Origin of the sequence: Pseudomonas entomophila, assembly GCF_023277925.1 — a bacterium.
Classification (GTDB): Bacteria; Pseudomonadota; Gammaproteobacteria; order Pseudomonadales; family Pseudomonadaceae; genus Aquipseudomonas; species Aquipseudomonas entomophila_D.
The window spans coordinates 5,696,228-5,752,160 of sequence record NZ_CP063832.1; the positions used below are offsets into that span (position 1 = coordinate 5,696,228).

Below are 55,933 nucleotides of genomic sequence, written 5' to 3' on the forward strand. Positions count from 1 at the left end.
ATAAAAATTGGTAACGTTGGAGTCGAGTCTGAAGTAGGAGAATGAAATCCCTCCTAGGTTTCTCGCAGTTGGGCTGGGTATCCAAGGATCAAAGTCGCCGTTATCCACTGAACGGATAATAATGCCGTTGCAGTAGTAGGCGGGGTAATCGCTTCTTTGGGCGTAGGTACACCGGTTTACAGTATTGCGGTAACGCGTGTTAAGTCTGGAGGCGACGTCACCTCCGCTGGTGACCACAACAGAGATTGTCCGGGGCCGTGAAAAGCGAAGCGAATTGTTAGCTCGACCGATTGCGACAGTCACATCAGCCGAGCGGCCGATATAGTTTGCCAGTTCGCGCACAGGGATGGTGAGGGCGATCGGACCTGAGCCTTGCGCTGTTAGTGGTCTAGAGATAAAGGTGGTTTGCCGTGACCCCTGTGGTGCCAGGCTTACAGTTACCGTATCACCACTGCGCAGTCGAGGGTTCCGGTAGTTGATCGCGGCGAACTGCCCAACCCTGCTGATGTTGACTCGGCTCCCAATGGTGAGGCGCCGTATTTCTGTAAACTCTTGCGTCTCGGCGGCTGTATCCCCTGAAGGGGGTAGGGGGTTATCGGCTGAAGCGTCCTCGATGATTGCCAATGGAGGGTCTTCTATTTCCAATTCCGGCTCATTCATTTCTGCCTGGCCAGGGATGGTGAGATCAGTTGCCGTTGGCTCAATGATGACTAACCCGCCTCCATTTTGCGGTGGTTTTGATGGGACCTGCGCGTATCCCGCACAAGGCCATGCCGAAATCAGAACAAGTAATGCAAGCCACGACACGCGGGTATGCGCGAGGGGAGCGTCGGTGGTAAACATGTGTGTGTCCTCGTTGTTTAAGGGCTACGCACAAGTAAGTCGTAATTGGTAATTTTGCGAAACTGACAGAATTATCAGGTCGGCGCATGACGCGCTGAGTGGAGCGCTGTTTACCGCCCGGCGGGTCTGCCGCCAGCCCGCAGACTCGGTTATACTCGCGGGCTTTTCACAGAATTCGCACGAGAGCTGCCCGCCCATGGAAATCCAACCGATCCTGAACACCATCAAGGACCTCACCGAGCGTTCCCAGTCCATTCGGGGGTATCTTTGACTACGATCACAAACATGATCGTCTGGTCGAAGTAAACCGCGAGCTGGAAGACGCCGCTGTCTGGAACAAGCCCGAGTACGCCCAGGCCCTGGGCCGCGAACGCGCCATGCTGGCGCAGGTGGTCGAGACCCTCGATAAACTGGCCAACGGCCTGAGCGACTGCAAGGACCTGCTCGACATGGCTGTCGAGGAGGGCGATGAAGGGGCTGTCAGCGATGTCGAGACCGAGCTGCAAGGGCTTGAGGAATCCCTCGCCCAGCTCGAGTTCCGTCGCATGTTCAGCGGCGAGATGGACATGAACAACGCCTATCTCGACATCCAGGCCGGCTCTGGCGGTACAGAAGCCCAGGACTGGGCCAACATCCTGCTGCGCATGTACCTGCGCTGGGCCGACAAGCGCGGCTTCGACGCCACCATCATCGAACTCTCCGAAGGTGAAGTCGCCGGCATCAAGGGCGCCACCGTGCACATCAAGGGTGAGTACGCCTTCGGTTGGCTGCGCACCGAGATCGGCGTGCACCGCCTGGTGCGCAAGAGCCCGTTCGACTCCGGCGCCCGTCGCCACACCTCGTTCTCGGCGGTGTTCGTCTCGCCCGAGATCGACGACAAGGTCGAGATCGAGATCAACCCGTCCGACCTGCGCATCGACACCTACCGCTCCTCCGGCGCCGGTGGCCAGCACGTGAACACCACCGACTCGGCGGTACGTATCACCCACGTGCCTACCAACACCGTGGTGGCCTGCCAGAACGAACGCTCCCAGCACGCCAACAAGGATACCGCCATGAAAATGCTGCGGGCCAAGTTGTACGAGCTGGAAATGCAAAAGCGCAATGCCGCCTCGCAGGCGCTGGAAGACAGCAAGTCGGACATCGGCTGGGGTCACCAGATCCGTTCGTACGTCCTTGATGATTCGCGCATCAAGGACCTGCGTACCGGCGTCGAGCGCAGCGACTGCCAGAAGGTCCTGGACGGCGACCTCGACCAGTATCTCGAAGCGAGCCTCAAGCAGGGGCTGTAATCCGCACACCACCGCCACGATACGAGGCCGTCGGCCCGTATCGCGTGCCCTGCCCGACAGGGGCAACGAACACCTGATGGAAAGAATGACGACATGAGCGACCTCAAGACCGAAGCGCAAGACCTGCAACAGGAAGAAAACGCCCTGATCGCCCTGCGCAAGGAAAAACTTGCCGCCGAGCGCGCGAAGGGCAACGCCTTCCCCAACGACTTCCGCCGTGACAGCTACTGCAACGACCTGCAGAAACAGTACGCGGACAAGACCAAGGAAGAGCTGGAAGCAGCCGCCATCCCGGTCAAGGTCGCCGGTCGCATCATGCTCAACCGTGGCTCGTTCATGGTCATCCAGGACATGACCGGCCGCATCCAGGTCTACGTCAACCGCAAGACCCTGTCGGAAGACACCCTCGCGGCGGTCAAGACCTGGGACCTGGGCGACATCATCAGCGCCGAAGGCACCCTGGCCCGCTCCGGCAAGGGCGACCTGTACGTCGAAATGACCAACGTGCGCCTGCTGACCAAGTCGCTGCGCCCGCTGCCGGACAAGCACCACGGCCTGACCGACACCGAGCAGCGCTACCGCCAGCGCTACGTCGACCTGATGGTCAACGAGGAAACCCGCCACACCTTCCGCGTGCGTTCGCAGGTGATCTCGCACATCCGCAAGTTCCTCATCGAGCGTGACTTCCTCGAAGTCGAAACCCCGATGCTGCAGACCATCCCGGGTGGTGCCGCGGCCAAGCCGTTCGAAACCCACCACAACGCCCTGGACATGGCCATGTTCCTGCGCATCGCGCCGGAGCTGTACCTCAAGCGCCTGGTGGTTGGCGGCTTCGAGAAGGTGTTCGAGATCAACCGCAACTTCCGTAACGAAGGTGTCTCGACGCGTCACAACCCTGAATTCACCATGCTCGAGTTCTACCAGGCCTACGCCGACTACCGCGACAACATGGACCTCACCGAGGAACTGTTCCGCGAGCTGGCGCAGCTGGTGCTGGGCAGCACCGACGTACCCTACGGCGACAAGGTGTTCCACTTCGGCGAGCCATTCGTGCGCCTGTCGGTGTTCGACTCGATCCTCAAGTACAACCCGGAGCTCACCGCCGCCGACCTGCAGGACGTCGACCGTGCCCGCGCGATCGCCAAGAAAGCCGGCGCCAAGGTGCTGGGCCACGAAGGGCTGGGCAAGCTGCAGGTGATGATTTTCGAAGAGCTGGTCGAGCACAAGCTGGAGCAGCCGCACTTCATCACCGAGTACCCGTTCGAAGTCTCGCCACTGGCCCGTCGCAACGACGACAACCCGGCCGTGACCGACCGCTTCGAGCTGTTCATCGGTGGCCGCGAGATCGCCAACGCCTACTCCGAGCTCAATGACGCCGAAGACCAGGCTGAGCGTTTCCTCGCCCAGGTTGCCGAGAAAGACGCCGGCGACGACGAGGCCATGCACTACGACGCCGACTTCGTCCGTGCGCTGGAATACGGCATGCCGCCGACTGCCGGTGAGGGCATCGGTATCGACCGTCTGGTGATGCTGCTGACCAACTCGCCGTCGATCCGCGACGTGATCCTGTTCCCGCACATGCGTCCACAGGCCTGAGCGATGTGAACAAGCCGCCTTTCGAGGCGGCTTTTTCTTGCCTGAAGCTTTATGTTGTTTGTACTGGCCCTATCGCGGCTGAAGCCGCTCCTACAGGTATCCGCTGTCCTGTAGGAGCGGCTTCAGCCGCGATAGGGCCGGCACAGGCAGCAGATGACTCGAACTATGAGGTACCGCCCCGTGACACCCGCCATGCCCCACCAAGGCGCCGCCGGCATCGCCACCGCCGTCGCCGAGAGTGTGCAGTACCAGGGCCGCAAGACCGCCCGCCAAGGCAGCGAGCAACGCCGCCAGCAGATCCTCGACGCCGCCATGCGTATTGTCGTGCGCGATGGCGTGCGTGGCGTGCGCCACCGCGCGGTGGCCGCCGAGGCAGGCGTGCCGCTGTCGGCCACCACCTACTACTTCAAGGATATCCAGGACCTGCTGGCCGACACCTTCGCCCAGTACGTCGAGCGCAGCGCGGCCTACATGGCCAAGCTGTGGACCACCACCGAAGGCGTGCTGCGCCAGTTGCTGGCCCAGGGCGACGGCACGCCCGGGGCCCGGGCGCATCTGGCCGACGAAGTGGCGCGCATGCTGGCCGATTACGTCCTGCGTCAGCTCAACAACCGCCGCGACTTCCTCATGGCCGAACAGGCCTTCCGCCAGGAGGCGCTGCTGTGCCCACGGCTGGCAGAACTGGTGCAGGCCCACGAGCAGATTCTGCTACATGGCGCGCGGCAGATTCTCCAGGTGGTCGGCTCGCGCCAGCCCGAGCAGGACGCCCAGATGTTGACGGCGATAATCGAGCAGATGGAATATCAGGGCCTGCTCAAGGCTGCGGATGCGCCGGCCGATGAGCAGATGCTCGCTATCCTTGTCCGATACCTGCAGATGGTGCTGGCATCGGCCTGAGCGACGCACGAATTTCCAAGGAGAAGCGGATGAAAGCCTGGCGTGTGGTGTTGTTGACGGTGTCATTCCTCCTGCTGGGCGGTTGTCTGGTGACCTTCGACGAACCGCTTCCGAGTAACCAGGCTGCGCCCAAGGCCCTGCTTGGCCAGTGGAGCAGCAAGGATGCCTGGGGCCAGCCGCTGAAGCTGAGCATCAGCCGCGCGGGTGGCAACACCTACAAGGCCGTGGCACGTGCTCAGGGCAAGCCGCCCGAGGAGTACGCCTTCACCGTGGCCCGTCACGGCAACCGCTGGTACCTGTCGGCGGGCGTGCCCAAGCGCTTGGGTGGCCGCTTCCTGATCGGCGGTTTCGAGGTGGTCGATGGCAAGCAACTGGTGCTCTACAACCTTGATGTCGAGCAGGTACAGCAGGCGGTGGACAACAAGGAACTGAGCGGGCGCAGCACAGAGGTACCGGAGGACAACGGCCCTGGCGTGCTGATCGACAGCCCATCGGAGCGGGTCCTGGCCTATCTGGACGACCCGGCCAACTCCGACCTGTTCGTCGAAGTGGCACGCTTTGAGCACGTGGCTAAATAGCATGGGCTGTTCGCCGACAAACCGGCTTCCATGGCCACTGTTCCGGTTGGAGCCGGCTTGCCGGCGAACAAGGCCCGACTGATTGCAGGGCAATCCGATTCAAGGAGTCCCCGGTGGACGAGTACCAGCAGACCATACGCGCACTGTCCGATCGCATCGTCACCGCGCAGACCCCCATCCGCGTACTCGACGCGGTGAAATGGGACGACGGCATCCGCCAGGGCTTTCTCAAGGCCAAGGGCAAGGAGCCTCCGGCGGTGGATCGTGCGTACTACCAGAACCGCCCGTTGTCGTTCGACTCCAGCGCGGTGAAGGCCGAATTCCAGAACATCGAGCGCGACATCACCCGTCAACTCGGCCAGTTCAATCCGGTCGGGCAGATCATGCGGCGCATGTGCAAGGAATACCGCATGGTCGTGCGCATGCTCGAAGCGCGCGGTACCGAGGACTTCGGGCTGATCTCCCAGGAGCTCTACGGCGCCGCCTCCGACGCGTTCCATGCCGGCGACCCGACCCTTGCCGACCTGGGGTTGATGCTCTCGGACTACCTCAACAATATCGACGGCCGTGGCGACCTGAAGGACGAACCGAAGAACCTCACCGCGAAGGAGGCCGTGGAAATCCTCCAGCGCCGCCTGAACAAGGTGTTCGGCGAGGCGGAGGAAACCATCCGCGTGTTCGAGTCAGACGGTATCGTCGCCGATGCCGCGGCCGGCGCCGACTACATCAAGGTGCGCGCCGACGCCATGTTCAATAGCCGTGACGTGCGTGCGCTCGAAGTGCACGAGGGCCTGGTGCATGTCGGTACGACCCTCAACGGCCTGAACCAGCCGATCTGCACCTTCCTCGCCAAGGGCCCGCCCTCGTCCACGGTGACCCAGGAAGGCCTGGCCATTCTCATGGAGGTGATCGCCTTTGCCTCCTACCCCAGCCGCCTGCGCAAGCTGACCAACCGCACCCGCGCCATTCACATGGTGGAGGAGGGCGCCGACTTCATGCAGGTCTACGAGTTCTTCCGGGGCCAGGGCTTCGAGATGGGGCAGAGCTACAGCAATGCCAGCCGGGTGTTCCGGGGTTCGGTGCCCAACGGGCTGCCATTCACCAAGGACTTGTCCTACCTCAAGGGCTTCATCATGGTTTACAACTACATTCAGTTGGCTGTGAAGAAGGGCAAGCTGGAGCAGATCCCTTTGCTGTTCTGCGGCAAGACCACCCTGGAAGACATGCGCACCCTGCGCCAGTTGGTCGAGGAAGGGCTGGTGGAGCCGCCCAAGTACCTGCCGGAGCAGTTCCGCGACCTCAACGCATTGTCGGCGTGGATGTGCTTCTCCAACTTCCTCAACCACCTGAGCCTGGACCGCATTGAAGCCGACTACGCGAACATTCTCTGACGCCTGCCGTCACCTCGCTGTCGGCCTCGGGCTGCTGCTGTTGGGCAGCTGCAGCAGCTTGCTGTTCTACCCCGAGCCCGGGCAGCCGTTCACCCCGGAAAAGGCCCGCCTCCAATACCAGGACCTGACGATTGCCGCCGCGGATGGCACGCGCCTGCACGCCTGGTGGTTGCCGGCGAAGGAGGGTGTCGAGGTCAAGGGCACCGTGCTGCACCTGCATGGAAATGGCGGCAATCTCGCCATGCACCTCGGAGGTAGCTATTGGCTGCCGCAGGAAGGGTATCAAGTGCTGATGCTCGATTACCGTGGTTATGGGCTGTCCCAGGGCAAGGCAACCCTTCCGGCGGTATATGGCGATATCGAGGCGGCGCTGGCGTGGCTCGACAAGGCACCGCAGGTGCAGGGCAAGCCCCTGGTGCTGCTGGGCCAGAGCCTGGGTGGCGCCATGGCCATCCACTACCTGGCGCAGCACCCCGAGCAGCGCCGGCACTTCAGCGCCCTGGTGTTCGATGGCGTACCCGCCAGTTACCGCGCGGTGGGGCGTTATGCCCTCAGTACTTCGTGGATGACCTGGCCGTTGCAGGTGCCGCTGTCCTGGCTGGTGCCCGACGGTGACAGCGCGATCAATTCGATCGAGCGCCTGGACAGCCCGCCAAAGCTGTTTTTCCACAGCATCGATGATCACCTCGTTCCGCTTGAGAACGGCCTGCGCCTGTATCGGCATGCACCACCGCCTCGGGTGTTGCAGTTGACCCGCGGCGATCATGTGCAGACTTTCGCCGACCCGACCTGGCGCCAGGTGATGCTGCGCTTCCTGGATGACCCCACGCATTTCAACGGCCTGCGCCGCCTGGCCGAAGTCCCCAATTACCCTGACGAGAAGAACGCGCAATGAGTGAAGAACGCAACGCCATCCCGCTGATCCTGACCGGTATCGGCAGCATCATCGTGACGGTGGGGACCCTCTGGTACTACGGCTACCTGCATTTCGCCAAGCCACAGGACGCCCTGTTGCTGCAAGACTTCACCATGCTCAAGACCATCCCCGGCGAAGACTACAAGGTGTCGCTGGACCCGGCGGCGCAGGTAGCGCAATGCGTGGAGGGTGTGCTGGTGCTGTTCGACACCCAGCAGAAGGGGCTGACCGGCGTGCTGGTGGACAACCGCAAACGCGCGGTGCGCTGCATGGGGCAGGAGACGCCGCAGCGGGTGCAGTGAATCGGGCGTGTGGTCGCAGAGATGTAACGGTTGCGAGATCGAGCGCCGCCTGCGCGGCGCATCGCGGATGAATCCGCTCCTGCAACCTATCGTCGAGTTTGCTGCCCGGCATGAAAAACCCCGCCATCAAGGCGGGGTTTCTCGTTCAGGTACCAGCGATTACTGGATCTGGCTCACCGTCCGCGGCGCCACCGGCTGGTTGTCGTTGGAGATGGTCACCTCCACCCGACGGTTCTGCGCGCGGCCGGAGTTGCTGGTATTGTCCGCCACCGGGTACTCCTTGCCATAGCCTTGGGCGACGATGCGCGCCGGGTCCACGCCCGCCCGCACCAGCGCCATGCGCACGCTGTTGGCACGACGCTCCGACAGGGTCTGGTTGTAGTTGGCCGAGCCGACGCTGTCGGTGTAGCCCTCGATGATCACCTTGCGCTCCGGGTTCTCCTGGAGGAACTGCGCCAGCTTGGTGATGTTCGGGTAGGCGCTGCCCTTGAGGTTGGCCTTGTTGAAATCGAACAACACGTCACCGAAGGTCACCAGAGTGCCCCGGTCGGTCTGCTTGGCGTTCAGGCTGTCCTGCAACTTCTTGATCTGCGCGTCGCGCGCATCGAGCTTGGCCTGGGCGCGCTGAGCCGCGGCATTTTTCAGCTCGGCTTCGGCGGTGCGCAGGGCGATGGTCTGCTTGGCCACTTCGACACGCTGGTTGGTGAGGTAGGCGAGCTGGTCGACCTTCTTCTCGTTCTCACGCTCCATGTAGGCTTTGTCGGCCTTGTTCAGCCAGTCCTGGGCGTCCTTGGTCTCGAGCGCGGCTACCTTGCTCGACTGTGGGTCGCTCTGCAGGGCGGAGAAATTGGTGCGTGCCGACTCAAGGTTGGCGTTCGGGTCGTGGGAGCAGGCGGCCAGGCCTACGCTCAGGGCCAGCAGGGCGGGAATCATGACGTAGTTGCGCATAGTGTTCATCCTTTGATCTTCAAGAGGGGGGCAGTGGCCGGCAGGCTCATTCAGCGCTGCGCAGGCCTTCCTCACGCACGTCGCGGACACCCTGGCGAGCATCCTGCACGGCTTTCTGGGCCTTGGCCGCCTGGGCCTTGCGCTCGGCGACGCGGGCGTCCCACTCGGCTTGCTCGGCCAGCAGTTTCGCCTGGTCGTACTGCTTGTCATGCATGGCGATCTCGGCCTTCTTGAACTTGTCCTGGGCTGCTTTCATTTCCACCGCCGCGAACTCGGTGCCGCCGGCGCTCACCGCCGAATTGACCGCCGATTGGGTCACGGCGTACTGCTCGGAGGGCGGATTGCCGGCGCAACCGGCCAGCGCCAGGCTGCCACCCAGCGCCAAAGCGGCCAGCTTGAGCCCGCGCAGGTGAGTGGAAGTGGGGTATGCGATGCGGGTCTTCATGAGGGTCAACTCCATGGGGTCACTCCTGTTAACGACGATGTCCGCAGTGGGTCCATCGCTGTTTCCCTGTGCCAAGGCGAGCGCGGCAACGCCTGGGTCCTCAGGGATTTGCCGTGATGGCTATTGGCTGTGACCGAGGCGTTTTTTCAAAGGTTCAGAAAAATTTGCAGGCTGACGATATTTTTTTCTGACTAATCAGTCAGTGCGAAAAGGCTGGAACTTTCGACTGTTGGAGGGGTATCCGAGGCCTGCTGCAGAGGCCTCGGAGGAGCAAGGAGAGGTCAGTGACGCTTGTTCTTTTCCTGGCTGCCAAGGGCTTGCAGATGACGCCTGGAGAGCGCCAGGAAGCGTGGAGTCGGGCCGATGTCCTCGTACAACGGATCACCCTCCTCGTCGGTGGCGATCACCTGCTGGCCCTTGATGTAGGGGAAGCTGGCTTCCAGCTCCTCCAGGGCCGCGGCAACCAGTTCGCCCAGCAGTTCCTCGGGGCTGCGTTTGGGATACATATCGATCAACGCGGCCAGGCGCGCTTCGGCTTCCATGTCCAGGTGCAGGACATGGCGGGTGGGGCTCAGGCGCCCGGCGGCATTCTGTTCCCAGTGCTGGGCGAGTTCGCGAATTTTCATGATGACCTCTGTCAAAGCCTGGAGAGTGGTGTTGCGCTGCATGACCTCCCTTCACTTTAGTTGCTTTGCGCACGTGCGGCTTGCCAGGCGCGGGTGGCGATGGGCACTCTTGGGGCCTGCTGTTTCCTGGAGTGGAGAAGCCCGATGAGCGATATCGATCAGCGCCTGCGTGAGGATGTGCATCTGTTGGGGGAACTGCTCGGCGAGACCATTCGCCAGCAGCATGGCGAGGCGTTCCTGCAGAAGATCGAGGACATCCGCCACAGCGCCAAGGCCGACCGGCGTGGGGAGGGCGAGCAGCTCAGTTCCACCCTCGGCGACCTGGCCGAGGAAGACCTGCTACCCGTGGCGCGGGCGTTCAACCAGTTCCTGAATCTGGCCAACATCGCCGAACAGTACCAGTTGATCCGGCGCCGGGATGCCGACCAGCCGGAGCCCTTCGAGGCCCGTGTGCTTCCCGAGCTGTTGGCGCGCTTGAAAGCGGCCGGGCACGGCAACGATGCCTTGGCCAGGCAACTGGCCAGGCTCGATATCCAGCTGGTGCTCACGGCCCACCCCACGGAGGTGGCACGCCGCACCCTGATCCAGAAGTACGATGCCATCGCCGCGCAACTGGCGGCACAGGATCACCGTGATCTCATCCCCGCTGAACGCCAGCAAGTGCGCGAGCGCCTGCGCCGGCTAATCGCCGAGGCCTGGCACACCGAAGAGATCCGGCGCACCCGGCCCACGCCGGTGGACGAAGCCAAATGGGGTTTCGCGGTGATCGAGCACTCCCTGTGGCAAGCGGTGCCCAGTCACTTGCGCAAGGTCGACAAGGCCCTGTTCGAGGCCACTGGCCTGCGCCTGCCACTGGAGTCGGCACCGGTGCGCTTCGCCTCGTGGATGGGCGGTGATCGCGATGGCAATCCCAACGTGACGGCTGTCGTCACCCGGGAAGTACTGCTATTGGCGCGCTGGATGGCGGCCGACCTGTTCCTGCGCGATATCGATTACCTGGCCGCCGAGCTCTCGATGCAGCAGGCCAGCGATGCCCTTCGCGAGCAAGTCGGCGACAGCGCCGAGCCCTATCGCGCGCTGCTCAAGCAACTGCGCGACCGCCTGCGTGCCACTCGCGCCTGGGCCCATGCCTCGCTGGCCGGCCCGCAAGCGGCCAGTGCCGCGGTGCTGGTGGACAACCGCGAGCTGATCGCGCCGCTGGAGCTTTGTTACCAGTCGCTGCACGCCTGTGGCATGGGCGTGATCGCCGATGGCCCGTTGCTCGACTGTCTGCGGCGGGCGGTGACCTTCGGGTTGTTCCTGGTGCGTCTGGACGTGCGTCAGGACGCCGCCCGACACCGCGACGCGCTGTCTGAGATCACCGATTACCTGGGCCTTGGACGGTACGCCGATTGGGACGAAGAGCGCCGCATCGAGTTCCTCCAGCACGAGCTGAAGAACCGCCGGCCCTTGCTGCCGGCGCACTTCAAGCCGGCTGCCGAGACGGCCGAGGTGCTGGCCACCTGTCGTGAGATCGCGGCTGCGCCGGCCGCTTCGCTGGGCTCTTATGTGATCTCCATGGCCGGCGCGGCTTCAGATGTGCTGGCGGTTCAATTGCTGCTCAAGGAAGCCGGGCTGACCCGGCCGATGCGCGTGGTACCGCTGTTCGAGACCCTGGCCGACCTGGACCACGCCGGGCCGGTGATGGAGCGCTTGCTGGGGTTGCCGGGCTATCGCGCGGGATTGCACGGCCCGCAGGAAGTGATGATCGGCTACTCCGACTCGGCCAAGGATGCCGGCACCACGGCGGCTGCATGGGCCCAGTATCGTGCCCAGGAGAACCTGGTGCGTATCTGCCGTGAGCACCAGGTCGAACTGCTGCTGTTCCATGGCCGTGGTGGCACTGTGGGGCGCGGCGGTGGCCCGGCCCACGCGGCGATCCTGTCGCAGCCGCCAGGCTCGGTGGGAGGCCGTTTCCGCACCACCGAGCAGGGCGAAATGATCCGCTTCAAGTTCGGCCTCCCTGGTATCGCCGAACAGAACCTCAACCTGTACCTTGCCGCCGTGCTGGAGGCGACCCTGCTGCCGCCGCCACCGCCTGAACCTGCATGGCGCGCGCTGATGGACCAATTGGCCGCCGACGGCGTGAAGGCCTACCGCGGCGTGGTGCGGGACAACCCGGACTTCGTCGAGTACTTCCGTCAGTCCACTCCGGAGCAAGAGCTCGGGCGCCTGCCGCTGGGCAGCCGCCCGGCCAAGCGTCGGGCCGGCGGGATCGAGAGTCTGCGGGCGATCCCGTGGATCTTCGGTTGGACTCAGACGCGCCTGATGCTGCCGGCCTGGCTGGGTTGGGAGACCGCGTTGAGCAACGCGCTGGCGCGGGGGCAGGCCGACCTGCTGGCGCAAATGCGTGAGCAGTGGCCGTTCTTCCGCACCCGCATCGACATGCTCGAGATGGTCCTGGCCAAGGCCGACACGCAGATAGCCGAGGCCTACGACGAACGTCTGGTGCAACCGCCGCTGCTACCGTTGGGCGCGCACCTGCGCGACCTATTGTCGCAGTCGTGCCAGGTGGTGCTGGGCTTGACCGGGCAGCAGGTGCTACTGGCGCATAGCCCGGAAACCCTGGAATTCATCCGCCTGCGCAACACCTACCTGGACCCGTTGCACCGCTTGCAGGCCGAGCTGCTGGCCCGTTCTCGCAGCCGCGAAGCCGCTCTGGACAGCCCGTTGGAGCAGGCCTTGCTGGTCACCGTGGCCGGTATCGCCGCCGGTTTGCGCAACACCGGCTGAGTTGCCCAGGAGGTCCGCGCACGTACTGTACCTGCCACTGCCAGGCAGGGCAGGGATGGCTGGTTGCGCCGGGCGCAACCAGCCCCCCGGCGGGCCGCGATTGGCGCGTTCCTGCCACTTTGGGACGCTTGTCGGGGGGGCGGGCGCTGTGTATCTTGAGCAGCCTTTTGACCGATTTTGCGGTCTCGTCCGATTTTCCGGAGTTGGCCTTGTGCGCCGAATCCGTTGATTTGCATAGAAAAATATGAGGAGCACAAGATGCGCGTAATTCTGCTGGGAGCTCCCGGGGCCGGTAAAGGTACTCAGGCAAAGTTCATCACCGAGAAGTTCGGTATTCCCCAGATCTCCACCGGTGACATGCTGCGTGCCGCCGTCAAGGCAGGCACCCCGCTTGGCCTGGAACTCAAGAAAGTCATGGATGCCGGCCAGCTGGTCTCCGACGAGTTGATCATCAGCCTGGTCAAGGAGCGCATCGCCCAGCCTGACTGCGCCAAGGGCTGCCTGTTCGACGGCTTCCCGCGCACCATCCCGCAAGCTGAAGCCATGGTTGCCGCCGGTGTCGACATCGACGCCGTGGTCGAAATCGCCGTGGACGACGAAGAAATCGTCGGCCGCATGGCGGGCCGCCGTGTGCACCTGGCTTCGGGCCGCACCTACCACATTGTCTACAACCCGCCGAAAGTCGAAGGCAAGGACGATGTCACCGGTGAAGAGCTGATCCAGCGTGACGACGACAAGGAAGAGACCGTGCGTCACCGCCTGTCGGTCTACCACAGCCAGACCAAGCCGCTGGTTGACTTCTACCAGAAGCTGTCGGCCGCCAACGCCGGCAAGCCGAAGTACAGCCACATCGAAGGTGTCGGTTCGGTCGAGTCGATCACCGCCAAGGTACTGGCAGCCCTGAGCTGATCCAACACCATGCGTCACGACGGCCCGCTTGCGGGCCGTTGTCGTTTATACTGCCGCTCTTTTTCCCCTGATGCCTGGATACCGCGCTCGATGACCACCCTGCTGGCCCTGGATACCGCCACCGAAGCCTGTTCCGTTGCCCTGCTGCATGATGGCAAGGTAACCAGCCATTACGAGGTGATCCCGCGCATGCATGCGCAGAAACTGCTGCCCATGATCAAGCAGTTGCTGGCCGATGCCGGTGTGGCGTTAAGCGCCGTGGATGCCATCGCGTTTGGTCGTGGACCAGGTGCTTTCACCGGCGTGCGCATCGCCATCGGCGTGGTTCAGGGGTTGGCCTTCGCCCTGGAGCGCCCGGTGTTGCCAGTATCGAACCTGGCCGCCCTGGCCCAGGGCGCGTTGCGCGAGCGTGGCGTGCAGCAGGTGGCAGCGGCCATCGATGCGCGCATGGACGAGGTGTACTGGGGTTGCTACCAGGCCGAGCAGGGCGAGATGCGCTTGGTCGGCCAGGAAATGGTGTTGCCACCGGAGCGTGTCGCGTTGCCAAGCGGGCTGGGCGGCGAGTGGTTCGGCGCCGGTACCGGCTGGGGTTACGCCGAGCGCCTGGCGGCGCAGGTCGGCGCCAGCGATGCGGCTGCGCTGCCCAACGCCCTGGATATCCTCACCTTGGCCACCTGCGCCTGGAACCGAGGCGAGGCCGTCGCCGCCGAGCAGGCGCAACCGGTGTACCTGCGCGATAATGTAGCTACGCCCAAGGCGCGCTGAGGCATTTCGTCGGCTATCGCTGTTCGAGATAAAACCTTTTGCGCGAACTGTGGTCCAGTTATCAGTTCGGGCATTAGCGATGGATCCCTGATGCTGCTAAATTGCCATCATTGATCCTGAGTGCCCAGTCCATGCGTATCGACGGCTTTTCCTCGCAGAGCTACCCCATCAAGCGCGCACCGCGCAAGGCGTCGGTGCGTGACGAAGCCGTCGACGAGGCCGATGCCGAGATCATCGACGAAGTCGAGGTCCAGGTGGCCCGTAGCAAAAGCCGTGGCAGCAACCTGCCAGCCCGCCAGCAGGACCTGATCTTCCCCCGTGCCCGCGACCGGCGTACTTCCACCGCCCTGGCCAGCTACTTGACCACCGCGGGCTTCACCGACTGGGAGATGGAAGTGCTGGGGCTGGACCTGTACATTTGATGGATGATTCCATCCCCCCTCCCTTACTACCTCGGTTGTCCGTCCTGGAGCGAAAACGCCTGGCGCGACTACCTGTACCCCAGCGATTCCCGTCCCACTGAATTCCTTGGCTTGTACAGCCGGGTGTTCAATGCCGTCGAAGGCAACACCACCTTCTATGCCCGTCCTGCGCCCGCCACAGTGGAGCGCTGGGCCCAGGTCATGCCGCCCGGTTTTCGATTTACCGCCAAGTTTCCCGGCGACGTCAGTCATGGGGGCGATCTACGTGCCCAGCTCGATTCGGCAATTGATTTCACCCGTTTGATGGCACCGTTAGGTGAGCGGGTATCGCCTTACTGGCTACAGTTGCCCGCGCAGTTCGGGCCGGCGCGCATGGGCGAACTGGCTTATTTTCTCGACGAGATCGGCGTGCCGGTGGCCGTGGAGGTGCGTAACGATGCGTTCTTCGCCCGGGGCGATGAAGAGCGCCAGCTCAATCGGCTGCTGCATGAGCGAGGCGTCGAGCGTATCTGCCTGGACCCGCGCGCCTTGTTCAGTTGCGTCTCGCGTGATCCCGGTGTGCTGCATGCCCAGGCCAAGAAACCCAAGGTGCCACCGCGCCCTTGCGCCTTCAGCCAACACCCACAGGTGCGCTTCATCGGCCACCCTGAGCTGGCAGCCAACGAAACTTTCCTCACCCCTTGGGTCGACAAGGTTGCGGCCTGGATCGAGGAGGGGCGTAGCCCATACATGTTCTTGCATACCTCGGACAACCGCCTGGCCGCCGCCCTGGCCCAGCACTTCCATCAGCGCCTGATGGCGCGCTTGCCTGGGTTGGCCGGGTTGCCGGAATTGCCACGCGCGCCAGAGGTCGAACAACTAGGGCTACTGTGACCACACTGTTGATTTGCCGGAGGTTGGACCATGGATGTGCAAACCCTGCGAGCCGAGGCCTTCAAGGCGCTGCATGAGCGTGAGGGCGCGTTCGTCATCCCCAACCCGTGGGATGCCGGCTCCGCCAAGTTGTTGGCGAGCCTGGGCTTCGAGGCACTGGCCAGTACCAGTGCGGGCCTGGCGTTCAGCCTGGGGCGACCGGATGCGGAAGGCGCCCTGACTCTCGATGAAACCCTCGTTAACGCCCAGTCGATTGTCGACGCCACGCCTTTGCCAGTGGCGGCGGACCTGGAGAATGGCTTCGCCGACCTGCCCGAGGAGTGTGCCCAGGCTATTCTGCGCGCCGCTGAGGTGGGCTTGGTTGGCGGCTCGATCGAAGATGCCAGCGGCCGGAGCGATGCGCCCATCTACGACTTCGAGCTGTCCGTGGCCCGGATGCGCGCCGCCGTGCAGGCCGCACGCAGTCTGTCGTTCCCCTTTACCCTCTGTGCCCGCGCCGAAAACCTGCTGCATGGGCGTCTGGACCTGGACGACACCATCAAGCGCTTACAGGCCTATGCCGAAGCCGGTGCCGATGTGTTGTACGCACCTGGCCTGCGCAGCGTCGATGAAATCCGTGCGGTGGTCCAGGCGGTGGCGCCGAAGCCGGTGAATGTGCTGATGGGCATGCCGGGTGTGGCGCTGAGCGTGAACCAGTTGCAGGATCTGGGAGTGCGGCGCATCAGTGTGGGTTCGTCACTGGCGCGCGCCGCCTTGGGCGCATTCCAGCGAGCGGCGCAGGAAATCCGCGAACAGGGTACGTTTGCCTATGGTGAGCAGGCCTTGCCATTCGCCGAACTCAACGAACTGTTTCGCCGTTGAGGCAGTGGCGCTCAGGCCTGCACGCGAACGTTGTTGAGTACCACCGGGCGCGCCCAGTGGGTATCGAACTCCAGTTCGTTCTGTTGCTTGGCGAGGGTGGGCGCGTCGAAAGGTTCCGGTGCCGGGTCGAGCAGGTTCATCTCGAATTCGGCGATTGGGAGGAACAAGGGGCGGGGCGAGGGCGCCGGGCCGGGTTCGGGAAGCGGGTGCCCTTGATTCATGACCACCGGGCGCAACCAGCTGTTGTTCAAGTCGAGCTGGCGTTGCTGTTCGATTAGTTCAACCGTGCTGTAGGGCTCCGGAGCGGGCTCCAGCAGATTGGCTTCGAGCTCCGCCTTGGGCAGGAACAGGGGCTCGGGTGGGGTCACCTCGGTGTCCTGCACCGGCAGGGCACGCTGGGCGTCGATCAGGGCCAGGGCCTTGGCACCGCCGATGGGCTCGCCGCTCTGCTCGTCGTATTGCACCAACGCCTTGCTGAAGCTGTCGGTTACATCCCCTTGCTGCTCAGCCATGGCGCGGGCGAAGAAATCCTGCCACAGGTGGCTGACGCCACCCAGTGCCTGGGTATTCTGCCGACCGTAGTTGCCGACGGGCGACAGGTAGGTCAAGCCGATGGGGAGAGTATCTGACATGGCAGTCGCGCGCGTTGTGCTCTGGCAGAATAGCGGATACTGCGTGTATCGGCCGTGGCCGTGGTTTCATTAATTTTTTTCGAGTGCGGGAACGGATGGCAGAGCAAGAGCAGGGCACAGGTATCAGGGTCGAGGCGTTGGCCCCGGAGTTCCAGGCGCAGGCCCAGGCATGGGCGCAGCGGTTGGGCTTGCCGATGATCGACGAGAAGGCCGGTTTTGCCGTGCAGGTTGGCGTCGATGGCCTGCAGGTCCAGCAGTTGGGGCCACAGGCGCCCGGGCCGGTGCGGGTGGATTTCGTCGAGGGGCAGGCGGCGCATCGTCGGCTGTACGGTGGTGGCAGTGGGCAGATGATTGCCAAGGCGGTCGGTATCGCCCAGGGCGTTCGCCCGCAGGTGCTGGATGCCACCGCAGGGCTCGGCAAGGATGCGTTCGTGCTGGCCAGCCTGGGCTGCCAGATGACCCTGATCGAGCGCCAGCCGTTGATTGCCGCGCTGCTGGAGGACGGGTTGGCGCGGGCGCGGGGTGACCTTGAGGTGGGTGGGATTGTCGAGCGCATGCGCTTGCTGACGGGTAATGCCATCGAGCGCATGCGCGCTTGGGAGGGCGAGGCGCCGCAGGTGATCTACCTGGACCCGATGTTTCCGCATCGGGACAAGAGTGCCTTGGTGAAGAAGGAAATGCGGGTGTTCAGGCCCTTGGTCGGAGATGACCTGGACGCGCCGGCTCTGCTCGAGGCGGCTCTGTCACTGGCATCGCACCGGGTGGTGGTCAAGCGGCCGCGCAAGGCGCCGATCATCGAGGGGGTGAAGCCAAGTCACAGCCTGGAGGGGAAATCGAGTCGGTACGATATCTATCCCAAGAAGGCGTTGAAGGGTTGAGGTTGTTGGGCGGCCTCTGATCGCATGGTGACGACGAGGGGGGTGACAGCCTGCAGCGTTCTGAAATCGAGCGCCGCCCGTGCGGTGCCCCCACCTGACTTACGCCCTGCGCCAAGGCTGGCAACCATGGCCTCGTAGGTGCGGCGCGTTGCAAAAATGTAGGAGCGGATTCATCCGCGATGCGCCGCCCGGGCGGCGCTCGATCTCAAACCAGCATCCGGGACCCCGCTACGGCTACCACCAGAAGCCCGATCGCCAGGTTGACCCCCACCATTCGCCGAATCCGCCCCAGCACCCCGGCCCCCGCCGCCCAATCCTCAGCCTGCACCGCCGCCCGCAACTCCGGCAGCAGCAGCGACTGGATCCGCATGAACAATGCGAACATCACGATCCCGCCACCGATCATCACCTGCACATACCGAGGAGCCGTCTCGAACCCGGCAAAGCGCAGGTGGATCATGCCCACCCCGCTGACAGCCAGCACCGCCACCGCCAGCCAGACCCATCTGAAGAAGCGCTGGAGAACCTCCACCCACAGCCGCAACCGTGCCGGCCCGTCCAGCGCCGCGACCGTGGCTGGGCGCAGCACCAGCCAGGCGAAGAACATCCCGCCGACCCAGACCAGGGCGGCAAGCAAGTGCAAGGTGTAGGGCAGGGCAAAGGCGAGCATCCGGATCTCCATGCGGCACAAAGGGCAATAGCGGGGTATGATAGCCGGCCCATGCGAAACACTGAAAATATATCCAGCCCTCCGGGCGCCTGCAGACCATGATCAGCAACGAACTCAAAGCCACCATCCAGGGCGCTTATTCGCGTTTCCTCGAAGCCAAAAGCCTCAAGCCACGCTACGGCCAGCGCCTGATGATCGCCGAAGTCGCCAAGGTGCTCGGCGACATCGCCTGCGACGACGAAGGGCGCCGCGCCAGCGAGCCCGCCGTGGTGGCGGTGGAGGCCGGTACCGGTACCGGCAAAACGGTCGCCTACAGCCTGGCCGCGATTCCCGCCGCCAAGGCAGCGGGCAAGCGCCTGGTGATCGCCACCGCGACCGTGGCTTTGCAGGAGCAGATCGTGTTCAAGGACCTGCCCGATCTGATGCGCAACAGCGGGCTGAACTTCAGCTTCGCCCTGGCCAAGGGGCGGGGGCGCTACCTGTGCCTCTCCAAGCTGGACATCCTGCTGCAGGAAGGCCACGCGCAGTCAGCCACCGCCCAGCTATTCGAGGAGGAAGGCTTTCACATCGAGGTCGATGAGCGCAGCCAGAAGCTGTTCAACAGCATGATCGAGAAGCTCGCTGGCAATCGCTGGGATGGCGACCGCGACAGTTGGTCCGAAGCCATCGAGGACCAGGACTGGGCACGCCTGACCACCGACCACAGCCAGTGCACCGGCCGGCACTGCCCGAACTTCCAGCAGTGCGTGTTCTACAAGGCCCGCGAAGGCATGGGCAAGGTCGATGTGATCGTCACCAACCACGACATGGTCCTGGCCGACCTCGCCCTCGGCGGCGGTGCCGTGCTGCCCGACCCGCGCGACACGATGTACGTGTTCGATGAAGGCCATCACCTGCCAGACAAGGCCATTGGCCACTTCGCTCACTATTCGCGCCTGCGTTCCACCGCCGACTGGCTGGAGCAGACCGCCAAGAACCTCACCAAGCTGTTGGCCCAGCACCCGTTGCCAGGCGACCTGGGCCGGTACATCGAGCAGGTGCCGGAGCTGGCCCGCGAAGTGCGCACGCAACAGCAGTTCATGTTCACCCTGTGCGAGCAGGTTGCCGACTTCCGCGCCGGCGAGGACATGGAGGGGCGTGACCGCCCACGCTATCGCTTCGAAGGTGGTGTGGTACCCGAGCAGATCCGCGAAGTCGGTATCGAGCTGAAAAAAGGCTTCGCCCGCCTCAACGACCTGTTCACGCGCCTGGCCGACCTGCTCAAGGAAGGCATGGACGGCGAGAACAACATCGGTATCGCCAGCCACCAGGCCGAAGAGTGGTACCCACTGTTCGGTAGCCTGGTGACACGTGCCCAGGGCAACTGGGAGCTGTGGACCGCCTTCACCGCCGAGGACCCGGAAGATAGCCCGCCCATGGCCCGCTGGCTCACCCTGGCCGAATCTGGCGCGTTGTTCGATATCGAGGTCAACGCCAGCCCGATCCTCGCCGCCGAGATGTTGCGCAAAAGCCTATGGAGCGTTGCCCATGGAGCCCTGGTCACCTCGGCGACGCTCACCGCGTTGGGCAAGTTCGACCGTTTCCGCATGCGTTCGGGCCTGCCCCGCGACGCGGTCACCTGCGTGGTGCCCAGCCCGTTCGTGCATGGTGACGCTGGCCTGTTGCGGGTGCCCGACCTCGGCGCCGATCCGCGGGACGCCACTGCCCACACGGCGGCAATCATTCGTGAACTGCCGAACATCGTCGAGCAGGCCCGTGGCGCGCTGGTGCTGTTCTCTTCGCGCAAGCAGATGCAGGATGTGTTCGACGGCCTGGACCGCGACTGGCGCAAGCTGGTGCTGATCCAGGGCAACCTCTCCAAGCAGGAAACACTCAACAAGCACAAGGCGCGGGTCGACGACGGCCAGCACAGCGTGCTGTTCGGTCTCGCCAGCTTCGCCGAAGGGGTCGACCTGCCCGGTGCTTATTGCGAGCACGTGGTCATCGCCAAGATTCCCTTCGCCGTGCCCGACGACCCGGTCGAGGCGGCCCTTGCCGAATGGATCGAGGCCCGTGGCGGCAACCCGTTCATGGAGATCGCCGTGCCCGACGCCTCGCTGCGCCTGATCCAGGCCTGCGGACGCCTGCTGCGCACCGAGCAGGACCGAGGCGTCATCACCTTGCTCGATCGGCGCCTGGTCACCCAGCGCTACGGCAAGGCTATCCTCAATGCACTCCCGCCCTTCCGGCGGGAAATCAGCTGACGGCCGGAGTATTGCGCACCGGCACGTTGTCAAAATCCGGTCGTGAGCCCAGCAGGGCTCTGAAGGAGAGCAACCGCCCCATGATTCGCCGTACCCTGCCTGCCTTGCTTACCCTGTTGTTCAGTGCCCCTTTGCTGGCCGGGCAACAGACGCTGTTCAGTTTTGTCCGCCCTGCCTCGGTCGTGAACGTGACGACTCAAGATGCCGGGATGCCGCAGTACAACGCGGAACAGACAGCCGAAGGCGAGGCGTTGCGGCGCGTGGTGTTCAATCCGGTGGCGCAACCGACGTTGCGCCTGAGCCCCCAGAGCGGAGCCTGGGATTGGTCTGGCGTCCAGGCCCTCACCCTACGTCTGCAAAGCGCCATGGACTGGGCCCTGACCGTCGATGTGACCGTGCAGAGCAGCGACGGTCGCACGCTCACCAGCCGCATCGACCTGCCGGCGGGGCCTGCGCAGACCGTGATGATTCCGCTCAAGGCCAGTTCGTCGCTGAGCCAGGGGATGCGTGCCGGGCCTCCCATGCCTTGGAGCTTCGAAGGGCAACGCCTGCTGCTGGCCAGCAGTGCGGGGGACGCCGATCTCACGCAAGTCACCTCGATCAGCCTGAGTATCCCCAACCCCAAGGTGGCTCAGAGCCTGCTGATCGAAAAGGTCGGTTTGCAGGACGATGACTTGGCATTCAAGGCGGCTTATAGCGAGCTGATCGACGTCTATGGCCAGTCCACCCGTGCGCGGTGGCCGGAGAAGATCGCCAGCGACGATCAGCTCAAGGCCGCCGACAACCGTGAACAATCTATGCTTAAGCGCTGGCTGGCCGAGCGGGACAAGCAGGGGCTGGACCCTTATGGCGGTCTGCTGGCTGGGCCGGCGTTCGAGGCCAAGGGGTTCTTCCGCACCGAAAAGCGCGAAGGGCGCTGGTACCTGGTCACACCTGACGGTCACCCGTTCTACTCGCTGGGGGTCAATGCCGTGGCCGCCGATGGTGGCCGCACCTACGTGGCGGGTCGTGAAGGCATGTTCAAGGCCTTGCCGGGAGAGGGCGACGCATTCGCTGCTTACTATGGCGAGGGCAACAACGACGATGGCAATGCCTCGTCGCAGGGGCGCAACTTCAAGCAGGGGCGCTGGTTCGACTTCTATGCGGCCAATCTGCAGCGCACCTATGGCCAGCCCTGTGCACCAGGCGCCCAATGCCCGCCTCTGGCATTCGATGCGCAACGCTGGCAGGGGCATACTCTCGACCGCCTGCAGGCTTGGGGCTTCAATACCCTCGGCAACTGGAGCGACCCAGCCTTCGCTCAGGTCAAACGCATGCCCTACACGCTACCGCTGGCGATCGTCGGCGACTACGCCAGTATCAGCACCGGCATGGACTGGTGGGGGCGTATGCCTGACCCATTCGACCCACGTTTTGCCATGGCCACCGAGCGTGCCGTGGCCATCGCCGCCCGTGACCACCGCGACGACCCCTGGCTGATCGGCTACTTCGCCGACAACGAACTGGCTTGGGCCGCGCCGGGCGACGATCCCAAAGCCCGCTATGGCCTGGCATATGGCACCTTGCGCCTGACTACTGACGTGCCCGCCAAGCGTGCCTTCCTCAAGCAGTTGCGCGACAAGTACCGCAACCAGGAAGGGTTGTCCAAGGCCTGGGGCATCGAATTGACGGCTTGGGAACTGATGGAAGACCCGGGCTTCGAGGCACCGTTGCCCAACCCGGAGCATCCGGAAATCGAGCGTGACTATCAGTATTTCCAACAGGTATTCGCCGAGACCTACTTCAAGACCATCTCCGATGCGCTGAAATGGCATGCGCCCAACCACATGCTGCTGGGGGGGCGCTATGCGGTGAGCACGCCCGAAGCCGTCAAGGCCTGTGCCGAGTTCTGCGATGTGCTGAGTTTCAACTTCTATACCCTCAAGCCCCAGGACGGCTATGACTTCGCCCGCCTGGCCGAGCTGGACAAGCCGGTACTGGTTTCGGAGTTCCAGTTCGGCTCCCGTGACCGTGGCCCGTTCTGGCCGGGCCCGGTGGAGGTCGCGCGTGAGGAGGACCGTGGCCCGGCCTACGCCAACTTCCTCAAGGCCGCCTTGGCCCAACCAATGATCGTGGGTGTTCATTGGTTCCAGTACCTCGACCAACCCGCCAGCGGCCGCCTGCTCGATGGCGAGAATGGCCACCTGGGGTTGGTGGCCATTACCGACGTGGCGTATCCGGGGTTTGTCGAGGCGGTCCGCCGGAGCAACCTGCAGGCCATCGGTCAGTGGCGCGACACGCTGGGCAAACCCAGCCACTGAGCGAGTCCGGGGGCGTCACGCCCTCGGATTGTCGACTTTTCTTCATGACCATCCAGCCACATTCAGTTTGCAAAACGGCGAACTGCTGAAACAATGCACGCTTTTGCACGTTAGGTCGTACGGAGAGCAGTCGGGTGCAGATCCAGGGTCACTATGAGCTGAAGTTCGAGGCGGTGCGCGATGCTTTCGCCGCGTTGTTCGAGGATCCCCAGGAGCGTGGTGCGGCGTTGTGCATCCAGGTTGGCGGGGAAACCGTGGTGGACCTGTGGGCCGGCAGCGCCGACAAGGACGGCCGCGAGGCATGGCACAGCGACACCATCGCCAACCTGTTTTCCTGCACCAAGACCTTCGCCGCCGTCACCGCCCTGCAACTGGTGGGTGAGGGCAAGCTGGCCCTCGACGCCCCCGTGGCCCGCTACTGGCCGGAGTTCGCCCAGGCCGGCAAGGGCACCATCACCCTGCGCCAGCTGCTCAGCCATCGCGCCGGCGTGCCGGCGATTCGCCAATTGCTGCCGGCCGAAGCGCTGTATGACTGGCAGGCGATGGTCGATGCCCTGGCTGCCGAGACGCCCTGGTGGACGCCTGGCACCGAGCATGGCTACGCCGCTATCACCTATGGCTGGTTGATCGGTGAGCTGATCCGACGCGCTGATGGTCGTGGCCCGGGCGAGTCCATTGTGGCCCGCACCGCCCGGCCGCTGGGGCTGGACTTCCATGTCGGCCTGGCGGACGAAGAGTTTCATCGCGTGGCGCACATCGCCCGCGGCAAGGGCAACCCGGGCGACGCCGCTGCGCAGCGCCTGCTGCAGGTGACGATGCGCGAGCCCGAGGCACTGTCGACCCGCGCCTTCACCAACCCGCCGGCCATCCTGACCAGCACCAACAAGCCGGAGTGGCGGCGCATGCAGCAACCCGCAGCCAATGGCCATGGCAATGCGCGCAGCCTGGCGGGTTTCTACGCCGGCTTGCTTGATGGCAGCCTGCTGGAATCCGAACTGCTCGACGAACTGACCCGCGAACACAGCCTGGGCCAGGACCGTACCTTGCTGACCCAGACGCGTTTTGGCCTGGGCTGCATGCTCGACCAGCCCGATGTGGCCAATGCCACCTTCGGCCTCGGCAGCCGGGCCTTCGGCCACCCAGGCGCCGGTGGCTCGGTCGGGTTCGCCGACCCAGAACATGACGTGGCCTTCGGTTTCGTCACCAACACGCTAGGCCCTTACGTGCTGATGGACCCGCGCGCCCAACAATTGGTGCAAGTTCTTGGCCGCTGCCTTTGATCGGGTCATGCGGGTATTGCCCGGGCCCTTTGACTATCCTCAATGCCAACGCCTGATGCGTGTGGGCAAAATTTCTTTCAATTTCATGGTGTATCACTGATGTCTTCACATAAAACCTTAGCACTTGCCCTGTGCCTGACCATGACCGGCTGTGCCAGCCACTCACAGGATGCCTCCAAAGAGGGCAGCCTTAGCTGGTGGCCCTTTGGTTCCGACAAGGTCGCCGAACAGGAAGTGAAGGCCGCCGTGACCGAGAACGTGGCCAAGGCCGACGCCAAGTCCGAAAGCAGCAGCCGCTGGTGGTGGCCGTTTGGTGTCGAGGAGAAGAAGCCTGCAGCCGCCACCGTACCGAAGATTGACCAGAAGGCTACCCAGGCCTGGTTGGACCAATACGAACCCAAGGTGCGCGAAGCCATCAAGGGCAGCAAGCTCGAACTCGAGCGCCGCGAGGATGTGCTGGCAGTAACCATCCCGGTGGACAGCGCGTACAACCCGGATCGCCCGAACATGCTGCTGCCGATCACTCTTGGTCCGATCACCCAGGTGGCCAAGGTCATTGAAACCGACACCAAGACGGCGGTGCTGATCCTCGGCCATGGCGACAGCAGCGGCGCCACCGTTGCCACCCAGAAGCTCAGCCTCGAGCGCGCCGCTTCGGTGTCGGCGATCTTCCGCCTCAGTGGCCTGCAGCGTGATCGCCTGATGCTCAAGGGCATGGGCTCGCAAATGCCGCGTGCCGCCAACGACAGCAAGGAAGGCCGTGCTCTGAACCGTCGCGTCGAGATGCTGCTGACGCCGCAGAACACCATGGTCGCCCTGTTGGCCAAGTACCAGCAGGCTGCGCCGACGCCGGCCCCGGCATCGATGGTGGCCACCCAGGAAACCAAGGCACCTGCGGCCGCCAAGCCTGCTGTGAAGGCCGCTGCCAAGCCTGCGGCGAAGAAGCCTGCCGCCAAGGCCAAGCCCAGCACTACTGCGAAGAAGAAAGCCGCTCCGGCCAAGCCCGCCGCGAAGAAGGCCGCCACCGACAAGAAAGTCGCCGCCAACAGCCCTGCGAAGACCAACTGATCGTCAAGGAAACGCAGTCATGACCCAATCCCTGGCCGATATGCGCCGCGACTACACCCGTGATGGCCTGGCCGAAGCCCAGGCCCCGGGGGAGCCGTTCGCGCTGTTTCACCAATGGTTCGCCGACGCGGTGAAGACCGAGCAACTGCCGGTGGAAGCCAACGCCATGACATTGGCCACGGTGGATGCCGATGGCCGTCCGCATTGTCGGGTGCTGTTGCTCAAGGCCCTCGATGCGCGGGGGTTTACCTTCTTCACCAACTACGAAAGCGCCAAGGGCCAGCACATCGCGGCCAATCCGTTCGCCGCCATGACGTTCTTCTGGCCGGCGCTGGAGCGTCAGGTGCGTATCGAAGGTCGGGTGGAGAAGGTTACGGCCAAAGAGTCGGACGACTACTACCAGGTGCGCCCCATGGGTAGCCGCCTGGGGGCCTGGGCGTCGCCGCAGAGCCGGGTGATTGCTGGCCGTGAGGAACTGGAGGGGCTGGTCAAGGCTACCGAAGCGCGTTTCTCCGACACGCAACCCCATTGTCCCGAGCATTGGGGCGGTTACCGCCTGTTGCCGGAGCGTATCGAGTTCTGGCAGGGGCGGGCCAGTCGCTTGCATGATCGGTTGAACTATCGCCTGGTCGATGGCCAATGGCAGCGCGAGCGCCTGGCCCCTTGAGTCAGGCGGGCCGCTGTGCGGCCTTCGCCGGCAAAGCCGGCTCCTACAGATCAGATTGGCAACGCGTCCCCTGTAGCAGCCGGCTTTGCCGGCGAAGGGCTGCAACGCAGCCCCCGTTTCACCGATACCCCGCCGACTCCCGCTCCAGCCACGCCGCCAGCTCCTTGCGTCCAACTTTCTCCGCCCGCGCTCGCTGCAACAACCCAAGCATGTATTCGCGCTTGCCCGGATCATCTCCCGCCATCGACAACGCCAGGTCGCGGTCCATCCAGCGGCGCATGCGCACGTACAGCCACCAATGGAAATACAGGCCCGTGGCGGTCACGATGACGACGATGAAGTAATCCATGGCTATCCTTGGTCCAACGTTTGAGCCAGCTTCACAGCCCGTTATGGCTGTACCTGAGCTGAATGAGAACAAATTTACGACGTTTATGCGGTGACAGCCGTCAAGACGAAGCGTCTAATGAGCACCTGTAACTTTTTGGAGAGTGTCCCATGCGTAAATCCGCTTTGCTGCTGGCCAGCTTCACCACCGTATCGCTGCTGCTGGGCGGCTGCCAGTCGTCGCTGACCGGCGACAGCTATTCCCGTGATGAGGCTCGCCGCGTGCAGACCGTACGCATGGGCACCATCGAATCCCTGCGCCCGGTGAAGATCGAAGGCACCAAGACCCCGATCGGTGGTGGTGCCGGCGCTATCGTCGGTGGTGTCGCCGGCAGCGCCGTCGGTGGTGGCCGTGGCAGCATCGTCGCGGCCGTGATCGGTGCCGTGGCCGGTGGTCTGGCCGGCTCCGCCGCGGAAGAAGGCCTGACCCGTACGCAAGGCGTTGAGATCACCGTGCGTGAAGACGATGGCAGCATGCGCGCCTATGTGCAGCAAGTGCAGCAGAACGAGGTATTCCGCGTGGGTGAGCGTGTGCGCATCATGACCGTCGATGGCACCAGCCGCGTCACTCACTGATAACGCGTGCAAAAACAAACCCCGACCGGCTCAGCCGTGTCGGGGTTTGTTTTTGTGCCGGGGAAGGCAACCGGATCAGTCGTTCATCCCGAGCATGTCGCGCGCCACCGCTTCGGCGATACGAATGCCATCGACACCGGCGGACAAGATGCCACCGGCATAGCCCGCGCCTTCGCCTGCGGGGAACAAGCCCTTGAGGTTGAGGCTCTGGAAGTCGGCGCCACGGGTGATACGCAGTGGCGACGAGGTACGCGTCTCGATGCCGGTCAGCACCGCGTCGTGCAGGTTATAGCCCTTGATCTGGCGGTCGAAGGCCGGCAGCGCCTCGCGGATCGCCTCGATGGCGAAGTCCGGCAGGCTGGGTGCCAGGTCGCCGAGGGTGACGCCGGGTTTGTAGGAGGGCTCGACACTGCCCAGCGCCGTGGACGGGCGGCCAGCGACGAAATCACCCACCAATTGCGCGGGGGCCTGGTAGTTGCTGCCACCCATCACATAGGCGTGGGCCTCCAGACGTTCCTGCAGCTCGATACCGGCCAGTGGGCCGCCCGGGTAGTCACGCTCGGGGTCGATACCGACAACGATACCGGAGTTGGCATTGCGCTCGTTGCGTGAGTACTGGCTCATGCCGTTGGTGACCACACGGCCAGGTTCACTGGTGGCAGCGACCACGGTACCGCCCGGGCACATGCAGAAGCTGTACACCGAACGGCCGTTCTTGGCGTGGTGGACCAGCTTGTAGTCGGCGGCGCCGAGTTTCGGATGGCCGGCGTACTTGCCCAGGCGTGCCTTGTCGATCAAGGACTGTGGGTGTTCGATACGGAAGCCGACCGAGAACGGCTTGGCCTCCATGAACACGCCTTTGGCGTGGAGCATGCGGAAGGTATCGCGGGCGCTGTGGCCCAGGGCCAGGACCACATGGCGCGAATGCAGTTGTTCACCGCTTTGCAGCACCACGCCGGTGAGCTGCTCGCCGTCCACCAGCAGGTCGGTGACCTTCTGCTCGAAGCGCACCTCGCCGCCCAGGGTGATGATTTCCTCACGCATTTTCTCGACCATGCTGGTCAGGCGGAAGGTACCGATGTGCGGCTTGTTGATGTAGAGGATTTCTTCCGGGGCGCCAGCCTTGACGAACTCTTCCAGCACCTTGCGGCCGTGGTGGTTCGGATCCTTGATCTGGCTGTACAGCTTGCCGTCGGAGAAGGTGCCGGCGCCGCCTTCGCCGAACTGCACGTTCGATTCGGGGTTGAGCACGCTCTTGCGCCAAAGGCCCCAGGTATCCTTGGTGCGCTGACGCACCTCCTTGCCGCGTTCGAGGACGATGGGCTTGAAGCCCATCTGTGCCAGCAACAGGCCGGCGAAGATACCGCAAGGGCCGAAGCCGACGACGATCGGGCGCTCCTGCGGCTCGTTCGGCGCGTGGCCGACGAACTTGTAGCTGACATCCGGCGCAACGCCGACCTTCGGGTCGTCAGCGAAGGTGCGCAGCAGCTCGGCTTCATTGCTGGTTTCGAGGTCGATGGTGTAGATGAACAGCAGCTCGCTGTTCTTCTTGCGCGCATCGTAGCTGCGCTTGAACAGGGTGAAGCCCAGCAGTTGCGCGTCGCTGATGCCCAGGCGCTGGACAATGGCGGCGCGCAGCTCGTCGTCGGAATGGTCCAGGGGCAGCTTCAGTTCGGTGATTCGTAGCATGGCAGGGTCCAGTATCCCGGCCATGGGCGGCCGGCGGCTTTACACAAACCGCCAAGTATAAGCTGTTCGTCGCCCCGACTGGCAGGATAAACGCACCTGGCGATCAGAGGTCGCGGGCACCGCCGTAATAGGCACAGCCCTGCAGGGTCTTGCCGTCGATGCGCAGCTCGGCCTTGAGATGGCGGATGGCACCGGTGGCACCATCGACGCAACGCTGCGGCGCAACCCACAGTTCGACGCGCTGGCCGTTGGCTTCGCTGGACAGGCTCAGGCCGCCGCCAGGCATTTCCTCTTCCAGGTAAGGCAGCGGCAGTGGGTCCTGACCGACGCGGTTGAGCACCATGCCCTTGCCGCTGGCCTTGATGTCCCAATCCGGCTCATGGCCACCGGCGCGCAGGGTCAGTTGCTTGAAGTTGGGGTCTTCGCAGCCTGGATGTTCTGAGGATTCAAGGCGGTACAGGCGGGTCACGTCGAGCTGGCCGTCGCTGCCCGCCTGCTTGCTGCCGGCCAGGCGTCCGCGGACATCGGCGAACAGTTTGTCACCGGCGTCGTCGGCCAGGTTGGCGGCTTCTTGCAGGATACCGGTCGCGGCGGCGTCGTTGACGATGAAGCGACGGCTTTCGCTGCAGGGTTTGAACAACAGATGGCCGCCAGCCGCGCTCAGTTCGCCTTGCATGCGGGTGGTGCCAAGGTTCGGGTCGACCGGCTTTTCGGCCAGCATCTGGCAGCCGGCGAACAGCGGCAGCAGGGCGGTGAGCAGCAGGGAAGGGGTGAGGCGCATGGGGCGGGCTCCGGTGTTCGGGCAAAAAGTGCCGGTCACGTTACCGAGCCTGTCGGGTGTCTACAAGGGGAACAAGCCCACGGTACGCGTCATCGCGTAGGAGCCAGCCTTGCTGGCGAGCCAGGCGCCTCGGTGGATGACACCGGCGACGCCGGTGTTCGCCGGCAAGGCCGGCTCCTACAAAGACCACACCAGCATCAATAGCAGCAGGCAGAAAAAAGGGCCCGAAGGCCCTTTGATCTTTTACCCCCCGAGGTACGCGTCGCGCACCTTCGGGTCGGTCAACAGCGCTTCACCAGTACCCTGCATCACCACCTTGCCGTTTTCCAGCACATAGGCGCGGTCGGCGATCTTCAGCGCTTGGTTGGCGTTCTGCTCTACCAGGAACACCGTCACGCCGTCGCGGCGCAGTTGTTCGATGATGTCGAAGATCTGTTGGATGATGATCGGTGCCAGGCCCAGCGACGGCTCGTCGAGCAACAACAGCTTGGGTTTGCTCATCAGCGCCCGGCCGATGGCCAGCATCTGTTGCTCGCCGCCGGACATGGTGCCACCACGCTGGATGTAGCGTTCCTTCAGGCGCGGGAACAGCTGCAGGACCTTGTCCAGTTGTTCCTGGTAGTCGCCCTTGTCGGTGAAGAAACCACCCATGGCCAGGTTTTCCTCGACGGTCAGGCGCGAGAACACGCGGCGGCCTTCTGGCACCACCGCGATGCTCTTGCGCATGATGTGCGAAGAAGGCTGGCCGACCAGCTCCTCGCCCAGGTACTTGATGCTGCCGCTGCTCGCCTGGGGCGAACCGCAGAGGGTCATCAGCAGCGTCGACTTGCCAGCGCCGTTGGCGCCGATCAGGGTGACGATCTCGCCCTGGTTGATCTCCACGTTGACGCTGTGCAGCGCCTGGATCTTGCCGTAGAAGGTGGAAACGTTCTCGAACTTCAGCATTTACGCTTCCCCCAAGTAGGCCTTGATCACATCAGGGTTGCCGCGGATCTCGTCCGGCGTGCCATCGGCCAGGGGCGTGCCCTGGTTGATCACCACGATGTGGTCGGAAATGCTCATCACCAGCTTCATGTCGTGCTCGATCAGCAGCACGGTCACGTTGTGGGATTCGCGTAGATAGGCGATGAGGGCCTTGAGGTCCTCGGTCTCCTTGGGGTTCAGGCCGGCAGCCGGCTCGTCGAGCATGATGATCCGTGGTTGGGTCATCATGCAGCGGGCGATTTCCAGGCGGCGTTGCTGGCCGTAGGCGAGGGTGCCGGCGGTACGGTTGGCGAACTCGGTCAGGTGGACCTTCTCCAGCCAGTACTGGGCGCGCTCCATGGCCTCTTTCTCGCTGCGGCGGAAGCTCGGGGTCTTGAACAGGCCGGCGAAGAAGTTGGTGTTGAGGTGACGGTGCTGGGCGATCAGCAGGTTTTCCAGCGCGGTCATCTCCTTGAACAGGCGCACGTTCTGGAAGGTCCGCACCACGCCCTTGCGGGCAATCTGATGACCGGCCAGGCCCTGGATCGGCTGGCCGTCGAGCAGGATGGTGCCGCCGCTGGGCTTGTAGAAGCCGGTGAGGCAGTTGAATACGGTGGTCTTGCCGGCACCGTTAGGGCCGATCAGCGCCACCACCTGTTTCTCCTTCACGGTCAGGGCCACGCCGTTGACCGCCAACAAGCCGCCAAAGCGCATGCTCAGGCCGCTGACTTGCAGAATTTCGCGGCTCATCGAGGCAGCTCCATGTGCGGACGTTGCATAGGCAGCAGGCCTTGCGGACGCCAGATCATCATCAACACCATCAGCGCACCGAACATCAGCATCCGGTATTCGCTGAACTCACGCATCATCTCCGGCAGCAGGATCATCACGATGGCCGCGAGAATCACGCCCAACTGCGAACCCATGCCGCCCAGCACGACGATGGCGAGGATGATCGCCGACTCGATGAAGGTGAATGACTCCGGTGTCACCAGCCCTTGGCGGGCGGCGAAGAAGCTGCCGGCGAAACCGGCGAAGCAGGCACCCAGGGTGAACGCCGAGAGCTTGATCACGGTGGGGTTCAAACCCAGCGCGCGGCAGGCGATCTCGTCTTCGCGCAGCGCTTCCCAGGCCCGGCCGATCGGCATGCGCAGCAGGCGGTTGATGACGAACAGCGCCAACAGCGCCAGCAGCAGGGCCACCAGGTAGAGGAAGATGACCTTGTTGATCGAGTTGTATTCCAGCCCGAAGAACTCATGGAACGTTTGCATGCCCTCGGCGGCGCGGCGTTCGAAGGTCAGGCCGAAGAACTCCGGCTTGGGGATGTTGCTGATGCCGTTGGGGCCGCCGGTCCAGTCGGTGAGGTTACGCAGGAACAGGCGGATGATCTCGCCGAAGCCAAGCGTCACGATCGCCAGGTAGTCGCCGCGCAGGCGCAGTACCGGGAAACCGAGCAGGAAGCCGAAGGTGGCGGCCATCAGGCCGGCGATCGGCAAGCACACCCAGAAGCTCCAGCCCAGGTAGTGGGAGAGCATTGCATAGCTGTAGGCGCCGACGGCGTAGAAGCCGACGTAACCCAGGTCGAGCAGGCCCGCAAGCCCTACCACGATGTTCAGGCCAAGGCCCAGCAACACGTAGATCAGGATCAGCGTGGCGATGTCGACCGCGCCGCGCGAGCCGAAGAACGGCCAGATCAGCGCCGCCACGATCAGCCCGATGATGACCCAGCGCTGGGTCTTCGGCAGGGTGAGGAAGTTGGTTACCGAAGGTGGTACCAGCTTGCGCTCCGAGCGGCGGCCCATCACCGCGCTCCACTGCTTGTCGAACAGTACGCGCAGGAACATCAGCACCGAGCACGCGGCGATGATGCTGATGGTGAACGAGCCCTGGCTATGCACGACCAGGCTGATGCCGTCGATGCTGAGTTTCAGGCCCAGCACCGGGAAGGCCACGGCCCAGACCAGCAAGGCGCTGAAGAACGCCTGTTTGAGATTTCTGTTCATACTTTTTCAACCTCCGGGCGGCCCAGGATGCCGGTCGGCCGGAACAACAGAACGAGAACCAAGAGACCGAATGCCACCACGTCCTTGTACTGGTCGCCGAAGATGTCGGCGCCGAAGGCTTCGGCCACGCCCAGCACCAGCCCGCCGAGCATGGCGCCCGGGATGCTGCCGATGCCGCCCAATACCGCCGCGGTGAAGGCTTTCAAGCCCACCAGGAAGCCGGCGTTGGGGTTGATCACCCCGTACTGCATGCTCAGCAGCACGGCCGCCACCGCCGCCAGGGCGGCACCGATGACGAAGGTCAGGGCGATGATGTTGTTGGTGTTGATGCCCAGCAGGTTGGCCATCTTGATGTCCTCGGCGCAGGCGCGGCAGGCGCGGCCGAGGCGGGAACGAGAGATGAACAGGGTCAGGCAGGTCATGGCGATCAGCGTGACCACGAACACCAGGATCTGCATGTACGAGACCAGCACTTCCTCCGCGCCGCCCGGGCCGAAGGAGAAGGCGCCGGGAATCAGGTTGGGGATGGACTTGTCTTTCGAGTCCTGCGACAGCAGGACAGTGTTCTGCAGGAAGATCGACATGCCGATGGCGGAGATCAGCGGGATCAGCCGGTTGCTGTTGCGCAGCGGCCGGTAGGCGACCCGTTCGATGCTGTAGCCGTAGGCACTGGTGACGCAGATCGTGGCGACGAAGGCCACGGTCATGAGGATCGGCAGGGAGTGGATGCCCATCATGGCCAGCCCGGCGAGGGCGATGAAGGCCACGTAGGAGCCGATCATGTAGACCTCGCCGTGGGCGAAGTTGATCATACCAATGATGCCGTACACCATCGTGTAACCGATGGCGATCAGCGCGTAGGTACTGCCGATGGTCAATCCGTTAACCAGTTGTTGGAGGAAGTGGTAGATCTCAGGCATTACAGCGCTCCTAAAAACCTGATTTGCATTTCTCTGGCGGGGGTGACCCGGGCCCATTTGTTCTCGCGGTCTTCGCCACGTGATCGTTGTGCGGGCACTGCCAGGAAACCGCGGGTGACGGTTTTAAGATTTTCAGGTGGACCGGCCCCCGGATCGCGGGGATCAGGCCCATAGAACCTCGTAAAACAAAGCCCACTGCTCGCACAGTGGGCTTCTCGGTCAGCTATTAGTCACGCAGTTACTGAGGGGAGACTTCGGTCTTCGGCTTGCCGAAGTGCCATTCGTAGACCACGAACTTGAAGTTCTTCAGGTCACCTTTCTCGTCGTACGACAGGTCGCCGGTCGGGGTCTTGAAGGTGCCGGCGTGGATGGCAGCCGCCACCTTGTCGGTGTCTTCGGACTTGGCGGCCTTGATGCCTTCGGCGATCAGCTCCACGGCCGAGTAGGCCGGGAATACGAACGGACCGCTCGGGTCCTTGCCGTCGGCCTTGATGGCGTCGACGATGGCCTTGTTCGCAGGATCGGCGTCGAACGACTTCGGTAGGGTGACCAGCAGGCCTTCGGAGGCGCCCTGGGCGATCTGCGAGATGGAGTCGTTACCCACGCCTTCCGGGCCCATGAACTTGGCTTTCAGGCCCTTCTCTTGCGCCTGGCGCAGGATCAGGCCCAGCTCCGGGTGGTAGCCGCCGTAGTAGACGAAGTCGACGTTGTTCTGCTTGAGCTTCTGGATGATCGAGGAGAAGTCCTTGTCACCGGCGTTCAGGCCTTCGAAGACGGCTACTTTGGTGCCTTTCTTCTCCAGCGTCTGCTTGACCGCGGTGGCGATGCCTTCACCGTACTGCTGCTTGTCGTGCAGGACGGCGACCACTTTCGGTTTGACGTGGTCGGCGATGTAGTTGCCGGCAGCCGGGCCTTGGGCGCTGTCCAGGCCGATGGTGCGGAAGATCAGTTTGTAGCCACGGGCGGTGATTTCCGGCGAGGTGGCGGCGGGGGTGATCATGATCACGCCTTCGTCTTCGTAGATGTCGGACGCAGGCTGGGTGGAGCTGGAGCACAGGTGGCCGATCACGAACTTGACGCCATCGTTGACCACTTTGTTGGCGACGGCCACGGCCTGTTTAGGGTCGCACGCGTCGTCGTATTCCTTGGCTTCGAGCATCTTGCCGTCGACGCCGCCCTTGGCGTTGATGTCCTTGATGGCTTGCTTGGCACCGGTGAACTGCATGTCGCCGTATTGAGTCACGGGACCGGTTTTCGGCCCGGCGATACCGATCTTGATGGTATCGGCGGCAAACGAATGGCTGGCAACCCCGGCCAGAACCATTGCGGCAAACAGCTTGGAAATCTTGATCATAGTGCTCCACTCATTCTGTTGTAATTCTTATAGTCCTGAGGCCAGGGCTACAGACCGGGCGGGATTCGCGGCTTGGTTACGCCATGCCGTAAGCCCACCTTCCCCCGGAACATGTCCCGGAACTGTACCGGTACAGTGTAGAGCGCCGTCCGAGCGCTTGAAAAGCGGGCGAAAAGCGTCTGTTTCGAGGGGTGTCGCCTGGTCGACATAAAGATACAGAAAAGCGCCATCAATTTGCCTGCATCTTCGGCCTGCCCCCACAAACTCGGGCCGGTTCGACCAAATTACGTATTTGAAACCGGGTTTTTCTGCAAAAATGCCGACCTTTTTTGTTGGTCGATTCTTTGCGCAGGTAAACCCATGACTGATCAAGTAAGCACCCTCTATGCCAAATTGCTCGGCGAGACCGCCGTCATCGAGTGGAAAGCCCTGGAGCGTTTCTGGGCCAAGGGTGACCTGATTTGGGTCGACCCCAGCCTCGACCTGATCGCCGTTGCCGAGGCGATGGCCGAGAATCGCAGCGAGATCTTCGCCAAGTGGCGTAGTGATGGCACTGTCGGACCGGTTTCCGCCGAGCAGGCACTCGACCTGCAAACCCGCGATCCAGAGATCTGGGCGGTGGTCGTTTCGCCGTTCATCGTGATCCAGGCGAAGAAAGCGGAATAAGCACGCGCTTTTTTAGTGCGTGAAAATGCACAGGTGCCTCGCACTGGTGCGCATTGACGCTCACGTAAGGTGGAAACAAGTAACAGTGGCGGGGTGATTTGGCGGGGCGGTAACAGTTTACGGCATGCGTAATGGGGGCAGTGATCGCGCGTAGGAGCCGGCCTTGCCGGCGAACACCGGCACCGCCGGTGCCAGCCACCGCGGCGCTTGGTTCGCCAGCAAGGCTGGCCCCTACAGGCGTGGGGCGACTTAGTAGTCCACGCGCCCGGTATGGCTGTTCAGCGAAATCACCCGGGTCTTGCCGATGCGGTGCCTGAAGATCTCGCGCAGGTACTTCACCGCCTTCTTCACGCATTCGCGCGACAGGCGAATGTCGTTGATCGACACAAAGCGGCTCTTGTCGTTGATCAGCTCGCGGTACTTCTTCTCGTACATCGGTTTGATCGCGTACCAGTTGGTGTCGAGGATCTTTGCCGGGTTCTCGAACTCGTTGAGCAAGTCGTCGATGCTGTCTTCATCGAAGTGCTCGCTGGTGATGAAGTCGAGGATGGCGTTGTCCAGGGTGTCGTCGAAGCGGTATGGGGTGCGGGCGAAGCAACGCTTGATGAACGCCACGATCAGGGTCAGGAAGTCGTCCGACAGGCACGGGCTCTTGGCGATCAGGGTGGTCAGCGACAAGTTGGCCGAGGCGCCGATCACCAGCGCGTAGCGCTTGAGCGTGGTGTTGGGGAACAGGCTGTTGAGGTGGGTCTTGAGCCGGTTCAGGTCCATGTACGACAGCTTGTAGTCCTTGGGCAGCGAGACAATCGACACCACCGACGAACAGTTCTTGAAGAAGTGCAGGTCGTGCAGCGCCGCGGCGTCGTAGCCCGAGGCCTGGTACTGCTCCAGCGCGGCGCGGTAGCGGCGCGACTCGATCGGCAGCAGGCTGATGCCTTCGATGGCCTGGGTCTGCTTGTTGAAATGCGGCAGGTCGATGGAGCGGAAGAACAGGTCGTCGATATCCAGGCGCGGTTGCTCGCGCTCGAACACTTTGAACTTGTCCGAACCCTGGGCCGGGATTTCCGGCACCACCGACTCGGCATAGGCGATGGCCACGGGGCCGGCCAGGCTCATGAACAGGTCGTTGGCATCCAGGCGGATGGTCTCGCCGATGTCGATGCCGGCGCGGCGGAAGTAGTTCTGGTCGTAGTCGGTGGTCACCGCCTGGGCGGTGAGGATGTTGAAGATCTGCTGGGAGATGTACTGGTTGGCGTGCTTCTCCATCGCATTGACGTCGATGTTCTGGATCGTGCCGTCGTCGCTTTCTTCGGCGTAGCGCATGATGTCGTTGGAGATCAGCATCATCGCGTTCCATGGGCGGATACGGCCCATGACGCTGGCTTCGCTGCTGTCTTCATTGTCGAAGTTGTACGAGAAGTCCCACTCCTCTGACAGGTACTTGCACAGCAGGCGCCCGGCGTTGATGTGCAGGGCTTCGGACATTTCGCTGCGGTGGTCGGAGGCGTTGGGCAGCACGCAGATGCCGCTGGTGAAGATCGGCTCGAAGACGAACGAATGCCCGCTCTTGCCGTCGTTCTCGTCGGCCGGCTTGGTGTCGAAGGTCTTGTTCATGTACGAGTACTGCTGGGCCAGGCCGAACTCCGAGGCCATGCCCGAGCCAGTACCGCCGCCGGCGCTGAAAATATAGAAGTACAGGCGCGACTGGTTGGCCTTGATGCCGCAGGAGTCGATCAGGTACGAGTGGATCAGCTTCCAGTCGGCGCTGGAGAAACGCTGGGTATCCTTGTTGAGGATGATCTTGGCCAGGTACTGGCCGAGAATCGGCGCGTTGCCGGCGCCGCCAGCATGCACCTCGGACAGGTCCATGATCTTCATCTTGCTGTAGTCACGCAGGAAGCCGCCGCGCTCGCCTTTGCGCGAGAAGCGGATGCGCCCGGCGATGTCCTTGTCCAAGTCACCCAGCATCACCAGGGGCTCGACCAGGAACACCGGCTTGGTGCCTTTGTTCTGTACCAGGCGCAGGTTCTGGCGGATCCAGCGCGCCGGGCTGTAGCCGGTTTCGCCCTTGTGCCGGTCCTCGTTGTTGAACTCGTTGAGGAAGAAGGTGCGGGCGTTGTACACCAGCTCCGCCACGTCCAGGGCGATGTTCGAGCCGCAGCGGCCCAGGCCGATCAGGCACACAGAGGGGAACTGCTGCTCCAGGCGCAGTTGGTCTTCGCTCTCGACATGCAGGTTCTGCGGGAACACCAAGTCGCGCAGGCCGTCGAGGTTGTCGAGGATGCGCTGGATGTCCTGTTCGGTGAAGTATAGGTACTGATGCGTCGGCAGGTTGCGGCTGGCAGGAAGATCTCGAGCACCACCGGCAGTCAACGACGTGGGAGTGAGCGACGACTCAGGGACCGCATTGGCAGAAGTGTTCGTAGAGGTCATAGTGCGCCATTTGCCTGGAGTGGTGGGTTCCCCGTTGAGATATGTCATCTAGCCATCACGGAGAAATTTCGCGACTTTATCAGTGCGTCTTTTTCTTGTGCGATAGGGGTTTTCCCTAGGCGTTCTAAGGTTTTCTCCTCGCACCCGCATTGCATCGTCCGTTTGTCACGCTTCTTTAATCTGGAGTCGTTCATGAATACTGCTTTGCCTTCGCTGGGGTTCGCCGGGATCGGCCTGATGGGCTTGCCGATGTGCCGTCGGCTGCTGGCGGCGGGTTACCCGCTGACCGTATGGAACCGCAGCCCGGACAAGTGCGCCGAACTGGTCGCGGCGGGGGCGCATCTGGCCGCGAGCCCTGAGGAGTTGTGCGACGGGACGGACATGGTGTTGCTGTGCCTGGCCGACACGGCGGTGGTACGCGAGGTGGTGTTTGGCGAGGGGGGCATTGCCAGTGGTGGGCGCAGCGGCCAGTTGCTGGTGGACTTCTCCAGCCTGGAGCCGACCGCCACCCGTGAAATGGCCGCCGAACTGGCGGCGCTGTGTGGCATGGCCTGGCTCGATGCGCCGGTATCGGGCGGTACCCCGGGCGCCGAGGCCGGTACCCTGGCGATCATGGTCGGTGGCGAGGCCGCGGACCTGGAGCGGGCTCGCCCGGTGCTCCTCACCCTCGGCCAGCGGGTGACGCACATGGGCGGTGTTGGCGCGGGGCAGGTGACCAAGGCCTGCAACCAGATGATCGTCGCCTGCAATGCGCTGGTGATCGCCGAGGTGGTGGCCCTCGCCGAGCAGTCAGGGGTGGACGCCAGCTTGATCGCCGAGGCATTGGCCGGTGGTTTCGCCGACTCGAAACCCTTGCAGATCCTCGCTCCGCAAATGGCCGAGAGCCGTTTCGAGCCGGTCAAGTGGCATGTGCGCACACTGCTCAAGGACCTCGACACCGCAGTGAAATTCTCCCGCGAACAGGGCTCGGCGACGCCGCTCAGTGGCCTCGCCGCGCAACTGATGCGCCTGCACGGTAGCCAGGGCCATCTGCACAAAGACCCGGCGACTCTGGTATCGCTGTATCGCAGCAAGGGCTGAGCGTGTCGTGCTGGCGGTCCAGGCGTTCGAGTACCGGCCGCAGTTCGCTCGGTGGCAACGGACGGCTGAGCAGGTAACCCTGCAGGCAATCACAGCCGTGGGCGGCGAGGAAAGCCTGTTGCTCGGGCGTCTCGACGCCTTCGGTGACCACCTTTAGATGCAGGGTGTGGGCCATGATGATGATCGCCTGGACGATCTCCCGGTCCTTCTGGTTGCCGGGTACTTCCTGGATGAACGAGCGGTCGATCTTCAGCACGTCCAGCGGCAGGCGCTTGAGGTAGGCCAGGGACGAATAGCCGGTGCCGAAATCATCGATCGACAGGGCCACGCCCTGGGCGCGGATGCGCTTGAGCAGCTCGATGGTGTGGTGGATGTCGCCCATCAGGGCGTTCTCGGTGACTTCCAGTTCCAGCTGCCGAGCCGCCAGGCCCGCCTGGAACAGCGCCATCTCCACTTCGCTGGCCAGTTCCTCGCGGCCCAGGGTGCGCGCCGAGCAGTTGACCGTGACCTTGAGGTGGCCATAGCCATGCCGGTTGAGTTGGGCCAGGTCCTCGCAGGCGCGGCGCAGCACCCACAGGTCGAGCTCGGCGATCAGGCCGTTGGCCTCGGCGATGGGGATGAAGCGGTCGGGGCCGAGCAGGCCATGTTGCGGATGCTGCCAGCGCACCAGGGCTTCAAGTTTGCTCACCCGGCGGCTGTGCAGGTCGAAGATGGGTTGGTAGTACACGCACAACCCCCGTTCCTCGAACAGTGCCAGGCGCAGTTCTTCCTCCAGTTGCAGCTCCAGGGTGGCGCGGGTCTTCAGGCCGCAGCTGAAGAAATGCAGGCTGTTGCGCCCGCAGCCCTTGGATTGATAGAGGGCGAGGTCGGCGTTCTTCAACAGCTCCTCGGTGCTGTGGCCGTCGTCGGGGAAGATGCTGATGCCGATGCTGGTGGTCATCACCATGCGCCGCCCGGCCAGGTCGATCGGCTCCTTCATCCGCTGCATGATGCGCTGGGCCAGGTGGCGTGCCTCGTCGCGGCTGTTCAGGCTGGTGACGACACAGAACTCGTCGCCGCCGAAGCGCGACACCAGGTCGTTGCCACGGGTCGCGGCCTTGATATGCCCGGCGATGACCTTGAGCAGTTCGTCACCGGCGACATGGCCGAGGCTGTCGTTGATGCGCTTGAAGTGGTCGATGTCGAGGAACATCACCGCCAGCATGCCGTCGTTGGCAGTCTGCTCGGCCAGGCGCTCGGCGAACACCTGGTTGAAGCCGCGGCGGTTGACCAGGCCGGTCAGGGCGTCGTAGTGCGCGGCCTGCTGCAAGGACACCCGGGCCTGGTCGAGCTGGCTGAGCAGCAAGTTGACCCGGCGCAGGTCGTGTTCCTTGCTTTGCAGCTTCTTGTCGGCCAGCGCGGCGCTGATGCTACTGCCGCTGATCAACAGGGTAATGAAGGCGATGGTCAGCGCCAGTTGCAGGTTGTTGTCGGCGGAGGGCAGGCTCAGGGCGGCCCCGCTGGGGATCACCAGGGTCATCGCGGCCATGCCGGTGAAATGGGTGAGTACGATGCCCGCAGCCATCAGCACGCTGGCGCCATGTTTCATCAACAGGTACAGGGTGCCGCTGCCCTGGCGGAAGCAGCGGGCCATCAACAGTGCCAACAGGCTGGTGGCGATGGCGATGGCGATGGACGCCAGCAGCAGCCCGGTTTGGTAGTACTGGTGGGCGCTGGTCTGCAGCGCGGCCATGCCGACGTAGTGCATGGTAATGATGCCCAGGCCGATGAGCAGTGCGGCTTGCAGGTAGTGGCCCAGGCGCATCTCGCTGCGGTCGAGGCTGTTCATCGCCAGCCAGGCGGCAATCAATGCAATCAATAGTGACAAGGCGCTCAGGGGGGCGTCGAAGTGGAGTTCCAGCGGGGTCTGGAAGGCCAGCAGGCTGATGAAGTGCATGGCCCAGATGCCACCGGCCAGGCAGCAGGCGCCCAGTACCCGCCATTGGCGGCGCGCCGTGGGGTCCTCGCTGTGGCTCTGGCGTTCGGCCATGCCCAAGGTGGCGAAGCAGGCGGCACTGGCCACGGTGAAGGCGAGCAGCACCAGGAAGGGGTTGTGTCGGCAGTCGAGGATGATTTGCCCGGTCGCCGGTAGCTCGGCGAACAATCGCAGTCCCAGCCACTCCATTGCAGGCCTCTTCGTCGAGTGAGCCCTTGTCCCCACTGAGCGCGGATGGAGACTGTTCCTGCAGGAGTATAGGAAGGGGTGCTTAAGCCTTCCTGATTAATGGCACTTTGATCTCTATCGTTTGGATATGAGGCTAATAGCGCAGCGGTCTAAACGGATGTTTTTTGGGTGGTTCGCCGGTAAGCCGGCTCCTACGTCTGTAGAAACCGGCTTGCCGGCGAACGGGGTATCAGCCCGCCACCAGCACCCGAATGGCTTCCAGGCGCAGCGCGGCTTTTTCCAACGCCGCCAGGCCATCTTCACGCTGCTTGCGCAGGGCGTCGATCTCAGTGTCGCGTACGGTGGGGTTGACCGCCTTGAGCGCGGTCAGGCGTGCGAGCTCCTCATCCGCCTCGGCCACCAGGCGTTGCTGGGCCAGGGCGACGCGCTCTTCATGAGTCGGCAGCACCTTGGCCTCGCCTGCGGCGATGCGCTTGGCCAGTACGTCACGCTGGGCCTGGACGAACTTGTTGGAGCTGGCCCGTGGCACGCTTTCGAGCTGGTCGTTGAGCGTTTCGAAAGCCACACGTGCTGCCAGATCGTTGCCGTTGGCGTCGAGCAGGCAACGCAGTGCCGCCGGCGGCAGGTAGCGGCCCAGTTGCAGGCTGCGTGGCGCCACCACCTCGCTGACATACAGCAGCTCGAGCAGCACGGTGCCGGGCTTGAGCGCCTTGTTCTTGATCAGCGCGACCGCGGTGTTGCCCATCGAGCCGGACAGCACCAGGTCCATACCGCCCTGGACCATCGGGTGCTCCCAGGTGAGGAACTGCATGTCCTCGCGGGACAGGGCCTGGCCGCGGTCGTAGGTGATGGTCACGCCCTCGTCGTCACCCAGTGGGAAGCTGGCATCGAGCATCTTCTCGCTGGGCTTGAGCACCAGGGCATTCTCTGAGTGGTCCTCGCTGTCGATGCCAAAGGCGTCGAACAGGGTTTCCATGTAGATCGGCAGGGCGAACTGGTCGTCCTGCTCGAGGATCGCCTCGACCAGCGCCTGGCCTTCGCCGGCGCCACCGGAGTTGAGTTCCAGCAGACGGTCGCGGCCGCTGTGCAGCTCGGCTTCGAGCCTTTCACGTTCTGCGCGGGCTTCAGCCACCAGCTTGCCCCAGGTTTTCTCGTCACTTTCGGCGAGCAGCGGCAGCAGGCGCGGGCCGAACTGGTGCTGCAGGGCGTTGCCGGTCGGGCAGGTGTTGAGGAAGGCGTTGAGGCCTTCGTTGTACCACTGGAACAGGCGTTCCTGCGGGCTGTCCTGCAGGTAGGGGATGTGCAGCTGGATCGTGTGTTTCTGGCCGATCCGGTCGAGACGGCCGATGCGCTGTTCGAGCAGGTCCGGGTGGGCCGGCAGGTCGAACATCACCAGGTGATGGGCGAACTGGAAGTTGCGGCCCTCACTGCCGATCTCGGAGCAGATCAGCACCTGGGCGCCGAACTCTTCGTCGGCGAAGTAGGCGGCGGCGCGGTCGCGCTCGAGGATGCTCATGCCTTCATGGAATACCGTGGCCGGAATACCGGAGCGCACGCGCAGAGCGTCTTCCAGGTCCATGGCCGTCTCGGCGTGGGCGCAGATGACCAGCACCTTGGTGCGCTTGAGCATCTTCAGGGTGTCGATCAGCCAGTCGACCCGTGGGTCGAAGCGCCACCAGCGCTCGTCGTCGCCGGTTTCACCTTGGGCCTGGAAGGCCACTTCCGGGTACAGCTCGGCGCGCTCGCTCGAGGGCAGCTCGGCGTACTGCTCCGGGTTTGTCAGCGGGTAGGGGTGCAACTGGCGCTCGGGGAAGCCCTGGATTGCCGCCCGGGTGTTGCGGAACAGCACGCGGCCGGTGCCATGGCGGTCGAGCAGTTCGCGGATCAAGCGCGCGCTGGCCTGGCTATCGCCATCGGTGATTGCGGTGAGCAGCGCTTCGCCTTCGGCGCCGAGGAAGCCCTGGATGGTGGCGTGGGCCTTGGCCGACAGGCGGCCTTCGTCGAGCAGTTCCTGTACCGCTTCGGCGACCGGGCGATAGTTTTCGCTCTCGGCGCGGAACGCGGCCAGGTCATGGAAGCGATTGGGGTCGAGCAGGCGCAGGCGGGCGAAGTGGCTGTCCTGGCCGAGCTGTTCAGGCGTCGCGGTGAGCAGCAGCACGCCAGGGATGACCTGGGCCAGTTGCTCGACCAGCGCATACTCGGGGCTGGCCTGTTCCTCATGCCAGACCAGGTGGTGAGCTTCATCGACCACCATCAGGTCCCAGCCAGCGGCGAACAGCGCGTCCTGTGCCTTTTCGTCGTCGACCAGCCATTCCAGGGCCACCAGCGCCAGCTGGGCATCCTCGAACGGGTTGCTGGCGTCGCTTTCGATGAAGCGCTCGGCGTCGAACAGCGCCACCTGCAGGTTGAAGCGTCGGCGCATCTCCACCAGCCACTGGTGCTGGAGGTTCTCGGGCACCAGGATCAGTACACGGCTGGCACGGCCGGACAACAGCTGGCGATGAATGACCAGGCCTGCTTCGATGGTCTTGCCCAGGCCCACTTCGTCGGCCAGAAGTACACGCGGGGCGATGCGGTCGGCGACTTCACGGGCGATGTGCAACTGGTGGGCGATAGGTTGCGCACGCACGCCGCCCAGGCCCCACAGCGACGACAGCATTTGCTTGCTGTTGTGTTGCAGGGTGTTGTAGCGCAGGGAGAACCACGACAGCGGGTCGATCTGCCCGGCGAACAGGCGGTCGCTGGCCAGGCGGAACTGGATGAAATTCGACAACTGCGTCTCGGGCAGCGTGTGTGGCTGGTTCTGCCCATCGATGCCGTGGTAGACCAACAGGCCATCGACGTCCTCGACCTCGCGCACCGTCAGCTTCCAGCCTTCGAAGTGGGTGATCAGGTCGCCTGGCGAGAAGCGCACGCGGGTCAGCGGCGCATTGCGTAGCGAGTACTGGCGGGTGTCGCCCGTGGCCGGGTAGAGCACGGTCAGAAGGCGGCCATCCTGCGCCAGGATGGTCCCAAGACCGAGCTCGGCTTCGCTGTCGCTGATCCAGCGTTGCCCCGGTTGATACTGCTGCGCCATACTGCGAAAACTCCCGCGATGAAAAAGCCGACTATGTTAACGGATCGGCTTCGCCAGACCAATGAATGTGAAGAGTCTAGCGCTTTCATCGACGAATACCGTCCCGTCACGAGGGCCTCGCGCCAACATGGTTGCCAAGCACCGCTGGTTGAACGTCACCTTGGGCCTGGGCAGCCTTGCGCTGCTGGCCGCCTGTGAACAGAAAAGTTTCGAAGTGCTGCCGCCGATCCCGGTCGAGCAACTCGAAGTGCTGGGTGTGCAGACGCCGATCAAGAGCGTGCACTTCCACGACCGTGAGGGCGAGGGCCTGCTGGTGTTGAGCCGGGTCGACGGCCAGGCCACCGACCCCGACACCGAGGAAGAAGTCGACAAGGTGGTGCTCAAGGCCACCCTTTATGGCCGCAACGCTTCGGCCGATGCCTTCAAGCCGCGTTGGCAGATCGAGCAGGAAACCACCTGTGCCGGCCTGGACCTGGATGTCGACTTCTACAACGACGTCAGTGACGTCACCGACCTGAACAAGGACGGCGTGGCCGAAGTGACCGTGGCCAGCCATTCCTTCTGCGGTGGCGGCATCGACCCCCACGACATCGCCATCGAGATGCGCGAAGGCCAGGCGGCCTACACCATCACGGGGCAATCGCTGATCAGCCCTCCCGGTGAAGATGCGTTCGGTGGCGAGCGCGAAGACAGCGCCTCGCTGAAGAACGCCCCGCAGGTCTTGCGCGCGCACATGGACGCGGTCTGGCAGCAGGTCTACAAGCGGCCCTGGAGCGAAACCAGCGCGCCAGCCGACGACGACCCGGAAGACGATACCGAGTAAGCACGGGCTATACTTGCGCTGGTGCGGCGCTGTGACGCGCCGCACAGCCTGGCCCGCGCGCATTCAAGGCGGCTGAGCACCGGCCGACACAGTGGCCATAGGAGACCCTGCCATGCTGCCACCGATCATCCCGCTCAGCGCCGCGCCCGTCACGTCGCAACTCGATCCGGTCAAACCGACCCCGGACATCCCCCCGGTGGTGCCCGCGCAGCCATCCTCCAGCGACGGCACCGTCGACCTCAAGCAGCACCGAGACCCTGAAGCGCAAGCGCTGTTGCTGCGCGAGGAGCAGCGCCGCCAGCAACAACGGCGCAAGCAGGGCGAGGCAGAACGCTTCGAAGCCGTGCCGGGCGATGAACTCAACGCCGACAACACCGTGCCGGTGGCCCCCATGGGCGAACGCACACGCCAGGGGTTGCTGGTGGATATCGAGGTCTGAACCGTCCACGCCTAGCCAGCGGCGCGATCTGCCTGCATCATTGAGGCCTCCGCTGTCCGTCGAGCCCGCCATGAGCCAAGACAACCTGATCGACTTCGGCGCCGAACGCGCCAAACGCATCCACGACCTCAACGACAAGCGCCTGAACGACATGCGCCAGGCCTTCGAGCAGGCCATGCCGCTGGCTGCCAAGAAGAAAAAGCCCAAGGGCAAGCCCAAGAAGCGCTGAAACTTGATGCAGGTCAACCCTGCACCCGCCTCCCGCGCTCGGCCCCGGGCACCATTGACCCCGATCAATTTCCCCCCTTCCGCCATTGGTTACCTTGCACCCATCGGATGACGGCACACCAAGGGAGGGGCCGACATGTTCTTCGACAACGTGGTTATCGCTGGTGTGGTAACGGTCGGGCTGATGTTGGCGTTCTTCGCCGGTCTGGGAATTTTCATCTGGAAGGATTCGAACAAGCGCAAGCAGCGCTGATCCTTCCCGATTCACGAGCACGCAAGGCATTTAGGGCGACTTCGGTCGCCCATTTTTTTGTCTGCATTTTTGTGTGCGCTTGGTAGGCGCGGATTTATCGGCGATGCGCCGCCCGCGCGGCGCACGTTCCAACAGGCACAGCAACGCGCTTGGCAATCAAGATGATTAGCTAGCTAATTAATGCTTTCCACTTTATCCTCTCTGCCGTTGTCTATCGTTCTCTCTGTACCCAAAGCCCCCGCAAGGTCCGATTCGTGCTCATCACCTTCCAGGCCCTGTTCGCACCCAGCAGCCTCGCCCTCAAGTTCGCCCTGAAGACCTTGCTCGGTGGCGGCCTGGCATTGTGGCTGGCGCTGCGCTGGGGGCTGGAGCAACCCGCCTGGGCCTTGATGACCGCATTCATCGTGGCCCAGCCGCTGTCGGGCATGGTGGTGCAGAAGGGTCTTGCTCGGCTTGCCGGGACGCTGGTCGGCACCTTCATGTCGGTGGTGTTCATCGGTTTGTTCGCGCAGACGCCCTGGCTGTTCCTGCTCACCCTGGCGCTATGGCTGGCACTGTGCACTGCGGCCTCCACCCAGTTGCGCAGCGCCTGGGCGTATGCCTTTGTACTGGCCGGCTACACCGCGGCGATCATCGCCCTGCCGGCGATCGACCACCCGCTGCAGGTATTCGACCAGGCCGTGGCCCGCTGCACCGAGATCAGCCTGGGAATCTGTTGCGCCACCGCCATCAGTGCCCTGGTCTGGCCCATGCGGGTGGAGCAGCAGCTCGCCGGCCAGGCGCGCCTGGCCTGGCAGAACGGTTTGCAGGCGGCCAGTGCCATGCTCGCCGGCGAAGACGAGGCGCGCAAAGGGTTACTGGAGACTCTCGGGCGCATTGTCGCCATCGATGCCCAGCGCGAACACGCCTGGTTCGAAGGCAGTCGCGGCCGGCAGCGGGCCCGGGCGATCCAGGGCCTGAGCCAGAAACTGATGGTGCTGTTGCGCCTGTCACGCTCGGTACGCCGGCAATGGCGCCAGCTCGACGAGGCCGAAGCCCGGCACCTGTTGCCCTGGCTGGGCGAGGTCCGCGTCCAACTGGCCACGCCCAGCCAGCCCAGCCTGCTGGTGTTGCGCCAGCGCCTCTGGGACGCGGCCCACGACGAACGGATCAGCTCCGCCGAGCACTACTGCCTGGCTCGGCTAACCCTGTTGCTGGACTACGCGATGGCCGCCAGCCAGGCCCTCGACGATGTGGAGCAGGGCAGGGCACCGAAGGAAGTCGCGCAAAGCCTGGCCGCCCACCGCGACCTGTCGTTGGCCCTTTTGTTCGGATCGCGCAGTGCCCTGGCGTTCCTGGTGATGAGCAGCTTCTGGCTGGCCACTGCCTGGCCTTCGGCGCCGGGTGGCCTGGTGCTGACCTGCGTGGTCTGCAGCCTGTTCGCCAGCCGCGAGAACGGCGCGCAGATCGGCTTGAGTTTCCTGCGTGGCATCCTGTTGGCGATTCCGGTGGCATTCCTGGTCGGGCAGATCCTGCTGCCGCAATGGAGCAGCTTCGCCATGCTTTGCCTGGGGATGGGCGTGCCGCTGTTCTTCGGTGCCCTGGGCATGGCTCATCCGCGCATCGGCGCCACCGCTACCTCCTACTGCCTGCATTTCATCGTGCTGGTGGCGCCGCTCAACGCCATGCATTTCGACGTGGCAAGCATGCTCAATAGTGCCCAGGCCATGCTGGTGGGGGTGGGCGCCGCAGTGCTGGCTTTCCGCCTGGTGGTGCTGCGCCATCCAGCCTGGCTGGGGCGGCGCCTGCGGGCGGCCACCCAAGGTGACCTGGTGCGACTGACCCGGCGCGATCTGCGGGGTGCCGACAGCTGGTTTGGTGGGCGTATGGCCGATCGCCTGATGCAGTTGGCGCGGCATGCCAGCGAATTGCCGGAGGCTGAGCGTAAACGCTGGGATGATGGCTTGCATGGCCTGGATATTGGTGACGAACTGGTGCACCTGCGCATGTGCCTGGCCGTGGCCAATGCCCCTCTGGGCAGCGCAGAGCACCAGTATCTGCAACAGCTGGAGGCGGTGCTCGCCAGCGGCCCGGCACCGGGTCGCGGCCAGCGCCTGGATGCTGCCAGCGAACAGTTCATCGAAGCCCTGCGTCGCCAACCGCCCAGCGATCCGCTGCGCCTGGCCGAGGGGGCGGTGTTGCAATTGCGCAAAAGCTGGGGCAAATGGTGCCGCTGGCAGGAGGATACCCATGGGGTTGCGTGAGTGGGCGCTGGGCGGCGTGCTGCTCAGTCCGTTTCTGGTCTACGTGTTGATGGCGCTGCTGCTCACCGGCTTGCTGCGCCTGGTGGTCCAGGCCACGCCCATGGGGCGCTGGATCTGGCATGAAGCGTTGTTCGACGCGGCGTTGTTCGTCTGTGTCCTGTACCTGGTGGTGCGCCTACTGGGCCCAATGTAAGGAGTCGTTTGATGCGTACAGCCGTACGTACCCTGGTTACCCTGTGCGTGGTGATCCTCGCCGTGTTCGCCGGCTACCAGCTCTGGCAGTACTACATGCTCACGCCCTGGACCCGGGATGCACGGGTGCGTGCCGACGTGGTGGTGATCGCCCCCGATGTGTCGGGGTGGGTCAGCTCGCTCAAGGTCCGGGACAACCAGCAGGTCAAGGCCGGTGACCTGCTGATGACCATCGACCGCGAGCGTTTCCAGGCTGCCTTCGACCAGGCCAGCGCCGTGGTCGAGACCCGCACCCAGCAACTGCGTCTGCGTGATCGCGAAGCGGCGCGGCGCACGGCGCTGGGAACCGAGGCGATCAGTGCCGAGCTGCGCGAGAACGCCCAGATCAACGCCGCCGTCGCCCGCGGCGAACTGCACGAAGCCGAGGCGCAGTTACAGGTGGCCAGGATCAACCTGGCACGCAGCGAAGTGCGCGCCCCGCGTGGCGGGCATATCACCAACCTGCGTCTGGCCGAGGGCAACTTCGTCAATACCGGGCAGGCGGTGATGGCGCTGGTGGACGATGCCACGTTCTATATCCAGGCCTATTTCGAGGAAACCAAGCTGCCGCGGATTCGCGCTGGCGATACGGTGAACGTGTGGTTGATGGGCGCGGGCGAGTCGATGCAGGGGCATGTGGAAAGCATCAGCCGCGGGATCACCGACCGCAACTCGACACCTGACGGGCAGTTGCTGCCGGAGGTGGAACCAACCTTCAACTGGGTGCGGCTGGCGCAGCGGATTCCGGTGCGCATCCGGTTGGACCAGACCCCCGAGGGCGTGACCCTGAGCGCGGGGATGACGGCCAGCGTGCAGGTGCATGAGGACCAGGGGCAGCATTGAGCATGGGCCTGTGGGGGCATTGGACGCTTGGTACTCCTGGCTCCTGCCAATGAGCGGCGGCTGCCCTCAGGGCTGCTGCGCGGTGGCTGCCAGCACGATCTCACGAATGCACACCTGCTGTGGCTGCTGGTAGGCCCACAGGATTGCCCCGGCGACATCCTCGGCGCTCAGCACCACCCCGCCCATGTCGTTGGCTTTCCACGCCTCGTAGCCGCGCTTGATGGCTTCGTCGGTGGTGTGCCCGAGCAACTCGGTCTCCACCGCTCCGGGGGCGATGGTCACCACGCGCACGTTGTGCGGCGCCAGTTCCTCGCGCAGGTTCTCCGACAAGCCGTGCACGGCGAACTTGCTGCCGACATAGGCCACATGGTTGGGGAAGGTCTTGCGCCCGGCCACGGAGCTGACATTGATCAGCGTGCCATGGTGCCGCTCGATCATGCCGCCAAGCAGCGCATGCACGCCATTGAGCAGGCCCTTCACGTTGATGTCGAACATCCGCTCCCACTGCTCTGGATCCTGCTCGCTCATCTGTCCGAGCAGCATCACCCCGGCATTGTTAACCAGCGCGTCGGCCGGCCCATGCAGGGATTCGGCTTCCTTTACGGCCGCCACCAGCGCGGCGCGATCACGGATGTCCACCGCACGGCACAGGGCATTGGGCAGCGCCAGGGCTTCCAGGCGTTCCAGGCGCCGGGCTATCAGCAGCAAGGGATGGCCCGCAGCGGAAAACAGGCGGGCGGTGGCAGCGCCGATACCGGAGCTGGCGCCGGTGACGATGATCAGTGGTTTGTTCATGGTGGCCTCCAAGGCATAATCGCTTTCGATGGCGGGGATTCTAAATAGCGTTCCCGGCCATGAAAAACGGCATATTTCTCTGGCTGGCATTGGTTCTATCTATGGATATCCGTCACCTCAAGGCGTTCATCGCGGTCTTCGAGGAACGCAACATCACTGTAGCCGCCCAACGCCTGTGCGTGGCCCAGCCGACCTTGTCGGTGACTATTCGCCAGTTGGAGGACGACCTGGGCGCCGAACTGTTCCTGCGCCAGGCCCGTGGTGTCGAAGTCAGCGAGCAGGCCCGCGAACTCTACCCCCTGGCCCGTCGCATGGTGGCCGAAGCCGACGCATTGCGCCTGCGTTTTCGCCAGGGGCAGGAACGGGTGCCCTTGACCTTGGGCATCGAGGCGGATATCGCTCCGGCCCAACTCGAGGCATGTGTACGCCTGGCCAGCCAGGCCGTGGCCGGGTTGCAGTTGACCTTGCTCGAGGGGTGCGACGGTGACGCGCGGCTGGCCGATGAAGCCCTGCGTTGTGAGGACGAACTGTTCCTGCCGCTGTGGGAAGAGGCCTTTGTCCTGGCGATGGCCACGGGCAGCCAGGCGGACGGACGCTGGATCACCTGCCCGCAGCACCCTTCGCACCAGCGGTTGATGAGCCTCTATGACGAGGGGGAGCAGGTCGGGCAGGCCGGCTCGCTGCAGCAGGCCCTGATCATGGTCGCGGCTGGCCTGGGGGCGGCGTGGCTACCCCAGTCACTGGTCGAACGGCATCCCGGGGTCTACTGGCAACCTGCTCCGGGGTTGGCGTTGCGCCGTCGGATCGGTCTGTGCCTGACCACACAGGCCCTGGCGCTGCCGGCGTTGGCCAGCTTGCACCAGGCACTCATGGGGGCTTGATCGATCAGAGGAACATGCCGCCGGAGACCTCCAGGCGCTGCCCGGTGATCCAGCCATTGCCCTCTTCCAGCAACAAAGCGATGGCCGCGCCGATGTCGTCGGGCAGCCCTACACGCCCGAGTGCGGTGTTCCCGGCGATGAAGTCGTTGACTTGCGCGTTGTCACGCACCACGCCACCGCCGAAGTCGGTCTCGATGGCACCCGGCGCAAGAATGTTCACGCGGATGCCGCGTGGGCCCAACTCCTTGGCCTGGTAGCGGGTCAGCACTTCCATCGCGCCCTTCATCGCCGCATAGGCGGCGTAGCCGGGCAGGGCGAAGCGGGTCAGGCCGGTGGAAATGTTGACGATGCGACCACCGTCGGCAATCAAGGGCAGCAGGCGTTGGGTCAGGAAGAATGGGCCCTTGAGCTGAATGTTCAGCAACTGGTCGAACTGCGCCTCGCTGGTTTCGCTGAACGGCGCATTCAGGCCGATGCCGGCGTTGTTCACCAGGAAGTCCAGCTGACGGCGACCAAACTGCTGCTCGAGGGTGTCCCCCAGGCGTTCGACGAAGGTGGCGAAGCTGGCACTGTCGCTGACATCCAGCTGCAACATCGCCGCGCGCACGCCAGCCTGCCCCAGCCTTGCAGTCACAGCCTGGGCTTCGTCGGCCTTGCTGTGGTAGGTGCCGATGATGTCGATGCCGCAGGCGGCGAGGTGTTCGGCGGCATTGCGGCCCAGGCCGCGGCTGGCGCCGGTGATCAAGGCGATCTTGCGATTCATTGCGGTGACCTCATGGGTGGGGGCTGTTGGCGACAGGTTATTGATCGGCTTGGCGCTGTTAAATCCAGAGAATCCGGAAATACTGTTCGTTGATTTTGGACAGTTGGAGCCGTCGATGAACAAGTTGGAGCTTTTGCGCACCTTCGTGAGGGTCTGCGAGTTGTGCAGTTTCACCCAGGCCGGCGACAGCCTCGGGCTGCCGCGCTCGACTGTCTCCGAGCAGGTGCGGGCGCTGGAGAACCTGCTCGGCACACGCCTGTTCAATCGCACTACCCGCCGCGTGCAGGTGACCCAGGATGGCGCGTTGTTGTACGAGCGTAGCAAGGAGCTGCTGTCGGGCATGGACGAAATCGAAAGCCTGTTCCGCGCCGACGATGCCGAGCTGGCCGGGCGCCTGCGCATTGACCTGCCGACCATGATGGCGCGGCGGGTAATCGTGCCGGCCCTGCCAGGGTTTCTCGAGCGCTTCCCACGCCTGGAGGTGGAAATCAGTTGCACCGACCGCCAGGTCGACCTGCTGCGCGAGGGGTTCGATTGTGTGATGCGAATCGGCGCCCTGGGCGACCTGGACGTGGTGGCTCGCCCGGTCGGCCGCCTGAGCATGTGCAACTGCGCCAGCCCCGTGTACCTGGAGCGCCACGGTATGCCGCGAAATCTGTCGGACCTCGCCGAGCATCGCCTGGTCCACTACGTGCGCACGTTGGGGGCCCGCAGCCAGGGTTTCGAGTACGTGCAGGACGGCGAACGGCGTTTCCAGGCCATGGGCGGCGTGGTCACGGTCAACAACGCCGAGGCCTACTCCGCAGCCAGCCTGGCCGGCCTTGGCTTGATCCAGGTGCCGCTGGTCGGGGTGGATGAACACCTGCGCCGGGGCGAGCTGGTGTCGGTGCTCGAGCCCTGGCAGGCGCCAGCGATGCCGGTTTCGCTGCTGTACGCCCGGCAACGCCATGTGCCGCGGCGGGTCCAGGCGTTCATGAACTGGCTGGCGGTGTTACTGGAACCCCAGGTCGATGCAGTGGCAGGCGTAAGCTGAACAAGGTCCCGCCCTGGACGCTGGACGCCACTTCCATATGCCCGCAGTGGGCCAGGGCGATCTGGCTGGCAATGTACAAACCCAATCCCAGGCCTTGCTGCGGTGTGTCGGACATCGGGCGAGTGAAGGGTTGGAACAGCAGCGGCAAGGTCTGGGCTGGGATCGGCGTACCTTGGTTGTGCACGCTGAGGTTGAAGGTGCGGGCCTCGATATTGGCTCGCACGGTCACTGGACTGTCGGGCGCGCCATGGGCCAGGGCGTTGGCAATCAGGTTCGACAGCAGTTGCGTGATCCGCTCGCGGTCGCAGTAAAGCCCATCGATTTCGTCGATCTGCAGGTCGATGTGCCGTTGCGGGTGCACCCGCTGCAACTCCGAGGCGACATGGCTCAGGGCCTCGCGCAGGTCGTGGCAGGGTTGCAGGTTGAGTGCGATGCCGGTGCCGAGACGCCCGCGGGCGAAGTCCAGGACATCGCGCACGAGCTGGGTGGCACGTTGGCCGCAGGTCAGGATGTGTTGGGCGATCAGCAGCTGCTTTTCGTCCTGCAGGCGCTGGCTCAGCAGTTCGGCGCCGGCGGTGATGGCGAACAGTGGGTTGCGCAGGTCGTGCCCCAGCACGGCGATGAACTGTTCACGCACCTCGGCCATGGCCCGCTCTTTCTGCAGGGCTTGCTCGGTGCGTTGGGCGTTCTCCTCGCTCTCGATCTGGATCGCCAGCAGGCGTGCGAAGGATTCCATCATTGGCTGGATGGCCGTGCCCTTGAGTGTGGTGGGGTTGGGGTCAAGGGCGCAGATGGTGCCGAAGAAGCTGCCATCGGTGCGTAGCACCGGCACCGAGATATAGCTCTCGAAGCGGTAGTGGCGTGGTGTGTGGTGACGGCAGTACTGCTCGTCCTCGCTGGCTTTGTCGATCACGATGGTCTGGCGGGTGCTGCGGATTTCGTGGCACAGCGTGGTGGTCACGTCGAGCTCGCCGCCCACGTCCAGGCCGAAGCCCAGGGTGTCCAGCACGGCGCAGGCCGTCCAGCTGTTCTCGGTCACTCGCGCTACTGCGGCAAAGCGCAGGCCGGTGGTCTCGCAGATCACCTGGAGTATGGCAGGCACCGCATTGATACGGCCGATGATGGCGATGTCGGTATTGACGGCCTGGGTCATGAAAGGTCCGGAGTTAACGCTGGTAAAAGGGGCCATGATCCAGTTTAGCGGGCTTGTGAAAAGCGAATGAAAAACCTTGGCGAACAATCTCGCAGTTGCGTTAGGCTGGCACCTGCGCGTTGCCCGCCAGAGGCGACCGCCCAAGCCCGGCGTGCGTCACTTCCGAATTTCTTTGCGAGGTTACGTCATGGCCATCACGTCCCAGGACATCTGCAACGCTGCCGACCAGCTCAAGGGTTTCGTCGGTTTCCACGGCAAGCGTGGCACACATATCGTGCGTTTTTCCGAAGACTCGTTTGGCATGGATGTGGCCGACGACAGCATCACGCCCTGCAGCGAGTTCGTCTGGCGCGCCGAGGGCGACCTGCGTATGGCTCTGTGTCGCGAGCGCCTGGCGCTGCTGTTCGGCCTGCATGTGGACGACCGCCTGAACATCTGTGAGCCATTGCGCATCTACCTGCGGCGTACCGACCTGCCGGAAATCGTTGCCGAACGCAGCCCCATCGCCAGGTAGGCGGCGTTGCTTCAGGAGACACCCTGGCGCACGTCTCGCGCCGACAACAGCGCTTCGAAGCTTTCACGGTCCACCGGCCTGCTCAGGTAGTACCCCTGCACTTCGTGGCAGTTCTCTTTGCCCAGCGCCTGGAGCTGCTGCTCGGTCTCCACCCCCTCGGCGGTGACGGTCAGGCCCATGGCCTGGCCGAGGTTGATGATGGCCTGAACCACCGCCTTGTCATTACCGCTCTGGCTGTTCAGCCCGGCGATGAAGCGCTTGTCGATCTTGATGCTGTCGAACGGATAGGTGCGCAGGTAGCCCAGTGACGAATAGCCGGTACCGAAGTCATCCATGTTCAGGCGCACGCCCAGCTCCTTGAGCGCCAGCATGGTGCCCAGGGCACCCTCGATATCGTTGAGCATGACGTTCTCGGTGATCTCAAGCTCCAGGCGCTGGGCTGGGAAGCCTGTCTCCAGCAACACCTGGCGTACGTCGGCGACCACGTCGCTGCGGGAGAACTGCGCGGGTGAAAGGTTGACCGACACCAGCAGTTCTTCTGGCCAGTCGCGGGCATTACGGCAGGCTTCTGCCAGCACCCAGCGACCCAGGGGCACGATCAGGTCGCTCTGCTCGGCCAGCGGGATGAACGTGTCCGGCCCTAGCAGCCCCTCCTGCGGGTGCTGCCAGCGCAGCAAGGCCTCGACCGAGACGATGTGCAGGTCGTCCAGGCGATACCGCGGCTGGTAGTGGAGCACGAACTCGTTCTGCTTGATGGCGCGGCGCAGGTCGTTTTCCAACTGGCGACGGTACTGGATCTGCTGGTTCATCTCCGGCGAGAAGTAGCGCCAGGTGTTCTTGCCGTCGGCCTTGGCTTGATAGAGGGCGATATCGGCGCAGCGGATCAGTTCGCCGGCATCGTAGCCCTGGAGCCGAGTCTGGGCGACACCGATGCTGGCGCCGATATGCAACTGATGCTCCTCGTAGCTGATCGGTTGATGCAGCAGTTCGAGCAGACGGGCGCAGAAGCGGTCGATCTCGGTGCGGGTGTTCAGGCCGTTCAGCACCAGGACAAATTCGTCGCCGCCCAGGCGGGCAACGAGGTCATCGTCGCGAGTGGTGTCGCGCAGGCGGTTGGCGACTTCCTGCAGCACTGCGTCGCCAGCGGGGTGGCCGAGGGAATCGTTGATCGGCTTGAAGCTGTCCAGGTCGAGCAGCAGCAAGGTCAGCGGCGGCGAGTCGCTGCCACGCAGCAGCGCCTGCTCCAGATGGCGCGACAGTTTATTGCGGTTGGCAAGGCCCGTCAGGGCATCGTGCATCGACAGGTGCTGGATACGGGCATGGGCGGCGACCTCGTCGGTGATGTCGCTGGCGGTGCCGCGGAACCCGGCGAGCTTGCCATCGAACACGATCGAACGTGCCGAGACGCGGCAATAGCGATTCTGCCCGGTGGCATCGTCGTAGTTGCAGCGCAAGTTGGCCAGTTGTT

General features: G+C 63.9%; 53 protein-coding genes (2 of these 53 cut by a window edge). 32 read left to right on the forward strand and 21 right to left on the reverse strand.

The window, feature by feature from the left end:
* Positions 1 to 843 carry the 5' portion of a hypothetical protein gene (locus IM733_RS25240; protein ID WP_248918957.1) on the reverse strand. 609 nt of this gene lie to the left of the window's left edge, so the window shows 843 of its 1,452 coding nt (coding positions 1-843); the start codon lies at positions 841 to 843; the stop codon falls past the left edge of the window.
* Positions 844 to 1,039: 196 nt separating this feature from the next.
* On the opposite strand from IM733_RS25240, the gene prfB reads away from it, so the two are divergent.
* The 7 genes from prfB to IM733_RS25275 all read left to right on the forward strand — a co-directional run bounded on the left by prfB (position 1,040) and on the right by IM733_RS25275 (position 7,815).
* A protein-coding gene (prfB, locus tag IM733_RS25245; protein ID WP_248918958.1) for a peptide chain release factor 2 occupies positions 1,040 to 2,135 on the forward strand; the annotation gives its coding sequence in 2 pieces (ribosomal slippage) (positions 1,040 to 1,111 and positions 1,113 to 2,135; 1,095 coding nt in all).
* Positions 2,136 to 2,228: 93 nt separating this feature from the next.
* A complete protein-coding gene (gene lysS, locus IM733_RS25250) occupies positions 2,229 to 3,731 on the forward strand; it encodes a lysine--tRNA ligase (RefSeq protein ID WP_248918959.1) in 1,503 nt (500 codons plus the stop codon).
* Positions 3,732 to 3,923: 192 nt separating this feature from the next.
* The gene (locus IM733_RS25255) at positions 3,924 to 4,628 is read left to right on the forward strand and encodes a TetR/AcrR family transcriptional regulator (protein ID WP_248918960.1); all 705 of its coding nucleotides are present in this window, start codon (positions 3,924 to 3,926) and stop codon (positions 4,626 to 4,628) included.
* Positions 4,629 to 4,657: 29 nt separating this feature from the next.
* Entirely contained in the window at positions 4,658 to 5,206 is a 549-nt protein-coding gene (locus IM733_RS25260) for a hypothetical protein (protein ID WP_248918961.1), read from the forward strand.
* A 113-nt stretch (positions 5,207 to 5,319) separates the two neighbouring features.
* Positions 5,320 to 6,597 carry a flavohemoglobin expression-modulating QEGLA motif protein gene (locus tag IM733_RS25265; RefSeq protein ID WP_248918962.1) on the forward strand — a complete coding sequence of 426 codons (1,278 nt, stop codon included), beginning with the start codon at positions 5,320 to 5,322 and terminating at the stop codon, positions 6,595 to 6,597.
* Positions 6,569 to 7,492, forward strand: coding sequence for an alpha/beta hydrolase (locus tag IM733_RS25270; RefSeq protein WP_248918963.1), 924 nt, complete (start codon positions 6,569 to 6,571; stop codon positions 7,490 to 7,492). The genes IM733_RS25265 and IM733_RS25270 overlap by 29 nt, the downstream gene beginning before the upstream one ends.
* Positions 7,489 to 7,815 (forward strand): hypothetical protein, encoded by a 327-nt coding sequence (locus IM733_RS25275; protein ID WP_248918964.1) that lies wholly within the window; start codon positions 7,489 to 7,491, stop codon positions 7,813 to 7,815. The genes IM733_RS25270 and IM733_RS25275 overlap by 4 nt, the downstream gene beginning before the upstream one ends.
* Positions 7,816 to 7,974: 159 nt before the next feature.
* Here the strand turns inward: IM733_RS25275 and IM733_RS25280 are convergent, their stop codons facing one another.
* The 3 genes from IM733_RS25280 to IM733_RS25290 all read right to left on the reverse strand — a co-directional run bounded on the left by IM733_RS25280 (position 7,975) and on the right by IM733_RS25290 (position 9,834).
* Positions 7,975 to 8,763: an OmpA family protein gene (locus IM733_RS25280; protein ID WP_011532570.1), complete on the reverse strand. Its 789-nt coding sequence runs from the start codon at positions 8,761 to 8,763 to the stop codon at positions 7,975 to 7,977.
* Between the two features lie 46 nt (positions 8,764 to 8,809).
* Positions 8,810 to 9,223, reverse strand: a complete 414-nt coding sequence (locus IM733_RS25285; protein ID WP_248918965.1) for a DUF4398 domain-containing protein — start codon at positions 9,221 to 9,223, stop codon at positions 8,810 to 8,812.
* A gap of 266 nt (positions 9,224 to 9,489) precedes the next feature.
* A complete protein-coding gene (locus IM733_RS25290; protein ID WP_248918966.1) occupies positions 9,490 to 9,834 on the reverse strand; it encodes a pilin assembly protein in 345 nt (114 codons plus the stop codon).
* A 144-nt stretch (positions 9,835 to 9,978) separates the two neighbouring features.
* Here IM733_RS25290 and ppc point away from each other — a divergent pair, with 144 nt between their 5' ends.
* The 6 genes from ppc to IM733_RS25320 all read left to right on the forward strand — a co-directional run bounded on the left by ppc (position 9,979) and on the right by IM733_RS25320 (position 16,436).
* The gene (gene ppc, locus IM733_RS25295; RefSeq protein WP_248918967.1) at positions 9,979 to 12,606 is read left to right on the forward strand and encodes a phosphoenolpyruvate carboxylase; all 2,628 of its coding nucleotides are present in this window, start codon (positions 9,979 to 9,981) and stop codon (positions 12,604 to 12,606) included.
* Positions 12,607 to 12,864: 258 nt separating this feature from the next.
* On the forward strand, positions 12,865 to 13,515 hold the full coding sequence (gene adk / locus IM733_RS25300; protein WP_248918968.1) for an adenylate kinase: 651 nt from the start codon (positions 12,865 to 12,867) through the stop codon (positions 13,513 to 13,515).
* 90 nt (positions 13,516 to 13,605) lie between these two features.
* Positions 13,606 to 14,280: a tRNA (adenosine(37)-N6)-threonylcarbamoyltransferase complex dimerization subunit type 1 TsaB gene (tsaB, locus tag IM733_RS25305; protein WP_248918969.1), complete on the forward strand. Its 675-nt coding sequence runs from the start codon at positions 13,606 to 13,608 to the stop codon at positions 14,278 to 14,280.
* 131 nt (positions 14,281 to 14,411) lie between these two features.
* On the forward strand, positions 14,412 to 14,702 hold the full coding sequence (locus IM733_RS25310) for a hypothetical protein (RefSeq protein ID WP_011532576.1): 291 nt from the start codon (positions 14,412 to 14,414) through the stop codon (positions 14,700 to 14,702).
* Between the two features lie 3 nt (positions 14,703 to 14,705).
* On the forward strand, positions 14,706 to 15,575 hold the full coding sequence (locus tag IM733_RS25315) for a DUF72 domain-containing protein (RefSeq protein WP_248918970.1): 870 nt from the start codon (positions 14,706 to 14,708) through the stop codon (positions 15,573 to 15,575).
* Positions 15,576 to 15,605: 30 nt separating this feature from the next.
* Positions 15,606 to 16,436, forward strand: coding sequence for an isocitrate lyase/PEP mutase family protein (locus IM733_RS25320; protein ID WP_248918971.1), 831 nt, complete (start codon positions 15,606 to 15,608; stop codon positions 16,434 to 16,436).
* An 11-nt stretch (positions 16,437 to 16,447) separates the two neighbouring features.
* Here the strand turns inward: IM733_RS25320 and IM733_RS25325 are convergent, their stop codons facing one another.
* Entirely contained in the window at positions 16,448 to 17,068 is a 621-nt protein-coding gene (locus IM733_RS25325; RefSeq protein ID WP_248918972.1) for an energy transducer TonB, read from the reverse strand.
* A gap of 95 nt (positions 17,069 to 17,163) precedes the next feature.
* Here IM733_RS25325 and IM733_RS25330 point away from each other — a divergent pair, with 95 nt between their 5' ends.
* The gene (locus tag IM733_RS25330; protein ID WP_248918973.1) at positions 17,164 to 17,946 is read left to right on the forward strand and encodes a class I SAM-dependent methyltransferase; all 783 of its coding nucleotides are present in this window, start codon (positions 17,164 to 17,166) and stop codon (positions 17,944 to 17,946) included.
* A 205-nt stretch (positions 17,947 to 18,151) separates the two neighbouring features.
* Here IM733_RS25330 and IM733_RS25335 read toward each other — a convergent pair whose 3' ends face one another.
* Positions 18,152 to 18,616: a CopD family protein gene (locus IM733_RS25335; RefSeq protein ID WP_248918974.1), complete on the reverse strand. Its 465-nt coding sequence runs from the start codon at positions 18,614 to 18,616 to the stop codon at positions 18,152 to 18,154.
* Positions 18,617 to 18,714: 98 nt separating this feature from the next.
* On the opposite strand from IM733_RS25335, the gene dinG reads away from it, so the two are divergent.
* The 5 genes from dinG (at position 18,715) to pdxH (ending at position 26,174) form a co-directional block, all read left to right on the forward strand.
* The gene (gene dinG / locus IM733_RS25340; RefSeq protein WP_248918975.1) at positions 18,715 to 20,859 is read left to right on the forward strand and encodes an ATP-dependent DNA helicase DinG; all 2,145 of its coding nucleotides are present in this window, start codon (positions 18,715 to 18,717) and stop codon (positions 20,857 to 20,859) included.
* 80 nt (positions 20,860 to 20,939) lie between these two features.
* Entirely contained in the window at positions 20,940 to 23,159 is a 2,220-nt protein-coding gene (locus IM733_RS25345) for a beta-galactosidase (protein WP_248918976.1), read from the forward strand.
* 134 nt (positions 23,160 to 23,293) lie between these two features.
* A complete protein-coding gene (locus tag IM733_RS25350; RefSeq protein ID WP_248918977.1) occupies positions 23,294 to 24,439 on the forward strand; it encodes a serine hydrolase domain-containing protein in 1,146 nt (381 codons plus the stop codon).
* A 99-nt stretch (positions 24,440 to 24,538) separates the two neighbouring features.
* Positions 24,539 to 25,507 (forward strand): OmpA family protein, encoded by a 969-nt coding sequence (locus tag IM733_RS25355; RefSeq protein WP_248918978.1) that lies wholly within the window; start codon positions 24,539 to 24,541, stop codon positions 25,505 to 25,507.
* A 19-nt stretch (positions 25,508 to 25,526) separates the two neighbouring features.
* Positions 25,527 to 26,174 (forward strand): pyridoxamine 5'-phosphate oxidase, encoded by a 648-nt coding sequence (gene pdxH / locus IM733_RS25360; protein WP_248918979.1) that lies wholly within the window; start codon positions 25,527 to 25,529, stop codon positions 26,172 to 26,174.
* A 118-nt stretch (positions 26,175 to 26,292) separates the two neighbouring features.
* Here the strand turns inward: pdxH and IM733_RS25365 are convergent, their stop codons facing one another.
* Complete coding sequence (locus tag IM733_RS25365; RefSeq protein WP_248918980.1) at positions 26,293 to 26,523, reverse strand: hypothetical protein; 231 nt, start codon at positions 26,521 to 26,523, stop codon at positions 26,293 to 26,295.
* 149 nt (positions 26,524 to 26,672) lie between these two features.
* Here IM733_RS25365 and IM733_RS25370 point away from each other — a divergent pair, with 149 nt between their 5' ends.
* Positions 26,673 to 27,137 carry a glycine zipper 2TM domain-containing protein gene (locus IM733_RS25370; RefSeq protein ID WP_198744839.1) on the forward strand — a complete coding sequence of 155 codons (465 nt, stop codon included), beginning with the start codon at positions 26,673 to 26,675 and terminating at the stop codon, positions 27,135 to 27,137.
* Between the two features lie 75 nt (positions 27,138 to 27,212).
* Here IM733_RS25370 and IM733_RS25375 read toward each other — a convergent pair whose 3' ends face one another.
* The 7 genes from IM733_RS25375 to IM733_RS25405 all read right to left on the reverse strand — a co-directional run bounded on the left by IM733_RS25375 (position 27,213) and on the right by IM733_RS25405 (position 34,847).
* On the reverse strand, positions 27,213 to 28,826 hold the full coding sequence (locus IM733_RS25375; RefSeq protein WP_248918981.1) for an NAD(P)/FAD-dependent oxidoreductase: 1,614 nt from the start codon (positions 28,824 to 28,826) through the stop codon (positions 27,213 to 27,215).
* Positions 28,827 to 28,929: 103 nt separating this feature from the next.
* Positions 28,930 to 29,607 (reverse strand): COG3650 family protein, encoded by a 678-nt coding sequence (locus tag IM733_RS25380; protein WP_248918982.1) that lies wholly within the window; start codon positions 29,605 to 29,607, stop codon positions 28,930 to 28,932.
* 243 nt (positions 29,608 to 29,850) lie between these two features.
* Positions 29,851 to 30,552, reverse strand: a complete 702-nt coding sequence (locus tag IM733_RS25385) for an ABC transporter ATP-binding protein (protein WP_028692122.1) — start codon at positions 30,550 to 30,552, stop codon at positions 29,851 to 29,853.
* On the reverse strand, positions 30,553 to 31,320 hold the full coding sequence (gene livG / locus IM733_RS25390) for a high-affinity branched-chain amino acid ABC transporter ATP-binding protein LivG (protein ID WP_248918983.1): 768 nt from the start codon (positions 31,318 to 31,320) through the stop codon (positions 30,553 to 30,555).
* Positions 31,317 to 32,573 carry a high-affinity branched-chain amino acid ABC transporter permease LivM gene (locus IM733_RS25395; protein ID WP_248918984.1) on the reverse strand — a complete coding sequence of 419 codons (1,257 nt, stop codon included), beginning with the start codon at positions 32,571 to 32,573 and terminating at the stop codon, positions 31,317 to 31,319. The genes livG and IM733_RS25395 overlap by 4 nt, the downstream gene beginning before the upstream one ends.
* On the reverse strand, positions 32,570 to 33,493 hold the full coding sequence (gene livH, locus IM733_RS25400) for a high-affinity branched-chain amino acid ABC transporter permease LivH (protein WP_011532594.1): 924 nt from the start codon (positions 33,491 to 33,493) through the stop codon (positions 32,570 to 32,572). Before livH ends, IM733_RS25395 begins: the two co-directional genes overlap by 4 nt.
* A 238-nt stretch (positions 33,494 to 33,731) precedes the next feature.
* Complete coding sequence (locus IM733_RS25405; RefSeq protein WP_248918985.1) at positions 33,732 to 34,847, reverse strand: branched-chain amino acid ABC transporter substrate-binding protein; 1,116 nt, start codon at positions 34,845 to 34,847, stop codon at positions 33,732 to 33,734.
* Between the two features lie 360 nt (positions 34,848 to 35,207).
* Here IM733_RS25405 and IM733_RS25410 point away from each other — a divergent pair, with 360 nt between their 5' ends.
* Positions 35,208 to 35,513 (forward strand): DUF2288 domain-containing protein, encoded by a 306-nt coding sequence (locus IM733_RS25410; protein ID WP_213659879.1) that lies wholly within the window; start codon positions 35,208 to 35,210, stop codon positions 35,511 to 35,513.
* Between the two features lie 249 nt (positions 35,514 to 35,762).
* On the opposite strand, the gene IM733_RS25415 is transcribed toward IM733_RS25410, so the two are convergent.
* Positions 35,763 to 37,946 carry a hypothetical protein gene (locus IM733_RS25415; protein ID WP_213659880.1) on the reverse strand — a complete coding sequence of 728 codons (2,184 nt, stop codon included), beginning with the start codon at positions 37,944 to 37,946 and terminating at the stop codon, positions 35,763 to 35,765.
* Between the two features lie 192 nt (positions 37,947 to 38,138).
* Here IM733_RS25415 and IM733_RS25420 point away from each other — a divergent pair, with 192 nt between their 5' ends.
* Positions 38,139 to 39,026 (forward strand): NAD(P)-dependent oxidoreductase, encoded by an 888-nt coding sequence (locus IM733_RS25420; protein WP_248918986.1) that lies wholly within the window; start codon positions 38,139 to 38,141, stop codon positions 39,024 to 39,026.
* Here the strand turns inward: IM733_RS25420 and IM733_RS25425 are convergent.
* Positions 38,926 to 41,190 carry a putative bifunctional diguanylate cyclase/phosphodiesterase gene (locus IM733_RS25425; RefSeq protein ID WP_248918987.1) on the reverse strand — a complete coding sequence of 755 codons (2,265 nt, stop codon included), beginning with the start codon at positions 41,188 to 41,190 and terminating at the stop codon, positions 38,926 to 38,928. The genes IM733_RS25420 and IM733_RS25425 overlap by 101 nt on opposite strands.
* Positions 41,191 to 41,419: 229 nt before the next feature.
* A complete protein-coding gene (rapA, locus tag IM733_RS25430; protein ID WP_248918988.1) occupies positions 41,420 to 44,266 on the reverse strand; it encodes an RNA polymerase-associated protein RapA in 2,847 nt (948 codons plus the stop codon).
* A gap of 127 nt (positions 44,267 to 44,393) precedes the next feature.
* Here rapA and IM733_RS25435 point away from each other — a divergent pair, with 127 nt between their 5' ends.
* The 7 genes from IM733_RS25435 (at position 44,394) to IM733_RS25460 (ending at position 49,326) form a co-directional block, all read left to right on the forward strand.
* The gene (locus tag IM733_RS25435; protein WP_248918989.1) at positions 44,394 to 45,089 is read left to right on the forward strand and encodes a M949_RS01915 family surface polysaccharide biosynthesis protein; all 696 of its coding nucleotides are present in this window, start codon (positions 44,394 to 44,396) and stop codon (positions 45,087 to 45,089) included.
* A 112-nt stretch (positions 45,090 to 45,201) separates the two neighbouring features.
* Entirely contained in the window at positions 45,202 to 45,528 is a 327-nt protein-coding gene (locus IM733_RS25440; protein ID WP_248918990.1) for an aspartate-semialdehyde dehydrogenase, read from the forward strand.
* 70 nt (positions 45,529 to 45,598) lie between these two features.
* A complete protein-coding gene (locus IM733_RS25445; protein WP_248918991.1) occupies positions 45,599 to 45,757 on the forward strand; it encodes a hypothetical protein in 159 nt (52 codons plus the stop codon).
* Between the two features lie 135 nt (positions 45,758 to 45,892).
* A complete protein-coding gene (gene ccoM, locus IM733_RS25585; protein ID WP_011532604.1) occupies positions 45,893 to 46,009 on the forward strand; it encodes a cytochrome c oxidase subunit CcoM in 117 nt (38 codons plus the stop codon).
* A 254-nt stretch (positions 46,010 to 46,263) separates the two neighbouring features.
* Positions 46,264 to 48,252 carry an FUSC family protein gene (locus tag IM733_RS25450; RefSeq protein ID WP_248918992.1) on the forward strand — a complete coding sequence of 663 codons (1,989 nt, stop codon included), beginning with the start codon at positions 46,264 to 46,266 and terminating at the stop codon, positions 48,250 to 48,252.
* Entirely contained in the window at positions 48,239 to 48,445 is a 207-nt protein-coding gene (locus IM733_RS25455; RefSeq protein WP_248918993.1) for a DUF1656 domain-containing protein, read from the forward strand. The genes IM733_RS25450 and IM733_RS25455 overlap by 14 nt, the downstream gene beginning before the upstream one ends.
* A gap of 11 nt (positions 48,446 to 48,456) precedes the next feature.
* Positions 48,457 to 49,326, forward strand: coding sequence for an efflux RND transporter periplasmic adaptor subunit (locus IM733_RS25460; protein ID WP_248918994.1), 870 nt, complete (start codon positions 48,457 to 48,459; stop codon positions 49,324 to 49,326).
* Between the two features lie 66 nt (positions 49,327 to 49,392).
* On the opposite strand, the gene IM733_RS25465 is transcribed toward IM733_RS25460, so the two are convergent.
* Complete coding sequence (locus tag IM733_RS25465) at positions 49,393 to 50,121, reverse strand: SDR family oxidoreductase (RefSeq protein ID WP_248918995.1); 729 nt, start codon at positions 50,119 to 50,121, stop codon at positions 49,393 to 49,395.
* Between the two features lie 101 nt (positions 50,122 to 50,222).
* On the opposite strand from IM733_RS25465, the gene IM733_RS25470 reads away from it, so the two are divergent.
* Positions 50,223 to 51,002 (forward strand): LysR family transcriptional regulator, encoded by a 780-nt coding sequence (locus IM733_RS25470; RefSeq protein ID WP_248918996.1) that lies wholly within the window; start codon positions 50,223 to 50,225, stop codon positions 51,000 to 51,002.
* Between the two features lie 4 nt (positions 51,003 to 51,006).
* Here IM733_RS25470 and IM733_RS25475 read toward each other — a convergent pair whose 3' ends face one another.
* Positions 51,007 to 51,765, reverse strand: a complete 759-nt coding sequence (locus tag IM733_RS25475; protein ID WP_248918997.1) for an SDR family NAD(P)-dependent oxidoreductase — start codon at positions 51,763 to 51,765, stop codon at positions 51,007 to 51,009.
* Between the two features lie 115 nt (positions 51,766 to 51,880).
* Here IM733_RS25475 and IM733_RS25480 point away from each other — a divergent pair, with 115 nt between their 5' ends.
* A complete protein-coding gene (locus IM733_RS25480) occupies positions 51,881 to 52,798 on the forward strand; it encodes a LysR family transcriptional regulator (RefSeq protein WP_248918998.1) in 918 nt (305 codons plus the stop codon).
* On the opposite strand, the gene IM733_RS25485 is transcribed toward IM733_RS25480, so the two are convergent.
* A complete protein-coding gene (locus IM733_RS25485; protein ID WP_248918999.1) occupies positions 52,737 to 53,951 on the reverse strand; it encodes a GAF domain-containing sensor histidine kinase in 1,215 nt (404 codons plus the stop codon). The two genes, IM733_RS25480 and IM733_RS25485, sit on opposite strands and share 62 nt — an antisense overlap.
* A gap of 187 nt (positions 53,952 to 54,138) precedes the next feature.
* On the opposite strand from IM733_RS25485, the gene IM733_RS25490 reads away from it, so the two are divergent.
* Complete coding sequence (locus tag IM733_RS25490; protein ID WP_248919000.1) at positions 54,139 to 54,465, forward strand: DUF2025 family protein; 327 nt, start codon at positions 54,139 to 54,141, stop codon at positions 54,463 to 54,465.
* Between the two features lie 11 nt (positions 54,466 to 54,476).
* Here the strand turns inward: IM733_RS25490 and IM733_RS25495 are convergent, their stop codons facing one another.
* A protein-coding gene (locus IM733_RS25495) for a bifunctional diguanylate cyclase/phosphodiesterase (RefSeq protein WP_248919001.1) crosses the window boundary here: on the reverse strand, positions 54,477 to 55,933 show its 3' portion. It continues 1,126 nt past the right edge of the window; the window shows 1,457 of its 2,583 coding nt (coding positions 1,127-2,583); the start codon falls outside the window, past its right edge; its stop codon occupies positions 54,477 to 54,479.

Coding starts and splice junctions, on each gene's coding strand:
- IM733_RS25315 (WP_248918970.1), top strand. CDS start 14,706: ATGATTCCATCCCCCCTCCCTTACTACCTCGGTTGTCCGTCCTGGAGC.
- IM733_RS25310 (WP_011532576.1), top strand. CDS start 14,412: ATGCGTATCGACGGCTTTTCCTCGCAGAGCTACCCCATCAAGCGCGCA.
- IM733_RS25290 (WP_248918966.1), bottom strand. CDS start 9,834: ATGAAAATTCGCGAACTCGCCCAGCACTGGGAACAGAATGCCGCCGGG.
- IM733_RS25460 (WP_248918994.1), top strand. CDS start 48,457: ATGCGTACAGCCGTACGTACCCTGGTTACCCTGTGCGTGGTGATCCTC.
- IM733_RS25255 (WP_248918960.1), top strand. CDS start 3,924: ATGCCCCACCAAGGCGCCGCCGGCATCGCCACCGCCGTCGCCGAGAGT.
- ccoM (WP_011532604.1), top strand. CDS start 45,893: ATGTTCTTCGACAACGTGGTTATCGCTGGTGTGGTAACGGTCGGGCTG.
- IM733_RS25455 (WP_248918993.1), top strand. CDS start 48,239: ATGGGGTTGCGTGAGTGGGCGCTGGGCGGCGTGCTGCTCAGTCCGTTT.
- IM733_RS25435 (WP_248918989.1), top strand. CDS start 44,394: ATGGTTGCCAAGCACCGCTGGTTGAACGTCACCTTGGGCCTGGGCAGC.
- IM733_RS25260 (WP_248918961.1), top strand. CDS start 4,658: ATGAAAGCCTGGCGTGTGGTGTTGTTGACGGTGTCATTCCTCCTGCTG.
- IM733_RS25320 (WP_248918971.1), top strand. CDS start 15,606: ATGGATGTGCAAACCCTGCGAGCCGAGGCCTTCAAGGCGCTGCATGAG.
- IM733_RS25410 (WP_213659879.1), top strand. CDS start 35,208: ATGACTGATCAAGTAAGCACCCTCTATGCCAAATTGCTCGGCGAGACC.
- IM733_RS25335 (WP_248918974.1), bottom strand. CDS start 18,616: ATGCTCGCCTTTGCCCTGCCCTACACCTTGCACTTGCTTGCCGCCCTG.
- IM733_RS25440 (WP_248918990.1), top strand. CDS start 45,202: ATGCTGCCACCGATCATCCCGCTCAGCGCCGCGCCCGTCACGTCGCAA.
- adk (WP_248918968.1), top strand. CDS start 12,865: ATGCGCGTAATTCTGCTGGGAGCTCCCGGGGCCGGTAAAGGTACTCAG.
- IM733_RS25470 (WP_248918996.1), top strand. CDS start 50,223: ATGGATATCCGTCACCTCAAGGCGTTCATCGCGGTCTTCGAGGAACGC.
- IM733_RS25375 (WP_248918981.1), bottom strand. CDS start 28,826: ATGCTACGAATCACCGAACTGAAGCTGCCCCTGGACCATTCCGACGAC.
- IM733_RS25365 (WP_248918980.1), bottom strand. CDS start 26,523: ATGGATTACTTCATCGTCGTCATCGTGACCGCCACGGGCCTGTATTTC.
- IM733_RS25465 (WP_248918995.1), bottom strand. CDS start 50,121: ATGAACAAACCACTGATCATCGTCACCGGCGCCAGCTCCGGTATCGGC.
- IM733_RS25370 (WP_198744839.1), top strand. CDS start 26,673: ATGCGTAAATCCGCTTTGCTGCTGGCCAGCTTCACCACCGTATCGCTG.
- IM733_RS25415 (WP_213659880.1), bottom strand. CDS start 37,946: ATGACCTCTACGAACACTTCTGCCAATGCGGTCCCTGAGTCGTCGCTC.
- pdxH (WP_248918979.1), top strand. CDS start 25,527: ATGACCCAATCCCTGGCCGATATGCGCCGCGACTACACCCGTGATGGC.
- rapA (WP_248918988.1), bottom strand. CDS start 44,266: ATGGCGCAGCAGTATCAACCGGGGCAACGCTGGATCAGCGACAGCGAA.
- IM733_RS25425 (WP_248918987.1), bottom strand. CDS start 41,190: ATGGAGTGGCTGGGACTGCGATTGTTCGCCGAGCTACCGGCGACCGGG.
- IM733_RS25385 (WP_028692122.1), bottom strand. CDS start 30,552: ATGCTGAAGTTCGAGAACGTTTCCACCTTCTACGGCAAGATCCAGGCG.
- IM733_RS25325 (WP_248918972.1), bottom strand. CDS start 17,068: ATGTCAGATACTCTCCCCATCGGCTTGACCTACCTGTCGCCCGTCGGC.
- IM733_RS25445 (WP_248918991.1), top strand. CDS start 45,599: ATGAGCCAAGACAACCTGATCGACTTCGGCGCCGAACGCGCCAAACGC.
- IM733_RS25380 (WP_248918982.1), bottom strand. CDS start 29,607: ATGCGCCTCACCCCTTCCCTGCTGCTCACCGCCCTGCTGCCGCTGTTC.
- IM733_RS25490 (WP_248919000.1), top strand. CDS start 54,139: ATGGCCATCACGTCCCAGGACATCTGCAACGCTGCCGACCAGCTCAAG.
- IM733_RS25475 (WP_248918997.1), bottom strand. CDS start 51,765: ATGAATCGCAAGATCGCCTTGATCACCGGCGCCAGCCGCGGCCTGGGC.
- IM733_RS25480 (WP_248918998.1), top strand. CDS start 51,881: ATGAACAAGTTGGAGCTTTTGCGCACCTTCGTGAGGGTCTGCGAGTTG.
- livG (WP_248918983.1), bottom strand. CDS start 31,320: ATGAGCCGCGAAATTCTGCAAGTCAGCGGCCTGAGCATGCGCTTTGGC.
- IM733_RS25330 (WP_248918973.1), top strand. CDS start 17,164: ATGGCAGAGCAAGAGCAGGGCACAGGTATCAGGGTCGAGGCGTTGGCC.
- IM733_RS25395 (WP_248918984.1), bottom strand. CDS start 32,573: ATGAACAGAAATCTCAAACAGGCGTTCTTCAGCGCCTTGCTGGTCTGG.
- IM733_RS25355 (WP_248918978.1), top strand. CDS start 24,539: ATGTCTTCACATAAAACCTTAGCACTTGCCCTGTGCCTGACCATGACC.
- tsaB (WP_248918969.1), top strand. CDS start 13,606: ATGACCACCCTGCTGGCCCTGGATACCGCCACCGAAGCCTGTTCCGTT.
- lysS (WP_248918959.1), top strand. CDS start 2,229: ATGAGCGACCTCAAGACCGAAGCGCAAGACCTGCAACAGGAAGAAAAC.
- IM733_RS25420 (WP_248918986.1), top strand. CDS start 38,139: ATGAATACTGCTTTGCCTTCGCTGGGGTTCGCCGGGATCGGCCTGATG.
- IM733_RS25485 (WP_248918999.1), bottom strand. CDS start 53,951: ATGACCCAGGCCGTCAATACCGACATCGCCATCATCGGCCGTATCAAT.
- IM733_RS25285 (WP_248918965.1), bottom strand. CDS start 9,223: ATGGAGTTGACCCTCATGAAGACCCGCATCGCATACCCCACTTCCACT.
- ppc (WP_248918967.1), top strand. CDS start 9,979: ATGAGCGATATCGATCAGCGCCTGCGTGAGGATGTGCATCTGTTGGGG.
- livH (WP_011532594.1), bottom strand. CDS start 33,493: ATGCCTGAGATCTACCACTTCCTCCAACAACTGGTTAACGGATTGACC.
- IM733_RS25275 (WP_248918964.1), top strand. CDS start 7,489: ATGAGTGAAGAACGCAACGCCATCCCGCTGATCCTGACCGGTATCGGC.
- IM733_RS25345 (WP_248918976.1), top strand. CDS start 20,940: ATGATTCGCCGTACCCTGCCTGCCTTGCTTACCCTGTTGTTCAGTGCC.
- IM733_RS25280 (WP_011532570.1), bottom strand. CDS start 8,763: ATGCGCAACTACGTCATGATTCCCGCCCTGCTGGCCCTGAGCGTAGGC.
- dinG (WP_248918975.1), top strand. CDS start 18,715: ATGATCAGCAACGAACTCAAAGCCACCATCCAGGGCGCTTATTCGCGT.
- IM733_RS25405 (WP_248918985.1), bottom strand. CDS start 34,847: ATGATCAAGATTTCCAAGCTGTTTGCCGCAATGGTTCTGGCCGGGGTT.